The organism is Pseudanabaena sp. PCC 9330 (genome assembly GCF_055795045.1).
Genome location: NZ_JAYFES010000118.1, coordinates 1 through 57,042 on the forward strand (window position 1 = coordinate 1; position 57,042 = coordinate 57,042).

General features: G+C 59.5%; 49 protein-coding genes (1 of these 49 only partly in view). 20 read left to right on the plus strand and 29 right to left on the minus strand.

Annotation, left to right across the window (positions count from 1 at the left end; translation table 11 throughout):
* Positions 1–113 precede the first annotated feature (113 nt).
* From AC0QKW_RS24140 to sodN, 3 genes are all read right to left on the minus strand, one after another.
* Positions 114–644 (minus strand): hypothetical protein, encoded by a 531-nt coding sequence (locus AC0QKW_RS24140; protein WP_473153666.1) that lies wholly within the window; start codon positions 642–644, stop codon positions 114–116.
* Between the two features lie 384 nt (positions 645–1,028).
* Positions 1,029–1,412 carry a nickel-type superoxide dismutase maturation protease gene (gene sodX / locus AC0QKW_RS24145; protein WP_473153667.1) on the minus strand — a complete coding sequence of 128 codons (384 nt, stop codon included), beginning with the start codon at positions 1,410–1,412 and terminating at the stop codon, positions 1,029–1,031.
* Between the two features lie 49 nt (positions 1,413–1,461).
* Positions 1,462–1,935, minus strand: coding sequence for a superoxide dismutase, Ni (gene sodN, locus AC0QKW_RS24150; RefSeq protein WP_473153668.1), 474 nt, complete (start codon positions 1,933–1,935; stop codon positions 1,462–1,464).
* A 347-nt stretch (positions 1,936–2,282) separates the two neighbouring features.
* Here sodN and AC0QKW_RS24155 point away from each other — a divergent pair, with 347 nt between their 5' ends.
* Positions 2,283–3,305: a DNA/RNA non-specific endonuclease gene (locus AC0QKW_RS24155; protein ID WP_473153669.1), complete on the plus strand. Its 1,023-nt coding sequence runs from the start codon at positions 2,283–2,285 to the stop codon at positions 3,303–3,305.
* Between the two features lie 10 nt (positions 3,306–3,315).
* Here the strand turns inward: AC0QKW_RS24155 and AC0QKW_RS24160 are convergent, their stop codons facing one another.
* On the minus strand, positions 3,316–3,780 hold the full coding sequence (locus tag AC0QKW_RS24160; protein WP_473153670.1) for a hypothetical protein: 465 nt from the start codon (positions 3,778–3,780) through the stop codon (positions 3,316–3,318).
* Positions 3,781–4,052: 272 nt separating this feature from the next.
* Here AC0QKW_RS24160 and AC0QKW_RS24165 point away from each other — a divergent pair, with 272 nt between their 5' ends.
* Positions 4,053–4,385 carry a hypothetical protein gene (locus AC0QKW_RS24165; RefSeq protein WP_473153671.1) on the plus strand — a complete coding sequence of 111 codons (333 nt, stop codon included), beginning with the start codon at positions 4,053–4,055 and terminating at the stop codon, positions 4,383–4,385.
* Positions 4,386–4,569: 184 nt separating this feature from the next.
* On the opposite strand, the gene AC0QKW_RS24170 is transcribed toward AC0QKW_RS24165, so the two are convergent.
* The 10 genes from AC0QKW_RS24170 to trxA all read right to left on the minus strand — a co-directional run bounded on the left by AC0QKW_RS24170 (position 4,570) and on the right by trxA (position 16,955).
* Entirely contained in the window at positions 4,570–6,777 is a 2,208-nt protein-coding gene (locus AC0QKW_RS24170; protein WP_473153672.1) for a putative bifunctional diguanylate cyclase/phosphodiesterase, read from the minus strand.
* Positions 6,774–7,196, minus strand: coding sequence for a response regulator (locus AC0QKW_RS24175; protein WP_473153673.1), 423 nt, complete (start codon positions 7,194–7,196; stop codon positions 6,774–6,776). Before AC0QKW_RS24175 ends, AC0QKW_RS24170 begins: the two co-directional genes overlap by 4 nt.
* Positions 7,193–10,750 (minus strand): PAS domain-containing sensor histidine kinase, encoded by a 3,558-nt coding sequence (locus AC0QKW_RS24180; RefSeq protein ID WP_473153674.1) that lies wholly within the window; start codon positions 10,748–10,750, stop codon positions 7,193–7,195. Before AC0QKW_RS24180 ends, AC0QKW_RS24175 begins: the two co-directional genes overlap by 4 nt.
* A 63-nt stretch (positions 10,751–10,813) precedes the next feature.
* The gene (locus tag AC0QKW_RS24185) at positions 10,814–12,379 is read right to left on the minus strand and encodes a SagB/ThcOx family dehydrogenase (RefSeq protein ID WP_473153675.1); all 1,566 of its coding nucleotides are present in this window, start codon (positions 12,377–12,379) and stop codon (positions 10,814–10,816) included.
* Positions 12,380–12,593: 214 nt separating this feature from the next.
* Positions 12,594–13,943 carry a 16S rRNA (cytosine(967)-C(5))-methyltransferase gene (locus AC0QKW_RS24190; protein ID WP_473153749.1) on the minus strand — a complete coding sequence of 450 codons (1,350 nt, stop codon included), beginning with the start codon at positions 13,941–13,943 and terminating at the stop codon, positions 12,594–12,596.
* 38 nt (positions 13,944–13,981) lie between these two features.
* Positions 13,982–14,149 carry a hypothetical protein gene (locus AC0QKW_RS24195; RefSeq protein WP_473153676.1) on the minus strand — a complete coding sequence of 56 codons (168 nt, stop codon included), beginning with the start codon at positions 14,147–14,149 and terminating at the stop codon, positions 13,982–13,984.
* Positions 14,150–14,188: 39 nt separating this feature from the next.
* Positions 14,189–14,278: a cytochrome b6-f complex subunit PetN gene (petN, locus tag AC0QKW_RS24200; protein WP_473153677.1), complete on the minus strand. Its 90-nt coding sequence runs from the start codon at positions 14,276–14,278 to the stop codon at positions 14,189–14,191.
* A 227-nt stretch (positions 14,279–14,505) separates the two neighbouring features.
* Positions 14,506–14,793, minus strand: a complete 288-nt coding sequence (locus AC0QKW_RS24205) for a hypothetical protein (RefSeq protein WP_473153678.1) — start codon at positions 14,791–14,793, stop codon at positions 14,506–14,508.
* A gap of 163 nt (positions 14,794–14,956) precedes the next feature.
* A complete protein-coding gene (gene glgA, locus AC0QKW_RS24210; RefSeq protein WP_473153679.1) occupies positions 14,957–16,441 on the minus strand; it encodes a glycogen synthase GlgA in 1,485 nt (494 codons plus the stop codon).
* 190 nt (positions 16,442–16,631) lie between these two features.
* Positions 16,632–16,955 carry a thioredoxin gene (gene trxA / locus AC0QKW_RS24215; protein WP_473153680.1) on the minus strand — a complete coding sequence of 108 codons (324 nt, stop codon included), beginning with the start codon at positions 16,953–16,955 and terminating at the stop codon, positions 16,632–16,634.
* A gap of 311 nt (positions 16,956–17,266) precedes the next feature.
* Here trxA and AC0QKW_RS24220 point away from each other — a divergent pair, with 311 nt between their 5' ends.
* Entirely contained in the window at positions 17,267–17,593 is a 327-nt protein-coding gene (locus tag AC0QKW_RS24220) for an RNA recognition motif domain-containing protein (protein WP_473153681.1), read from the plus strand.
* A 458-nt stretch (positions 17,594–18,051) separates the two neighbouring features.
* Here the strand turns inward: AC0QKW_RS24220 and AC0QKW_RS24225 are convergent, their stop codons facing one another.
* On the minus strand, positions 18,052–19,122 hold the full coding sequence (locus tag AC0QKW_RS24225) for an adenosine deaminase (protein WP_473153682.1): 1,071 nt from the start codon (positions 19,120–19,122) through the stop codon (positions 18,052–18,054).
* Positions 19,123–19,427: 305 nt separating this feature from the next.
* Here AC0QKW_RS24225 and AC0QKW_RS24230 point away from each other — a divergent pair, with 305 nt between their 5' ends.
* The 5 genes from AC0QKW_RS24230 (at position 19,428) to dprA (ending at position 24,671) form a co-directional block, all read left to right on the plus strand.
* Positions 19,428–20,762: an adenylosuccinate synthase gene (locus AC0QKW_RS24230; protein WP_473153683.1), complete on the plus strand. Its 1,335-nt coding sequence runs from the start codon at positions 19,428–19,430 to the stop codon at positions 20,760–20,762.
* Between the two features lie 61 nt (positions 20,763–20,823).
* Positions 20,824–21,423: a 50S ribosomal protein L25/general stress protein Ctc gene (locus AC0QKW_RS24235; protein WP_473153684.1), complete on the plus strand. Its 600-nt coding sequence runs from the start codon at positions 20,824–20,826 to the stop codon at positions 21,421–21,423.
* 131 nt (positions 21,424–21,554) lie between these two features.
* Complete coding sequence (locus AC0QKW_RS24240) at positions 21,555–23,090, plus strand: bifunctional aminoglycoside phosphotransferase/ATP-binding protein (RefSeq protein WP_473153685.1); 1,536 nt, start codon at positions 21,555–21,557, stop codon at positions 23,088–23,090.
* 73 nt (positions 23,091–23,163) lie between these two features.
* On the plus strand, positions 23,164–23,418 hold the full coding sequence (locus tag AC0QKW_RS24245) for a hypothetical protein (protein WP_473153686.1): 255 nt from the start codon (positions 23,164–23,166) through the stop codon (positions 23,416–23,418).
* A gap of 86 nt (positions 23,419–23,504) precedes the next feature.
* On the plus strand, positions 23,505–24,671 hold the full coding sequence (gene dprA, locus AC0QKW_RS24250; protein ID WP_473153687.1) for a DNA-processing protein DprA: 1,167 nt from the start codon (positions 23,505–23,507) through the stop codon (positions 24,669–24,671).
* A gap of 4 nt (positions 24,672–24,675) precedes the next feature.
* Here dprA and AC0QKW_RS24255 read toward each other — a convergent pair whose 3' ends face one another.
* The gene (locus AC0QKW_RS24255) at positions 24,676–25,239 is read right to left on the minus strand and encodes an FHA domain-containing protein (RefSeq protein ID WP_473153688.1); all 564 of its coding nucleotides are present in this window, start codon (positions 25,237–25,239) and stop codon (positions 24,676–24,678) included.
* 421 nt (positions 25,240–25,660) lie between these two features.
* Between AC0QKW_RS24255 and AC0QKW_RS24260 the strand changes: the two genes are divergently transcribed.
* Together AC0QKW_RS24260 and AC0QKW_RS24265 are read left to right on the plus strand one after the other, a co-directional pair.
* Complete coding sequence (locus AC0QKW_RS24260) at positions 25,661–27,100, plus strand: 1-acyl-sn-glycerol-3-phosphate acyltransferase (RefSeq protein WP_473153689.1); 1,440 nt, start codon at positions 25,661–25,663, stop codon at positions 27,098–27,100.
* Positions 27,101–27,171: 71 nt separating this feature from the next.
* Positions 27,172–28,497, plus strand: coding sequence for an ATP-dependent DNA helicase (locus AC0QKW_RS24265; protein ID WP_473153690.1), 1,326 nt, complete (start codon positions 27,172–27,174; stop codon positions 28,495–28,497).
* Between the two features lie 43 nt (positions 28,498–28,540).
* On the opposite strand, the gene AC0QKW_RS24270 is transcribed toward AC0QKW_RS24265, so the two are convergent.
* From AC0QKW_RS24270 to AC0QKW_RS24280, 3 genes are all read right to left on the minus strand, one after another.
* On the minus strand, positions 28,541–28,927 hold the full coding sequence (locus AC0QKW_RS24270; protein WP_473153750.1) for a nitrate reductase associated protein: 387 nt from the start codon (positions 28,925–28,927) through the stop codon (positions 28,541–28,543).
* A gap of 142 nt (positions 28,928–29,069) precedes the next feature.
* Positions 29,070–30,332 carry an MlaD family protein gene (locus tag AC0QKW_RS24275; protein WP_473153691.1) on the minus strand — a complete coding sequence of 421 codons (1,263 nt, stop codon included), beginning with the start codon at positions 30,330–30,332 and terminating at the stop codon, positions 29,070–29,072.
* A gap of 162 nt (positions 30,333–30,494) precedes the next feature.
* Entirely contained in the window at positions 30,495–31,358 is an 864-nt protein-coding gene (locus AC0QKW_RS24280) for an ABC transporter ATP-binding protein (RefSeq protein WP_473153692.1), read from the minus strand.
* A gap of 254 nt (positions 31,359–31,612) precedes the next feature.
* Here AC0QKW_RS24280 and AC0QKW_RS24285 point away from each other — a divergent pair, with 254 nt between their 5' ends.
* Positions 31,613–32,995, plus strand: a complete 1,383-nt coding sequence (locus AC0QKW_RS24285; protein ID WP_473153693.1) for a gluconeogenesis factor YvcK family protein — start codon at positions 31,613–31,615, stop codon at positions 32,993–32,995.
* A gap of 22 nt (positions 32,996–33,017) precedes the next feature.
* Here the strand turns inward: AC0QKW_RS24285 and AC0QKW_RS24290 are convergent, their stop codons facing one another.
* Together AC0QKW_RS24290 and AC0QKW_RS24295 are read right to left on the minus strand one after the other, a co-directional pair.
* Positions 33,018–33,281: a hypothetical protein gene (locus AC0QKW_RS24290; protein ID WP_473153694.1), complete on the minus strand. Its 264-nt coding sequence runs from the start codon at positions 33,279–33,281 to the stop codon at positions 33,018–33,020.
* Between the two features lie 199 nt (positions 33,282–33,480).
* Positions 33,481–33,663, minus strand: a complete 183-nt coding sequence (locus AC0QKW_RS24295; RefSeq protein WP_473153695.1) for a hypothetical protein — start codon at positions 33,661–33,663, stop codon at positions 33,481–33,483.
* Positions 33,664–34,799: 1,136 nt separating this feature from the next.
* Between AC0QKW_RS24295 and AC0QKW_RS24300 the strand changes: the two genes are divergently transcribed.
* The gene (locus AC0QKW_RS24300) at positions 34,800–34,991 is read left to right on the plus strand and encodes a hypothetical protein (protein WP_473153696.1); all 192 of its coding nucleotides are present in this window, start codon (positions 34,800–34,802) and stop codon (positions 34,989–34,991) included.
* A gap of 102 nt (positions 34,992–35,093) precedes the next feature.
* Here AC0QKW_RS24300 and bioD read toward each other — a convergent pair whose 3' ends face one another.
* Together bioD and AC0QKW_RS24310 are read right to left on the minus strand one after the other, a co-directional pair.
* Positions 35,094–35,822 (minus strand): dethiobiotin synthase, encoded by a 729-nt coding sequence (gene bioD, locus AC0QKW_RS24305; RefSeq protein ID WP_473153697.1) that lies wholly within the window; start codon positions 35,820–35,822, stop codon positions 35,094–35,096.
* A gap of 34 nt (positions 35,823–35,856) precedes the next feature.
* Positions 35,857–37,776 (minus strand): protein kinase domain-containing protein, encoded by a 1,920-nt coding sequence (locus AC0QKW_RS24310; RefSeq protein WP_473153698.1) that lies wholly within the window; start codon positions 37,774–37,776, stop codon positions 35,857–35,859.
* Positions 37,777–38,136: 360 nt separating this feature from the next.
* Between AC0QKW_RS24310 and AC0QKW_RS24315 the strand changes: the two genes are divergently transcribed.
* From AC0QKW_RS24315 to AC0QKW_RS24325, 3 genes are all read left to right on the plus strand, one after another.
* Positions 38,137–39,723 (plus strand): DUF697 domain-containing protein, encoded by a 1,587-nt coding sequence (locus AC0QKW_RS24315; protein ID WP_473153699.1) that lies wholly within the window; start codon positions 38,137–38,139, stop codon positions 39,721–39,723.
* 169 nt (positions 39,724–39,892) lie between these two features.
* Positions 39,893–41,275: a DUF697 domain-containing protein gene (locus AC0QKW_RS24320; RefSeq protein WP_473153700.1), complete on the plus strand. Its 1,383-nt coding sequence runs from the start codon at positions 39,893–39,895 to the stop codon at positions 41,273–41,275.
* A gap of 371 nt (positions 41,276–41,646) precedes the next feature.
* A complete protein-coding gene (locus AC0QKW_RS24325) occupies positions 41,647–44,262 on the plus strand; it encodes a sensor domain-containing protein (protein WP_473153701.1) in 2,616 nt (871 codons plus the stop codon).
* Here the strand turns inward: AC0QKW_RS24325 and nblD are convergent.
* The 3 genes from nblD to AC0QKW_RS24340 form a co-directional block, all read right to left on the minus strand.
* Positions 44,222–44,440, minus strand: a complete 219-nt coding sequence (gene nblD / locus AC0QKW_RS24330) for an NblD family protein (protein ID WP_473153702.1) — start codon at positions 44,438–44,440, stop codon at positions 44,222–44,224. The two genes, AC0QKW_RS24325 and nblD, sit on opposite strands and share 41 nt — an antisense overlap.
* A gap of 151 nt (positions 44,441–44,591) precedes the next feature.
* Positions 44,592–45,776 carry a class I SAM-dependent methyltransferase gene (locus tag AC0QKW_RS24335; protein ID WP_473153703.1) on the minus strand — a complete coding sequence of 395 codons (1,185 nt, stop codon included), beginning with the start codon at positions 45,774–45,776 and terminating at the stop codon, positions 44,592–44,594.
* Positions 45,777–45,890: 114 nt separating this feature from the next.
* On the minus strand, positions 45,891–47,951 hold the full coding sequence (locus AC0QKW_RS24340) for a thioredoxin domain-containing protein (RefSeq protein WP_473153704.1): 2,061 nt from the start codon (positions 47,949–47,951) through the stop codon (positions 45,891–45,893).
* A gap of 81 nt (positions 47,952–48,032) precedes the next feature.
* On the opposite strand from AC0QKW_RS24340, the gene AC0QKW_RS24345 reads away from it, so the two are divergent.
* Positions 48,033–49,082: a threonine aldolase family protein gene (locus AC0QKW_RS24345; protein WP_473153705.1), complete on the plus strand. Its 1,050-nt coding sequence runs from the start codon at positions 48,033–48,035 to the stop codon at positions 49,080–49,082.
* A gap of 187 nt (positions 49,083–49,269) precedes the next feature.
* Entirely contained in the window at positions 49,270–50,274 is a 1,005-nt protein-coding gene (locus tag AC0QKW_RS24350; protein WP_473153706.1) for an NAD(P)-dependent alcohol dehydrogenase, read from the plus strand.
* 19 nt (positions 50,275–50,293) lie between these two features.
* Here AC0QKW_RS24350 and AC0QKW_RS24355 read toward each other — a convergent pair whose 3' ends face one another.
* A complete protein-coding gene (locus AC0QKW_RS24355) occupies positions 50,294–50,821 on the minus strand; it encodes a plasmid pRiA4b ORF-3 family protein (RefSeq protein ID WP_473153707.1) in 528 nt (175 codons plus the stop codon).
* Positions 50,822–51,015: 194 nt separating this feature from the next.
* A complete protein-coding gene (locus AC0QKW_RS24360; RefSeq protein WP_473153708.1) occupies positions 51,016–51,621 on the minus strand; it encodes an Npun_F5749 family FMN-dependent PPOX-type flavoprotein in 606 nt (201 codons plus the stop codon).
* 86 nt (positions 51,622–51,707) lie between these two features.
* Between AC0QKW_RS24360 and AC0QKW_RS24365 the strand changes: the two genes are divergently transcribed.
* Complete coding sequence (locus tag AC0QKW_RS24365) at positions 51,708–52,808, plus strand: calcium/sodium antiporter (protein WP_473153709.1); 1,101 nt, start codon at positions 51,708–51,710, stop codon at positions 52,806–52,808.
* A 60-nt stretch (positions 52,809–52,868) separates the two neighbouring features.
* A complete protein-coding gene (locus AC0QKW_RS24370) occupies positions 52,869–54,458 on the plus strand; it encodes an Hsp70 family protein (RefSeq protein ID WP_473153710.1) in 1,590 nt (529 codons plus the stop codon).
* 17 nt (positions 54,459–54,475) lie between these two features.
* Here the strand turns inward: AC0QKW_RS24370 and AC0QKW_RS24375 are convergent, their stop codons facing one another.
* Positions 54,476–55,528 (minus strand): hemolysin family protein, encoded by a 1,053-nt coding sequence (locus AC0QKW_RS24375; RefSeq protein WP_473153711.1) that lies wholly within the window; start codon positions 55,526–55,528, stop codon positions 54,476–54,478.
* 182 nt (positions 55,529–55,710) lie between these two features.
* On the opposite strand from AC0QKW_RS24375, the gene AC0QKW_RS24380 reads away from it, so the two are divergent.
* A protein-coding gene (locus tag AC0QKW_RS24380) for an ABC transporter ATP-binding protein (RefSeq protein WP_473153712.1) crosses the window boundary here: on the plus strand, positions 55,711–57,042 show its 5' portion. It continues 660 nt past the right edge of the window; the window shows 1,332 of its 1,992 coding nt (coding positions 1–1,332); its start codon is at positions 55,711–55,713; the stop codon falls past the right edge of the window.

The window sequence follows — 57,042 nt, forward strand, 5'->3', positions numbered from 1 at the left end:
CCCGATATTATGACCGCATCTGGTTCTCTAGAATCCAGTCCTTGCGCTGCCAACTACCGCCTTGGGAGGCCGCATAAAGATGTGTCAGGCAGTCAGGGCGGGGACAGGTCGGTCTAGCTGGCGTCAGCCTGGTTTAAGTCGCGATAAAACAGACCCAGCAGCCCAGCACAGCCCAGTAGCTTAAGGGCATCGAGGGCAAAGTAGAGCCCGTGCATCTGATCCATCTCGGTGGGCACCGCCAGGGTGGTAGCAAAGGGGTCTAGCGCTGCCCCTAGGGCCGCCATGGCGGGGGCCACGGCATAGGTCAGCACCAGGGTGATAGCTAGCAGGCCCAGGCCCAGCTCTAGAGCCCAACGGCTGCAAAAACCGCTGACGACGACGGCCTCTTCGCGGCGGTTTTGCCGAGCCACCAGTAAACCCGTTACAACTACGGCGGCGCAGAGCAGCTCAAGGCGATTAAAGACCCAAAACATGGCGTAGCCGGCCGAGCCAAAGTCGGGCTGGCTCATCATGCCGCTGACAAACAGCCCTGGCATGACGACAAAATCCATCAGCAGGCTGCTGCTGAACCAAAACATCAGCGCAAACAAAACGGCCCCGACCCAGGGGGTAGCTTTAGAGGTGGGGTTAGACAGCGTAGTCATGGATGTATGCCTGCCAGAGAATAATCAGGTGAAGAATGAAGGGGATGGTCAGAACCTAATCTGGGATCTGGAGGCTTGCGGTTTGGGGCCTTGCGATCGCGGCTAGGTTCCTTATTTATCAATGACTTCAGCCTAACGAAAATTGGCGATCGCCGATGTGAACTATTCTTTCATTGCCGTTGTTTGCACCGTGATTTAACGTTGCGACACACAAGCTCAACCTGTTATCCAGAGACAATTTAGGGCCTCTCAGCGCCGATTTTGCTCAGTTTGGTGACAAAAAACGTAACGTTTTGACATTGTTTAGAAGGTCGTTTAGAACGCCGTTTCTGCTGTTAGGGGGCGATGAGCAAACCAGGCTTTTAGCCATACTGCCCCGATGTTTTAGGGAAAACGGCAGATCACCTGCCCCAGGATGCGATCGCAGGACACCAGACCAAACTCACGGCTGTCACTGCTGACTGCTGCGTTTAAGCCCTTCAGAAAGCAGCCCTCTGGGTCGACATACATCACCCACTTGACGATCCGCAGCCTCGGCTGGCGGGGATGGTAGGCCACCACCACATCCCCCGGCTGGGGTGGGCGATGGCGGTAGGCACCGGGGTCGATCAGCACTTCTGTACCGGGCAGCAGCAGGGGCTCCATCGAGTTGCCCACAATGCGAAACCGCCGCCGCTGAAACCCCAACCACCCCACCAGATCGGCAGGGCGGCTATGGCGCAGTTGCGACGGCGGTTGTGGTGCGATCGAGTCGAGCTGTTGACCCATACAAACCCAGGTGGTCTACCTGTCTCCTGACCCGATCTGAGGACTTGGCCTAGCTGGCGGTGTACCAAGAAACATCGCGGTTTTTAGTCGCCCAGAAGATGCCGTGGATCTTTTGCACCGCCGCCATCAGCTCGGTGGCGTGCTGCACACTGACCTCGACCTTGCAGGCAGAGCAAAGCTTAGCCGCCTTCCAAAAGGTGTCGTGCAGGTCAGGAAACTGCTCTAGGTGCACAGGCTTGAAGTAGTCAGTCCAGAGAATCAGCAGCTCTTCTTTGGCCAGCTGGGCCTGCTCTTCTTTGATCGCCGAGTAGCGAGAGAAGGTGTTATTGTAGGCGATCGCCGCGGCCTTGTCGCCAGGGGCGGGCAGTTCTAGATCGACCAGTTTTTTGGTCATCGACAGCACGGCTTCAGCCGCCACCCGGGCCGAAGAGGGGTCGTATACACCGCAGGGGCCGTCGCAGTGGGCGTGTACCGCCTCAGCGGGGAACCATGCCTGTAGCGTTGCAATTGCTCGGTTGAACATAATCATCCTGGTAGTGAATTGGGCTTTAGGTGTAACGCGAGAATGTTGTTGGGCCAAGTCCTAGGGATCCATGCTTGGGGCAAGGTCATTACCCCTATCCCAGGCAGGGGGATAGGCCAACCCATGCCTCATATTGTTAACGCTATTGAGACCTTCTGCAACCTCCGCTCATCTCGTGGGGTGAGATTTAACCCAGCTCGTCGCCAGCATTGCCCCTGATGAACAGATTTAGTGCATTTGTATTGACCCGCTGTCGGGCATGTGCAAGGGTGAGGATCCCCAATATCTAGATGCGCCTGCTCTTTTCCACAAAAATCTAAGTATTGCTGTCGACCTCTACCCTTGCCATGGCTTTTACTGTTGTTTACCGCTGGCTACCGCTGGCCCTGCTCAGTCTCAGTCTGGTCGGCTGCGGCGATTTACTCCTGCTGATGGCCGACTGGTCGCCCACCGTCGACACCTCAGCCCTGCCGCCCTGCGTCGACGATGACTGCAACTGCGGCGACTTTGCCAGCCAAGCCCAGGCCCAGGCTGTCCTAGATGCTTTTAGAGGCGACCCCTATGGTCTCGATGGCGACGGCAATGGCCAGGCCTGCGAACTGTTGCCCCCGGTGGTGCCCGCTGCCGACCCACCGGCACCGCCCAGCGGTAACCCTCACCTGGTGCTGGGCAACCCCAGCCAGGCCGCCACCACTAACCCCAACAATCACCTGATTCAGCGCCAGCAGTACGCTCTCTCCTACAGCCGCGATCGCAACGGCTTGAACTGGGCCAGTTGGGAAGTTGACGCCGACTGGCTGGGCTCTGTCGGTCGCCAAGACAACTTTCGCCCCGATGGCGCTCTACCTCGAGGGTTTTACCAGGTCACCCCCAACGACTATCGGGGCAGCGGCTACGATCGCGGCCATGTGGTACCTTCCGGCGATCGCACTCGCACCGTAGACGACAACGCCGCCACCTTTTTGATGACCAACATCATTCCCCAGGCCCCAGACAACAACCGTGGCCCCTGGCGAGAGCTAGAAGAGTATGGCCGATCGCTGGTCTACCAGTACGACCACAGCCTGCACGTACTTGCCGGGGCCTACGGTCAGCAGAGCAGCGTGGGCGATCGGGCGATCGCCGTCCCCTCCCGCCTGTGGAAGATCATTGTGGTCTACGATCGCCTGCCCGATGGCGGCCTCGGGCTCAGCGAAAATAGCCAGATTATTGCGGTCGATATCCCCAACACCGACCAGGTAGACCCCGACTGGCGGCGCTACCAAACCACCATCCAGCGCCTGGAGGTCGCCACGGGCTACACCTTCCTAGACACCCTCCCCCCCGACCTCCAGGCAGCACTCAAAGCCAAACCTAGCCAGGGGCCATGATTTGCCCCATCTAGTCTGTTACCAAATTTCTCGAAGCCTCAAAATATCTTGCCCAGACGGTGATATCAGGCCGCAGCCGCCAGTCGCTGCGGCTGACCGGTACGGAGAGAATGGGCACAGAGATTCCCTGGTTATCGCCAATGACAGTGACAATCACATCGGTCATCAGCACATCGGCATCAAAGCTGCGCTGTACTGCCGCCCGAGCGATAATCTCAGACCGCATCACCAGGGTTTCAAAGCTCTCTCCCGGTTCGCGCACCACATACAGATTTACCCGAGAGGTGTAGGCCTGGGCCACCGGGGGCACCAGCAGCACAGGTGCCAACCCGCCGCCTAGCCCCACCACCAGAGCCAGCACCAGGCGCACCAGGCGAGCCGATGGCCTCAGCCCAGGGCGGTTGGCCTTGCCTGAGTTTTCACCTATCGAGCGCCGCCCTTCGCCCTCCCCAGACCCTAGAGTGCAAAAAACCATAGCCAGTTCCTCCATACATTCCCGCAGAATGCCCAAAAAGTGCCTTAACCATAGCGACAGAGACCCCTGCCGTCAATTAAGATTTTGCCGACGGAGAAATGCCCGTCATTCCCATGAAAACAGGAGTCCAGCTGAAACAGCAGCCCTTCGGCTGGATGCTAGCCTGATGAATAATCCAGAGTAGAAATCGCCGCTGCCGATCAATCGGGGCCATACTCCTCTAAGATTTTCTAAGCATTCGCGGTTGTTTAGGCCTAGTTGTGCGCGGCTCAATGTCTGATTCGGAGAAAATTCCAGAAATCCTCAAGCTGATTGACATTCTCGATGGGCTAGAGTCGTTGATTGACAGCGCCCCCAACGAAGATGTGGAAGACATTTTAGAAGAGGCCTGGCTACAGATTAGCGACACCTTCCCCGACGACTTTAAGGCGGCGACCCAGCACGATGCCGGGGCCGAGGGGCTGCGGCGCTATCTCAAGGTCAAGACCTTTTTTGAGAACCCTTCAGAGCGATCGATCGACGCGGCAGACTTAGAAGAGTACTACCGCAGCTACATCGCCGCCGAAGAAGACGAGGAGCCGACCGACTTCTTTTTTCCTGAATAGCCAGATTCAAGGAGCAAGAAAATCCTCCAGCGATGGCCAGAGCAGCCGCTTCCCCCAGCGATAAGGCATCGGAGGCACTGTAGCTGTAGAGTGGAACAGCTGTTTGCCCCTACGCAAGGACGGTTTGTTATATCGAGGATTGTCTGGGGTGGAAATGACCTCAAGGGTGCTCTGCCAGCCGTCTTCACCCCAGGGGCTGACGAGATCTTGCGGGCGACGGTGCGGTCACAGGTAGGCCGAGCAGATCGCTGGCGGCGGCGGCGGGCAAAGGTTTGGCAAACCAGTAGCCCTGACCTAGCTCACAGCCGAGCTGGCGCAGATGGTGGAGCTGGGCCTGGGTTTCGATGCCCTCGGCGATCGCCACCAGGCTGAGACGATTGCTGAGGGTGACAATCGTTTCAACAATGTCGGAATTGCGGCGGCTGGCCTCCATCGCCATGACAAAGGAGCGATCGATTTTGAGCCCGTCTACCGGCAGCTGGTGGAGGTAGCTGAGGGAGGAGTAGCCGGTGCCAAAGTCGTCAATGGTGATGGTAACGCCCTGGGTCTTGAGCCGATGCAGTACGCCCACCATCGCCTGAATATCTTCGATCAGGGTGCTCTCGGTGATCTCGAGGTTGAGATGGTGGCCCTGCAAGCCGGTGGTTGCTAAAAGATCGCTGAGTTCGGTAAACAGGTCGGGGCGCAGCAGGTCTTTGACTGAGCAGTTGACGCTGATGGTGAGGTCAGCATGGTGGGGGTAGCGCTGGTGCCAGAGGGCGAGCTGCCGAGTGGCCTGGGCTCGCACCCAGCGGTCGAGGGGCACGATCAGCCCGGTCTCTTCGGCAATGGGGATAAAGCGGTCGGGAGAGATGAAGCCGCGATCGGGGTGCTGCCACCGCACCAGGGCTTCAAACCCTGAGATTTGCTGGTTTTCGAGGTGAAAAATGGGCTGGTAGTAGATCACCAGTTCGTCGTTCTCAATGGCATGGCGCAGCTCTTGCTCTAGCTGTAGCCGCTGCATGGCCTGCTGGTGCATCGATTCGTTAAAGACGACGTAGCGACCGCGCCCCTGGGCTTTGGCCTGGTACATAGCGATGTCGGCATCGCGCAGTGGTTCGAGGGGGGTCTGGTAGTGGCAGGTACCGATGACGATGCCCACACTGGCGTTGAGAAAGACGTTGCGCCCGCCTACCGCCAGGGGGGCTTGCAGGGCTTGCAGCAGGCGTTCGGCAGTGTAAATCGGCTCTTCTGGGCTGTAGACTTCTTTGAGCAAGATGACAAATTCATCGCCCCCCAGGCGGGCGGCTAGATCGGTGGGCGAAATCAGCGATCGCAGCTTTTGGGCCACTAGCGTTAGCACTTCATCGCCCGCCAGGTGGCCCAGACTGTCGTTGATCACCTTAAAGTGATCGAGGTCGAGGAACAGCACCGCAAACTGACTCTGGGAATAGCTCTGGGGGCGGCTCTCGGTCAGCGCCTGGGGTGGTTGGTGGGTGCGCTTTAGGGCCAGATCTAGCCGCTGAATCAGCAGGGTGCGGTTGGGCAACTGGGTGAGGGTGTCGTAGAGACTGTTGTGCAGCATTTGGTCGGTCACCCGCTGGTGTTCGGCTGCCGCTAGACGACGATCCGTGATATCGGTGTAGGTACCGCTCATGCGCCGGGGGTGACCGACTTCATCCCACTCGACGACTTTGCCCCGATCGAGCACCCAGATCCAGTGGCCAGACCGGTGGCGGAGGCGAAACTCGCAGTCGTAGGTGGGGGTTTCGCCCTCCAGATGGCGCTGGAGGATAGTCTCTTTGCGATCGCGATCGTCTGGATGCACAAACCGCTGCCAAGTCTCGATGCGAGACGAGCCCATGGCCTCGGTGGTATAGCCCAGCAAAGTGGCGCAGCTGTCGCTCGCCCACACCTCTCCCGTTTGAATCTGCCAGTTCCACAGGCCGATGCCCGACCCCTCAATGGCCAGATGTAACAGCTCCTGGGTGCGCTCTAGGGTAGCGATGGCCAAGCTGCGATCGGCCCGACTCTGGGCCGATCGCACCTCCCGCCGCACCGCTTCTCCTAGGCGAGAGAGATTGTCTTTCATCACGTAGTCGTGGGCGCCGGCCCGCATCATCTCAACGGCGATGGCCTCGCCCACGGTGCCCGAAACCACAATAAACGGCAGGTCGTAGGAGCTCTGTTTGAGCAGGTCAAGGGCGGCAGGGGCGACAAACTGGGGCATCTGGTAGTCAGAAAGCACCACATCCCAGGGGCCATTGTCGAGGGCTGCGCAAAAGTCGGTGGCCGTCTGCACCTGCACCCAGGTCAGCTCAAACCCACAGCGGCGCAGCTCCCGCAGCAGCAGCAGCAGGTCATCTTCAGAATCTTCAACAATGATGGCTCTGAGCTTTTCAGCGGCAGTCATAGCAAGGTGGGTGGCAGCTCACTTATCAATGCCCAATACAGCCCCAGTTGGCGCACAGCTTCGGTAAACTCGTCAATAATGACTGGTTTGCGCACGTAGCTGTTGGCTCCAAGATTATAACTTTCAATAACATCTCGGTCTTCGCTAGACGAAGTGAGTATGACTACCGGCAGCAGGTGAGTGCGATCGCTAGCCCGAATCTGCCGCAGCACCTCCAGCCCGTCAACCTTGGGTAGCTTTAAGTCAAGCAGCACCACGCAGGGCAGAGGGGTGACGTTCATCACCTGCTGGAGGGCCTCCTCACCGTTGCGAGCTACCACCACCGGGTTGGCCAGGTTGCCCCGAGCCAAGGCCCGCAGGGTGAGGCGCTCATCGTCGGGGTTGTCTTCGACCAGCAAAATGGAGCGTAGAGTGGTCATGGGGTCAGCTCCGATAGGGGTAACTGCTGGGGCAGGGTGAAGTAGACGGTGGCCCCTTGCTCCACCGCTCCCTCGGCCCACACCCTGCCGCCGTGGCGATGGATGGCCCGCTGCACCGTGGCTAGACCAATGCCAGTGCCGGGAAATTCGTCAGTGTTGTGCAACCGTTGAAACACCCCAAACAGCTTATCGGCGTAGGCCATGTCAAAGCCTGCCCCGTCGTCTTTGAGATAGTAGACAACCTCGCCCTCTTGGATGAGAGCGCCAAACTCCAGGTGAGCGTTGGGGTGGTGGCTGGTAAATTTCCAGGCGTTTTGCACCAGGTTAGCGATCGCCACCTGCATCAGGGTGGGGTCGGCAGTGGCGGCCATGGTGGGGGCCACAGTGACCGTTACGGCACGATCAGGGTCGGCGGCGCGCAGGTCATCGATTTGAGCCTGCACTAGGGCGCTGAGGTCGACCGAGCCATAGCTCATGGCCGATCGCGACACCCGCGACAGCCGCAGCAGGTCATCGATCAGCTGGCCCATGCGGCGCACATTGTGGCGAATGCGATTGAAGTAGTCGCGCCCCTCCTCGCCAAGCTGGTCGCCGTAGTCTTCGACTAAGGCCCGGCTAAAACCATCGATAGCCCGCAGGGGGGCGCGCAGGTCATGGGATACAGAATAGGCGAAAGCCTCTAGCTCGCGGTTGGAAGCTGCGAGCTGCGCAGTGGTACGCAGGAGTTGATCCTCTGCCTGTTTGCGCGCCGTGATGTCATAGTTAATGCCCACCATGGCCAGGGGCCGACCGTGGCTATCGCGGTGCACCAGAGCGCTCGACTTAATCCACCGCAGCTCACCGTCGGGGCGGCAAATCCGAAACTCCAAAGCGTAGGGAGCATCGCAAGCCAGGGTGGCCTGCAGGGCGGTCTCGACTCTGGCTTTGTCGTCGCCATAGACGTGGCAGAGCCATTCGTCGTAACTGGTAATCGATCGCTGGAGCCCGTAGAGATCAATCAGGCGCTGATCCCAATTGATATTACCGGTAGGGATATCCCACTGCCAACTGCCAAAATGGCCTGAGTCTAAGGCCAGAGTTAGGCGCGATGAGAGGTTCTGAAGAGCCAGGGCGGCGGCCTTTTGCTCGGTGATGTCGTAGTTAATGCCAATGACGCTGAGGGGCTGCCCCTGGGCATCACGGCGCACCAGAGCGCTGGAGCGAATCCAGCCCAGGGTGCCGTCGCCGCGCCAGACCCGAAACTCGATGTCGTAGGGGGTATCGCTGTCTAAAAGCGCCTGGTGACCTGCCTCCACCCGTTCGATGTCGGCGGCGTAGACCTGGTCGCGCCAGTCTTGGTAGTTGGCGGTGCGACCCAGCCGGGCAAAGCCATAGAGATCGATCAGGCACTGATCCCAAATCACCTCACCAGTGCTGAGCACCCTTTCCCAGGTGCCGATGTGGGCTGACTGTAGAGCCAAAGAGAGCCGCAAGAATAGACTTTGCAGATCTGCCTCATGGTGCTTGCGATCGCTGATGTCGATGGCAGTGCCGGTTAAACGGGTCACGGTTTTAGCGGCATCTACCGTGGCCTCGCCATTGATCTGCAGGTAGCGCACAGTGCCGTCACTGTGCAAAAAGCGAAATTCTGTGTCGTAGGGCTGGTGGGTGACCATCAGCGCCTCGACGGTTTGGCGGTGGCGATCGCGATCGTCGGGGTGTGCCAGGGCCTGCAAGGCCTCAAAGTCGGTCGGGGGGTGACCGGGGGGGCGACCAAAAATGTGGCAGAGCTGGTCTGACCAGGTGACATGCCCGCTGGCGACGTCAAACTCCCAGCTGCCCAGATTGCCAATGCGCTGGGCCTCCCGCAGGTGAGCTTCGTTGCTTTGCAGCTTAGTTTCGACCTGCTTCAGCTGAGTGATATCCACATGGCAGCCCACCATGCGCCTCGGCTGCCCTGCCTCGTCCCAATCGATCACCTGGCCGGCACAGATGACCCACACCAGCGATCCATCTTTGTGACGATAGCGCACCTCATTGTGGTACGGCACCACCCCCCGGCTTTGAATGTGCCGATCTAGACAGACTAGATCGTGAGCCAAATCCTCAGGCACCATGAGGGTTTGCCAGGTTTCGGTCTGGTTGGGTAATTCGTGGTCGGCATAGCCAAACATGCGCTTGAAGCCGGGACTGAGATAAGTGGTGTCGTGGACAAAGTCAATCTCCCAGTAGCCCGCCAGCACTGAGTCAAGCACATGCTCTAGCACCGAGAGGTCTCTACTCAGACTCTCGCTGTGCTGGCGACTAGCAATGGCGGCCTTGCGATCGCTGATATCGGTAAAGTAGATGGTCATGCCATCTCGATCGGGGTAGAGGCGCACCTCAAACCAGCTCTCCAGGGGAGGAAAGTAGTATTCCAAAGACTCAGGCTGCTGCTGGTCAAAGGCTCGGTTGTAAGCCTCATAGATCGGGGTGGCAACCGCCTCAGGAAAAGCCGCCCACAGCAGTTGCCCCTCCAGGTCACCTAGGGAACGCCCCAATATCCTCTCGGCGCTGGGGTTGAGGTAGACACAGCAGGCATTGCTGTCAAAGGCGATAATGCCGTCGTTGATGCGATCAACGACGCTGGTGAGGCCGTTGCGGGCCACGGTGGCGGCCTGTTCGGCGGCCTTGGCTGCGGCCAATCGCTGCTGCTGGGCCTGCTGGGCCAAGACCCGATCGGTAATGTCGCGGGAAACGCACAGGATCGAGGTGATGGTGCCGCTGCGATCGCACTCAGGGGCGATCGCCATCTCAAAGTGGCGCACCCCCAGCCGGGTCGGCGTGCTGAACTCAATGGCCTGGTTTTCGCCTGTGGCCAAAACCTTCGCCGCCGCCGCTTCCCAGGCGTTGACCATGGATGCATCCATGCCCAGCTCACGGCAGGTCTGGCCCAAAAACACCTCGGTATCTAAACCCGTCAGCTCAGCCAGCACCGGGCTGACGTAGAGGTGGCGTAGGTCACAGTCAAACCGCTCCACAATGTCAGGCGAATGCTCGACCAGATCGCGGTAAGACTCGCGGCGTTGTTCGACCCTGGGGCGAGGCGGGGCCTGGCCCGGCGGAAAGCTGAGCTTCGCCCCCAGCATCTCGGCGCTGAGATCGCCAGTAAATAGATAGTCAGCAGCCCCTAGCCTCATGGCCTCTAGGGCATCCCGCTCCTGACCTGGGGCAACGAGCAGAATGACCGGCAGGGGGCGATGTTGGCAGACCTGGCTCAGAAGCACCAGCACCTCTAAAGCGCAATCCTCTCCGGTACGGCCCACTGTAGCTAGATCGAGCAGCACCCAGCCGGGCTCGGTTTGCCAGCGGTCGATCAGCTCTGTGGGGCGATCGATCGCGATTAGTTGATAGCCAGGCAGGGCGGTGTTGAAAAGCTGCTGAAGGCGATCGCTTGCTCTCAACATCAGCACCGGCAGAGGTTTGGCCGCAAACCAAGACTGCTCTGGGGCGGGCACAGCGTCGCTGGTAGACCCAGGGTTTCTGACAGCTAAAGGGTCACCATCGACCTGGCGTTGAGATTTGATCTGGGCCATGGCAAGACCTGGCAATGGTGGATTGGGCTTGACCCGCTGGATCTACCGCCCTCTTTCTCTAGACTACCCCGGCTGCCCCAGGGTGGTTATATAGATCACCGCTTCGTCGGAGGGAATGCCCAGCACCTCATTGACCTGATCGTCGTAAAACCCGCCGATGCCGCTGATGCCAATGCCCAGGCAGGTGGCCGCCAGATTGAGCCGCTGCCCCAGGTGACCGGCGTCGAGGTGTAGATAGCGGTAGACGCGATCGCCGTAGGCCGCCACTGCCCTAGCCAAATCGGCGGTATGCACCACCACCGCCGCCGCGTCGCGGCCTAGCTCCTGGCCCAAGCAGAGGTAGTGCAGCTCGCGGCGAAAGGCCTTAAACCGCACCTGGCGCAGCTCTTCGCTGCGAGGGGCATAGTAGTAGCAGCCGTCGTCGAGACCTTCTATGGCGCAGGCCACCACAAAGGTGTGGATCAAGGTGCGATCGCCGTAGTCGGGATCGGGGTCAAAGCCTTGATCGCGGTAATGATGAGATTGGTAGGTAAAGTCGAGCAGCTGTTTCAGGCCGCCGATCGAGATCGATTCACCGCTGTAGCGCCGGGTCGATCGCCGTTTAAAGCAGGCGGTTTCTAGCTGCTCTAGGTGCGGCCCCCAGGCGATCGGCTGGGTGGCGGTGGGCAGACGTAGGCCAAAGGGCAGGTTGTACTTATCTTCCAGCGTGTCACTCGGCTGGGGGGTGTCGCCGGTAGGGCGCATAGCCCATCGAGGGGCATTTGCCGTGGGGGCAATCTCGGTCATCTGGTGGAAGTAGTTGAGCAGTTCCCCATCGGGTACCGCTTGAAAGCTGGTCTGAGGCGCCGTGGCAAAGGCCACCTGGGCACAGGGCAAGTTTTGCTCTACGGTGAGCAGGTCGGCCAGGGGCAGCACCGCCAGCGCACCCTCTGCGGCTGGATCTAGATAGAGCAGATCCGCCAGGGCGCGATCGGCAAAGCTGGCAATTAGGTGGGGTCGATAGTCGACTAGGGCACTGGCCAACTCCAGATTGCCCAGCAGGTGTCCCGCATCTAGGCAGATGCGGCGATAGGCCCGGTCTTGGTAGCGCCAGGCCGATCGATAAAATACCCCGGTCACCACCAAGGCCAAGTGGGTGGCCTCTAGGGTAGGGTGCCAAAAACAGGCCCGCTGCAATCCCTGCCAGCTGTGGTCATCCCAGTAGCGCCAGAGGCTGTGGCTGCGGGCCTGGTAGTTGTAGAGCCCCGCAGGGAGCAGCCGCGTGCCCCGCGAGACCAGATAGATCTCCGCCGGGTAAAGCCCCCCCGCCGAGGGGACTGATCGCAGGTAAAAGGTCTGCCCCGTCGCCGTCGGAAACTTAGCCGTGAGGCCATAGACGTTAATCAGCAGCCGCGACAGCCGCATCCAGTCGGTGTATTCGGGGTTGGGGCGTTTACCCAGGGTTTCTCGAGCAGAATCGCTCTCATCCAGGTAGGGCTTGAGATCGACCTCAGCCCCGACCCGATAGGTTTTGTAGGGGGTGGGCTGGCGGCTGTAGTCGAGGGATTTGGCCCCGGCGGTCAGGGTGTCGGGGTCGTACTTGGTACGACCGTGATAGTGCTGGGCAATAGAAACAAGGGCGTCGGGCATGGCCGCAGAGTAGTTACGCGTCGGGGGCTGCACGTCGGAAATTGCGCGTTAGAAGCAAGCCTGGCATGGCGGTTGCTCTACCAGCGCCCAGGAGGGCAAGCCGCGACAGCTTTGCTGCCCAGTGTAGCCTACTCCAAAGCCTCAGCACATTGGTTCTGAGGCCAGGGCAACCGGTGGTATGAGGCAACCGGTAAGCTCTAGCATCCCAGGTGCATTATCTGGGTTGACCGACGAGAGCCAGTCGGGCCATAAAAAATCCGTCGGTGCCGTGGTGGTGGGGCCAGAGACGCACCCAGCCCTGGGGAGCAATCGCCAACCCACCACCCAATTCCCCTGTTGGGGGCTGCACCTGCCAATCGGGCTGAGCCTGCAAGAAGGCTGTCACCACCGCCTCATTCTCCGCTGGGTGGAGGGTGCAAGTGGCATAGACCAGAGTACCTCCGGGCTTGACGCAGCGGGCGGCTTCGGCCAGCAGGGTGCTCTGTAGATCGACCAGAGTGGCAATGCTCTCGGGGGTCTGCCGCCAGCGGGCGTCAGCGTGGCGGTGCAGGGTGCCCAGGCCAGAGCAGGGGGCATCGACCAGCACCCGGTCAAACTGCTGGTAAAAGGGGGCCAGGTCAGTGCTGTCGCCGCCGTGGGTTTGCAGGTTGGTGAGACCGAGACGGTCGGCGTTAGCCGTGATTTTTTTAAGGCGGGAGGCGGCGCGATCGCAGGCTACCACCCGGCCATGCTCTCCTACCATTTCGGCCATTTGGGTAGCCTTGCCCCCCGGTGCGGCACAGACATCTAGCACCGCTTCCCCAGGCTGCGGGTCGAGCAAGAGAGCGACCATCTGGGCACTGGCATCCTGCACAGTCCACCAGCCCTCACTGTAGCCGGGCAAGTCGGCGATCGCCCCAGAGGGGGTCACCAGCCGCAGTCCCCAGGGTAGGCCAGATATAGGCTTCACCGCCACTCCAGCGGCCTCAAAAGCCGCCCTGACCATCGCCACCGTTGCCCGCTGACGGTTGATCCGCAGGTCGATAGACGGCACCTGATTAAACCACTGACAGAGCTGATTGGTTTCTTCAGGGCCAAGCTGATCGAGCCACAGGGCTACCAGCCAATCAGGAAAGCTGTGGCCTATACCCAGGGCCGCGATAGTATCTTCGGGCAATTGCAGGGGGTCGGCACCGCCTTCGGCCTGGCGCAGGTACTGCCGCAGCAGCCCATTCACCACCCCAGACAGTTTTCCTAGCCCGCTAGCCTTAGCCAGGTCAACGCTGGTATTGACCGCCGCCGAGGGGGGCACGGCAGTGAGATAGCGCAATTGATAAAGCCCCAGGTGCAGCACTAGGCGCAGCATCGGGGGCTGTTTGTCAGCGGGGCGACTGCCTAGCTGATCGATCAGAGCATCAAGGGTGCGCTGGCGGCGGACGCAGCCGTAGACCAACTCAGTGGCCAAAGCGCGATCGGTGCCCCCAAGCTTGGCTTGGGTCAGGGTGCGATGCAGGGCCACGTCGGTGTAAGCCCCAGCCTGCACTTGAAGCAGCACATTGAGTGCTAGCTGCCGAGCCGTAGTCAGTGCCGTTGATCGAGGGACGTTTAGAATCTTCGTCAAGGCTAAGACTTAGCTCGACGCTTAGGGGCCGTCTGATCGTTTTTGCGGCGGCGGCGATCGCGCCACTCGGCAGCGGTCAGGTAGGCGACACCCCCTGTTACCACCACCATCAGCACCAGGGCAAGGGTGGCCAAAATGCTAAACGCTTGGGTCTGTAGGGTTGCTTCCATGGGCTATCTCAACAGGTCTCGGCAGGGGCAACGACCGATCTAAAAGCCGTTGCGGCCCCACACCACCATCGACAGCGAAAAGGTAAAGGTTACCAGCAGCGCTACCCAACCAAAAGTCAAAATATCCATGGGTTCTTTATGTAGTGCAAAACGACACAGCTTCATCATAATGCCACGGCACGGCAACAGATTAAAGATCCTACGGTGGCTACGGTCACTTTGACAGCGACGACTTGGGCAGACTTGTCGCTGCCGTAGCGTCTTTCTCAATAGCAGGCGGGGTCAGATCTAGCTGGGGTGAGGGCCAATGGGAATGGCGCTCCCAACCCTCACGGGGGATCTTCACATTCAGCCGCTTAGCTTGATTTCTCAATCAGAAACCGGGCCTTTGCTACTACCCACGGCTCAGTTTTCTCACTATTTGCTATTTTTTCCAGCGCATCTGCGGCACGCTGTTCTCGAATGACGCGGCGGGCCGACAAAACCCTAGTCCGTGCACCACTTTCTTCGTAGCCTTCAATTTTCATCAAAGCATCAATCAAGTCATCATCCTTCTTTTCGGCATCAGAGAAGGCTTCAAAGTATTTTGCAAAGCATCCCATACCAATGGATTGAATACTTCTCTTCAGCTGCTCGTCATCCATTTACATAACCCTGATACTGCATCTAAGTAGATAGCCAATCAATAAGTGTAGCTTTGTCACATTGGTCAGAGCGCAGTGAAGTCGAGGCATCTCGGTCGTGAGCTGAGTCCGAGAGTCTTCCCTTCGGCTTGAATGATATCGTTTAGTTGTGAGCCCCTACCGATTAAGACTTCGACAGCGATGACTTAGGCAAATTTGCCTCTTTCATTGTCTCTTCTGAGTTAGCCAACTTCCCCTCTAGCTCTGGGACCTTCTTGGTCAGCTGATTGCGATAGTCTATCCCTAGCATTTCGCTGTAGAGCTTGATATAGTCCACCGCCGATTTGTCCCAGCTAAAGTCTTGGGCCATAGCTCGCTGCTGTAGCTCCCGCCAGGCATCTTTAAACCGATAGCCCTCCCAAGCGCGAATCAGGCAGGTGTAGAGGTCGAGCGGCTCGTAACGGTCAAAGGTGTAGCCGGTGCCCGTGTGGTGCTCAGGGTCATGGTGCTGCACCGTATCGACCAGACCACCGGTTTTGCGCACGATGGGAATACAGCCGTAGCGCATGGCGATCATCTGGCTAATACCACAGGGTTCAAATCGCGAAGGCATCAAGAACCCGTCGGCCCCGGCATAGATGCGACGACCCAAGCCCTCGCTATAGAGCAGGTAGGTGGCCATGCGGCCTCGATAGCGGCTGGCCATCTGCCACAGCTGGGTCTCATAGTAGCGATCGCCCGTACCCAGCAAAATAAACTGAGCGTCGGTATACGACAAAAACCGGTCCAAAATTTGCAAAATCAGGTCGAGCCCCTTCTGCTCTACCAGACGGCCCACCAAGCCCACCAAAAACGCCTTCGAGTTGACCTCTAGCCCCAGCTCTTCTTGAATCGCTATCTTATTGGCGCGGCGGTTTTCGAGGCTGTCAGGGGCAAAGGTCTTGGCCAGGTAGCGATCGGTAGCCGGGTTGTAAGACTCGACATCAATGCCGTTGAGAATGCCGCCGAGCTTGCCGCTAATAAACGACAGTAGCCCCTCTAGCTCTTCGCCGTACTCAGGGGTTTTGATCTGCTGGGCATAGGTGGGTGACACGGTATTGACGCGATCGGCAGCCTGCACCGCCGCCGCCATGGTGTTGTGCCCCTGCATGTACCATGGGCACCAGGTGATTTTCTCTAGCTCCCAGCGCCACGGCCCCTGGTAGGCCAGATTGTGAATCGTAAATACCGTGGCAATATCCGGCGACTGCTGCATCCACACCGGAATCATGCCCGTGTGCCAGTCGTGGCAGTGAATGATCTGAGGCTTCCAATAATTCCAGGCAAACTCGGCGGCACCGTTGGCAAAGAAGGTAAACCGCCAGGCTTCGTCTTCGCCGCCGTAGACCTTGCGGAGGTCGAAGGCGGGGTGACCAAACAGATAGATTGGCACGTCAGACTCGGGCAGTGTGGTTTCGTACACCGCAAAGTCATTGAACATAGCGGTGCCCTGCCACACGGGCTCAGCAGGAATGTCAACTTTGTCGGGCAAAAAGCCGTAGTAAGGCATAAAAATGCGCACGTCGTGGCCCATTTTACGCAGCACCTTGGGGAGCGAGCCCACCACGTCACCCATGCCGCCAACCTTAGCTAGGGGTGCTGCTTCTGCCGCCACAAAGAGAATGTCCATACTGCCCGCTCTGCTGTTGGTTCAATCGGTTGTCCTCAGTCTACGGGGGTATGGGCGTTATGCCTAGATCTTCGCCCCTGAGCGAGGAACCCTGATGGGGCTGGGTGATTGGCCCTTTGAACATGACAATCTTTACCTACCCGCAGACTGCGATCGCAGTCCGGTGAGCTAGTTTGGCCATTCCCCTCGTCTAGCCCAGGTACTTGCCTAGGGTGTCGGTATATTCCTCATACTTTTTGACACCCACCAGGGTTTCGGCCACCTCGCCCTGCTGAAAAAACATCACCGCCGGAATGCTGCGAATGCCGTAGCGCTTGGCCACCGCCTGGTTGGCATCGAGATCGAGCTTGAAAACCTTGGCGCGATCGCCGTACTCATCGGCCAGCTGGTCCATCAGCGGCGCCACCAGCTTACAGGGGCCACACCAAGAGGCCGTGCAGTCCACCACCAGCAGGGCTTCAGCACTGAGCAAAGTATCAAATTCGGCTTCGGTTTCAATGTAGGCAGCGGGCATAAATTTAGCCTTAGTACAAAGCCTCATTCTCCCACGGAGACGGCACCTAGGCTCAGACACAAAACTTTACGAAAGGTCTTTGGGCGGCCTCAAAGGCAGGCAACAGAAGGGCTTTAGCCAGGCTTTCTACGTAATTATGCCCCCCCTCTCGCCACCTCAATTGTTAGTCGTGCTAAAGTAACGCCAGAGATATAGAGATCGGTTAGCAGCACTTTGTTTCTAGTACTAACGAGTTTTTCCGTTTTTCCATTGACAGTCTTCTCTCCGAAATTTTGCTCTACACACCCTTTAATTTTTGGAGACAAGACAATATGTCAATCTATGTAGGCAACCTGTCCTATGACGTTACCACTGAGGATCTGACCTCTGTGTTTGCAGAGTATGGCTCTGTAAAGCGGGTTCAGCTACCCACCGATCGTGAAACCGGTCGCATGCGCGGCTTTGGTTTTGTCGAAATGTCGGCTGATGCTGAAGAAAACGCAGCGATCGAAGCTCTCGATGGCGCTGAGTGGATGGGTCGTGACCTCAAAGTCAACAAAGCTAAGCCCCGCGAAGATCGTGGCGGCGGCGGCAACTTTGGTGGCGGCGGTGGCGGTCGTCGTGGCGGTGGCGACAGCTTCTCTCGCGGCGGCTACTAAGCTCCCCTTAACTGGCTTGGGTTGGTTATTTCCACCTGAGTTAGCTAAATGAGTTAGGCCAAAAAGGACTTCAGAGCAATCTGGAGTCCTTTTGTTTTTGTTGGCAGGAGAATGAGCGCAGAAATAATGGCCCTACTACCTTAGGAATAGCCAGAGCTGTTCTCATAGTAAATCCTCCTTGGTTACCCCCGATTCAGCAGGGCAAACAACCGTTTGCCCCTAGGGTTTGGCCTTTTGGAAATCGGGGTTATGGGACTCGGATTTCGTACTAATACTCAATTCAACTTACGAAACCCCCATTTTTAATTGACAATTGCTAGAGGCCTAGGACGTGTGATCAAATTACCGCCAAAACTCTTGTGGGATCAGCCCTACCACGCCCGCCCCAAACAGCAGGCTAGGGGCTGTAACCTTTAATTCTTGGGCCATACGCGACTCATTGATGACCGCCCCTAGCGTTAAGGGAGAGCCAGTACTTCTTGCCGGGGGCTATTGTTGACCGGGTGCTCTCGATATGGAATCTGGAGCATGTCGGTCAATAGAGTTACAGGGGGCTGGCTATGGGGCCAGGCAAAGGCGTGACGAAAGGCCGCTTCCTGGCAGGCTTGCAGTTCGGCAAAACCAATGACGTCGTGGGTGAGTAAGTTTTCGTACTCAAAGGGTAGGCGCACATTGTGCAGTCCGGCGTTGTCGGTGCAGATGGCGATGTCGACCCCGGCCTCAAAGCAGCGATCGAACACGGTCTTGAGCTGGTGAATCTCGTCTAGGGTACCGGTCTTGAGATAGGTAGTCGGGCAGACCTCCAAACACTGACCCTGGGCAGCCACTGCGGGCAACAGTTCGGGATGCCGCAGTGGAATTTGAATGCCGTGGCCAATGCGCATCAGGTAGGGCAGCAGCGCTGGATGGTCGCCATCTGTCGTTTCGTAGAGGTGACCGGTGGTCTTGAGCCCTAGCTGCTGGGCACGTTGATAGAGGTGCACAAATTCATCAATGCGATCGCCGTACTTGGCATCCCCCCCGGCCACATCCACGGCGCAAACGTACTGAGGATACTGCCCCGCCAGCTCGACAATCGCCCGGTTGACCTCGGCGGGCAGCCGCGAGTGCATACAGAGAATTTGCTTAGTGACGATGGGATACTCAGGCAGGTCGCTGGCCCGGCCCACAATCTCGACAATTTCAGCCATGGCGTCAATGCGCTGGCTTTGGGACAGGTGCTCGGGGGTGCGCAGGTAGGGGGTGTAGCGCAGCTCCAGATAGGCCAGGTTCTCAAATATATAGGCACCGCGAATGAGGCGGTAAATGAAGTAGGGCAGCGCCTCATGGGTCTGCACACTTTCTACCAGAGTGTGTAGTTCTAGGTATTCGGCCAGGGTATTGCGAGGTCGCGTATAAAACTGCTCAAAAGCGGCGTAGTCGGCAAACTGGCCCGATAGGTCGGGGCGGCTGCGCTCAAAGTAGCGCCACAGCACCCTGGGCACCACCGAACCGCCCAAATGGCGGTGTAGTTCTGCGTATAGACTCATGGCATCCTCCGCCTGTATAACGTTTTAGTAGGTCGAAAACTCAGCAATGGGCTCACGGCTACAAACCGTCAACCCCAAGAAAGCCTAAGAAATGTAAATAGATATTCAGTCTGTTCTATCGCATATTTCACTGGATGGGTATAAGGTTAAATACTTTTAACTTGGCGGCGATCGGGGCTTTATCTGGGAGGAGTCGGCGATCACCCCGCATTTGTCCCGACCTGTCTTCAGGCAAATCTTGTTGACACAATGACATTTGCCTAGTGATAATGGAAATTTGTGTGAACTTTAGAGCCTGAATTCCCTTGGCAAACGTTGTAGTAATTGGGGCCCAGTGGGGCGACGAAGGTAAGGGCAAAATTACCGACCTGCTGAGTCGATCGGCAGATGTGGTTGTGCGTTACCAGGGCGGCGTTAATGCTGGCCATACGGTCGTTGTCAACGATCAGACCTTCAAGCTGCACCTGATTCCCTCCGGCATTCTCTACCCCGACACCGAGTGCGTCATCGGCAGCGGCACCGTCATCGACCCCAAGGCTCTGATTGGCGAGCTAGACATGCTCGATCAGTTGGGAATCTCTACCCAAAAACTCTTTATTTCCAATGCGGCCCATGTCACCATGCCCTATCACCGCCTGATCGATCAGGCGGCGGAAGAAAAGCGGGGCAACCACAAGATCGGCACCACCAAGCGGGGCATTGGCCCCACCTACGCCGATAAGTCTGAGCGCATTGGCATTCGCGTGGTCGACCTGATGGATCACGCCCGACTGCGAAAGCAGCTAGAGTGGACGATTCAGTACAAGAACGGCATTCTCGAAAAGCTCTACGACCTGCCTCCCCTCGACCCGGCAGCGGTAGTAGACGAATATATTGAATACGCCGAGCGGCTGCGGCCCCACATTGTCGATAGCTCGCTCCATGTTTATCAGGCCATTCACCAGCGCAAGAACGTGCTGTTTGAGGGCGCCCAGGGCACCCTGCTCGACCTCGACCACGGCACCTATCCCTACGTCACCTCCTCTAACCCGGTGGCCGGGGGTGCCTGTATTGGCACCGGCATTGGCCCCACGGTGATCGATCGCGTTATTGGGGTGGCCAAGGCCTATACCACCCGCGTCGGCGAAGGCCCCTTTCCCACAGAGCTGATCGGCGGGGTAGGGGAGCTGCTCTGTGAGCGGGGTGCTGAATTTGGCACTACCACGGGCCGCCGCCGTCGCTGCGGCTGGTTTGACGCCGTGATTGGCCGCTATGCGGTGCGCATCAACGGTCTCGACTGCCTGGCCATCACCAAGCTCGATGTGCTTGACGATGTGGACGAGATTCAGGTGTGCGTGGCCTACGAGCTAGATGGCGATCGCTGCGAAGAGCTACCGGCTAACGCCGATGACTTTAGCCGCTGTCGCCCCATCTACAAGACCATGCCCGGCTGGAAGCAGCCCACCGATCACTGTCGATCGCTCAGCGACCTGCCCAAGGCGGCCCTAGACTACCTCAAGTTTTTGGCCGAGCTGATGGAGGTGCCGATCGCGATCGTGTCGCTGGGGGCCAGTCGCGACCAGACCATCATCGTCGAAGACCCCATTCATGGGCCAAAGCGGGCACTTCTGTACGAGAATGGTGAGTCGCAGGTGGCCTAGGGTCTGGCCCAGAGATCTGGCCAAGTTTGTTTTTACGTAATTTTTCCCGGGGGATTTTTTCATGGAACTGATGATTGAGTGCAAAGCACGCGACCCAAAAGCTAAGCCCAACGCCCTGCGCCGTCAGGGTCTGTTGCCCGCCGTGCTCTATGGCCACCAGGGCACCGAGTCGGTGTCGCTGACCGTGGCCCAAAAAGATGCTGACCTGCTGCTGCGCAAAGCTGCGGTCAACAACACCATGATCGACCTGCAAATTCCCGATATGCCCTGGCAGGGCAAAGCCCTACTGCGAGAAGTGCAGTCTCACCCCTGGAAGAGCGCTGTTTACCACCTCAGCTTTTTTGCCGTTAAGGCTCAAGACGCCGTAGAAGTGGGCGTTATCCTCAATTTTGTGGGCGAGCCCACCGGCGTTAAGAATGACGGCGGCGTGCTCAACACCGAGGTCAACGAAGTCACTGTGAAGTGCAAAGCTGTCGATATTCCCGAGAGCATCGATGTAGATGTGTCTGGCCTGGGTATTGGCGATTCTCTCACTGTGGCCGACCTCGTGCTGCCCGAGGGGGCTGTGGTAGCAGGCGATCAGACCCAGACCATTGCCACAGTTCTACAGGGCCGCAATGCCGAGGGCGAGTCTACCGTCACGACAACAGCCGCTGGGTAAGTCGTGGTTGAGCTGCCCAGAGCAGCTGAGTCTCACCCACCGTAGCGTTTAGGGGCCAGGGAGGTTATCCCTGGCCCCTTTGTACAATGAGGCAGGCTATTGTCATTCAACAGGCGTGTTACCGGCAGATTATGGCTGATTCCACTCTTCCCGCTTTGATTCAACAGATGTGTCAGCCGGGGTTTTATCCCCACCCGGTAACCAAGCCGGTTCAGCTGTTGCAGACCCACGTTTCCTACGTGTTGCTCACTGGCGACTATGCCTACAAGGTGAAAAAACCGGTGAACTTTGGGTTTCTCGACTATTCCACCCTGGAGCGACGGCACCATTTTTGCCAAGAAGAACTGCGACTCAACCAGCGGGGGGCCGGGCCGCTGTACCTAGAGGTGGTGGGCATTGGCCAAACCGGAGACGCCTACCACTTGGCGGACACCGACCCGGTGGAGTACGCCGTCAAGATGGTGCAGTTTCCCCAAGATACGCTGCTCAGCGCCCTGCACGATCGCGGCGAGCTGAGCGAAACTCTGGTGTGCGATTTGGCGGCGGCTGTCGCGGCCTTTCACCTCGAAGCCGAAACTAACGACGAGATCTGCACCTACGGCACAGTGGAGCAGATTCGCCTGGCCTTTGATGAGAACTATGAGCAGACCCTGGGCTATATCGGCGGCCCCCAGACCCAGACCCAGTTTGACGAAACCAGGGCCTATAGCGATCGCATTTTTGCTACCCAGGGCGACCTGTTTCAGCAGCGCATGGACCAGGGTTGGATTCGCGCCTGCCACGGTGACCTGCACCTCAACAATATTTGCTACTGGCAAGACCAGCTCTACCTGTTTGACTGCATCGAGTTCAACAAGCCCTTTCGGTTTGTGGATGTAATGTATGACGTGGGCTTTGTGGTGATGGATCTGCTGTCTAAGGGCCGTAGCGATCTGGCCAATGCCTTTCTCAACACCTACGCTGAACGCACCGGCGACTGGGAAGGACTGCCGCTGCTGCCCCTGTACATCAGCCGTCAGGCCTACGTGCGGGCCAAGGTGACGTCGTTTTTGCTGGGCGACCCGTCGGTGGATGAAGCGGCAAAAGCCAAGGCCAGTGAGACTGCCGCTGGCTACTACCGCCTCGCCTGGTCGGCGTGTCAGCCCCAGGGGGGGCGAGTTTACCTGATGGCAGGGCTCTCGGGCTCGGGCAAATCTACCACCGCGCGGCAGCTGGCGGGGCACATCAACGCCGTTCATCTGCGCAGCGATGCCGTGCGCAAGCACCTGGCCGGGGTGCCGCTGGATGAGCGAGGCGATGACAGCCTCTACACCCCAGAGATGACCGAGAAAACCTACGATCGCCTCCTCACCCTCGGTCTTACCTTGGCAAAGGCTGGCTATCCGGTGGTTCTTGACGCCAAATACGATCGCCAAGCCCTGCGCAAAACGGCTATTGATCGCATTCAGCAGGCCTATCTGCCATTGACCATTCTGCACTGCACGGCGCCGCCCGAGGTGCTGGAGCAGCGGGTGCGCGATCGCTCAGGCGACATCGCCGACGCCACCGTGGCTGTACTTCAGAACCAGGCCATGGAGCCTTTTACCGAGGCGGAGCAGGGGCTGGTGCAGGCGATCGACACCACTCAAGTTGTGCCACCCCAATTAGTCGCTATAGTGGGGGCATAGGCGGCAGCATGTTGCCTCAGGCTTGCTATCTCAGAGGGGGCGATCGGTGATCGATAAAATAGTCCCGCCAGCCTTGAAGCTCTGGCTGCTCTTTTTGGGGTTATTTTTGCTGTTGGGCTACGCAGTTGTGCCCAGCATTTTGTTTGGTGCCCTGGCGGGTTTCGCTGGGGGTACCATCGCCGCCTGGTGGTCTACCCCCGGTGGCGAACCGAGCAGCACCCTAGAGCTGCCTGCCTCGCTGCGTCGACTCAACCCCAACCAGTTGCCCCTACGCAAGTTCTTTCGCCAGGAGGGGCGTCCTGAGCGCACCCCTCGGGTCAGACGCTAGCGGACGGGGGCTAAAAATCTTCACCCTGGTCAGCTGATACCAACCTGGGGGTGGGCATACTGGGCAGAGTGTTGGTTAGAGAACCGATGACAGAACGAGCCTATTGGCTAGCCTGGGCCCAGGCTAAGGGGCTAGGCCCAATTTTGCTCAAGCGTTTGCACAGTCATTTTGGTGATTTGGCTACCGCCTGGCATGCCGACGGATCTGACCTATTGGCCATAGAGGGCATTGGTCTAGGGGTGGGATCTAGCCTGGTGAGCTACCGGCAAACGGTGTCGCCCCTCGAACTGCTAACCAGTTTTGAGCAACGGCACCCCAACTTTTGGACCCCGGCGGATGCCGACTACCCGGCCCTGCTCTACGAAATTACTGACCCGCCGCCGCTGCTTTTTTATCGGGGCCGCAAAGAGCTAGCCAGCGCCCTGGCTGGCATGCCCTCGGTAGGTATTGTGGGCACCCGCAGCCCTTCAGACTATGGCCAGCGGTGGACCCGCCGTCTGACCCAGCAGCTAGCCGCCCACGATGTGATTGTAGTCTCTGGTCTGGCCAAGGGGGTCGATCGCTACGCCCACCAGCAGGCCCTCGATAGCGGTGGCCTCACCATTGCCGTGCTGGGTACAGGAGTTGACCAGGTTTACCCCTGGGTCAACCGCGCCCTGCACGATCGCATTGCCCAAGAGGGGCTACTGCTGAGCGAACACCCCAACGGTACCCCGCCCGATCGCGCCCACTTTCCCCGCCGCAACCGCATTATTGCCGGGCTGAGCCGAGCGGTGGCGGTGACCGAGGCCCCGGCCCGATCGGGGGCGCTGATCACCGCCCAACTGGCCAACGACTATGGTCGTGACGTGTTTGCCCTGCCGGGTGCGATCGACAACCCCAACAGCGAGGGCTGTCTCGATCTGATCAACCAGGGAGCCCAAATGATTTTGAACGATCTCACCCTCGTTACTGCCCTAGGACAACTGCCCGCCCTCAGTCCTGCGTCTCCAGGCCTGAGTCGCTTGGGGCTCGAAGCAGGGCGCAGCAACTCGGGGCCAGATCACGACTCGACGCCCACCCCGGCAGCGCCGCCGTTGCCCCCCGGATTGACCGAGGTATTTACCGCCATTGGCCCAGAGCCGATCAACCTTGATCATCTGGTGCAGCAGCTTGGTAAACCCACTGGGGAAGTGCTAGCCGCCCTGGTGCAGCTAGAGATGCTGAATCTGGTGACACAGTTGCCCGGTAGCATGCGCTACCAGCGCTGCTGAGGAGCTAGCAGTCATCCCACACGGGCTGATTGCAGTGCTGATACAAAAATTCAAACCGCAGGCTACCCAGCTGTACTAAGTCGCCATCTTGCAGGTACTGGCGCGCAGCGGGCACTAGGCGACGACCGTTCACCCAGGTGCCCTCTGGGCTGCCCAGATCGCTGATGAAAAAACCCCGTAACGGATCAAAGTTAAGGGCCGCATGGCAGGGGGCAATGCCCGGCTGGGGCAGGGCCACGCTGCAACGTTGCCCCTGCCCCAGCAGCCAGCGGGTGCCGCATAGGGTGACCTGAATCGTGCGATCGGGGTTGATGTTGGTGCTGATAAAGGCGCTGTCACCCGCGACGATTCCCTGGACGTACCAGCTGGTACGGCAGCAGTGGTTTTGGGCCGTCAAAATCGGATCGATCACGTCGGCCACCTGCTCGAGGTCGTAGCTCAAGTTGCTGAAGAGCGTGTCGAGCAGCCAGGGCGCCGTGGGCGCTGCCCCCTGATGATGGGCACTGTGTCGTGGGGCGTTGCTGTCAAGCTGCCCCGCACCGGCAGGAAAAAAAGAGGAGGAAACCATAACGAACCGTCAAAGAACCGCTAACTGTGTCTCTAGAGGGGGCCACTCACCAAGCCCACCAGCCAAACCGTAGCGGCTTGACTGCGGAGGCGTGAGGTTGGGGTGTATCTGCCCTATGTACGGCGCTCAGGCCCAAAGCCTTAAGCGTTGTAGAAACTCCTGAGGGAACGATGCAAACTGTCTGTGACGATTTTCCTCGAAGGCTTGACCGGTCTTGGTGCAAGTTGTGGTCATTAAACTGGGTTTTGGTTGACGGCACAATAGCCCAATAGGGAGTGCTTATCAAAGCTTTATGAACTCTCCGAGAATTTACCTAGAGCCTTCAAACCGAGGTTGAGGTTCTGACTGCTACCCATTGGTGCCTAGAGGGCAAGCCTGCTATATCATCAGGGCGTATACACCACCGTTTCGGGGGAATCTCGTGGTTAACCTTGCTACCCGTGCCCAGCCTCCCCTTGAGTTTATTCCGCCCAATTTAGATGCCCGTGTGCTGGCGCTGATGCGGTGGGGTATACCCCACTGGATGCGGTGGCGGGAGCAAATTCTCCAGGTAGACGTGGTCAATACCGATCGCCTGGTGCAGTTGTATCAGGCTTTTAATGATGGGGAGAGCCGGTTTTTGCTGGCCTTTCGCCACCCTAGCCCCCAAGATTCGTTTTGTCTGGCCCACCTGATGTGGCAGGCGGTGCCCCAGCGGGCGCGGAAAATGGGTATTGACCTCAAGGGGCCGGTGCACATGCACTTTATCTACGATCGCGGTATTCCCCTGTGGGCCGGTGACTGGGTGGGGTGGCTCTACGGCAGGCTAGGGGGCACGCCAATTCAGCGGGGCAAGGTCGATCGCCAGGGGCTCAGATCGGCTCGCCAGCTGCTGGCCAACGGTCGATTTCCTCTGGCGGCGGCCCCTGAGGGGGGCAACAACGGCCACACCGAAATCGTCAGCCCTCTGGAGCCAGGGGTGGCCCAGATGGGCTTTTGGTGTGTCGAAGACATGCTCAACCAGGGTCGCCATGAACGGGTGGCGATCGCCCCCCTGGGCATTACCTACCGCTACCTCACCCCGCCCTGGCGAGAGCTCGATCGCTGGCTCGATCGCCTGGAGCAGGCCAACGGCCTCACCCCCCCGGATCCCGCCTACCCCCTGGGCGACACTGCCCCAGCCACCCTAGATCAACGCTATCGCCGTCTCTATATTCTGGGTGAACACCTGCTGACCCTGGTAGAAAACTACTACCAAGAGGTCTATGGGCTGCTGTTAACCACCGTCCCCGACGCCAGTGGCGAGGCTGACAGCGATCGCTTTACCCATCGCCTCGCCGCTCTGATGAATGCCGCTCTGCAGGTGGCCGAAACCTACTTTCGCCTGCCCGCCAAGGGTAGCCCCATCGATCGCTGCCGTCGCATTGAGCAGGCCGGGTGGGATCGCATCTTTCGCCAAGACATCGTCGGTGATCCGCCGCTGTCGGCGGTGCAGCGGGGCTTAGCTGACCGAGAAGCCGAAGAGGCGGGCCTGCGCATGTGGCATATGCGGCTGGTCGAAAACTTTGTCGCCGTCACCGGCCAGTACGTGCGCCAGCGCCCCTCCGCCGAGCGCTTTGCCGAAACCGTGATGATCTTGCGCGACACCCTGTGCCTGATCCAGGGCGAAAACCTCTTTCCTCGGCCCAAGCTTGGCCCCCAGCGGGCGCAGCTGACGGTGGGAGAGCCGATCTGGGTGAGCGATCGCTGGCCCGACTACAAAGCCAGCCGCAAACAGGCCGTCGCCCAGCTCACTGCCGATCTGCAAACCGCCCTAGAGGCCATGGTCATTCCTGCCAATGCCGACCTTGGCTCCACGGTGGCTGAGGTTACCCATGGGTAGGCTTCAATGCGGCCTATCCGCCAGAGATAAAAATCGGGCTACTCTAGGTGTAGAACACCTGTTCAGCGCCAATGGCATCACCCCAGGCAAAATCAAAGCCCAGTGACTCAAAGCCCAGTGACCCTGGCGTTGCCCTGACCACCGAGCAGAAGGCCGCGCTGGAGTCGCTGAACGCCTTTGTGCAGGGTACAGAAAAGCTCTACCTGCTGACCGGCTACGCGGGTACGGGCAAGACCACGCTGCTCCAGGTGTTTGTCAACGGGCTGCGCGATCGCGGCGATGATCGCCCCATTGTGCTCAGCGCCTTTAGCAACAAGGCCACCAAGGTACTGGCGGCGATGGCGGCCCAGTGGCGGCTCGATATTGACGCCATGACCTGCTGCAAGCTGCTGGGTCTGCGCCCAGTAATCGATGAAGAGAACGGCAAGCAGGTGTTTGCCATCGATCGCCAGCAGGCCAGTCAGATCGATCGCTACCGCCTGGTAATCGTCGATGAGTGCTCGATGATCAACCAAGAGCTGTGGGAGCTGCTGGTCAACGCCGTTTCCAACCTGTACCGGGGCACTCAGATTTTGTTTGTGGGCGACCCGGCCCAGCTGCCCCCGGTGAATGAGCCCGAGTCAGCCTGCTTTAGCCAGATTGTGCACAAATCTCAGCTAACCGAGGTGGTGCGTTACGGGGGGGCGATCGCCGTCATCGCCGAAGACCTGCGGCGCAATCTGGAGCGCGACACTCTGCCCCGCTTTACCCCCGACACCAACGCCACCAACACCGAGGGCTGCTTTGTGCTGCCCCGCCATGCCTGGGAAACGCTGCTGATTCGCGCCTTTACCAGCCCCGCCTACCAGCAAAACCCCGACCAGGTGCGCGCCCTGGCCTACACCAACCGCCGGGTGGCCCAGCTCAACCACATCATTCGCACCGCCATCTACGGCCCCAACGCCCTACGGTTTGTGCCCGGCGAACGGCTGATTGCCATCACCCCCTGCCTGGAAGAAGAGACTATTGTGCTGCCCACCTCCGCCGAGTGCGAGGTGCTCCACATCGCCCGGGGCCGCGAGGGCGAATGGCCCCTATGGATTCTCGAAGTCGAAACCGAGGCCGGTGACTTCAAGACCCTGCGAGTGCTCCATGAGTCGGGTCAGGGCGAATTTAAAGCCAAGCTCGACGGTCTAGCCAAAGACAAACGCTGGATGGAGTTTTGGGACTTGCAGCAGCGCTTCCACGCCGTTGACTACGCCTACAGCCTCACCATTCACAAGAGCCAGGGCTCCACCTTTCAAGACGTGTTTGTGGACGTGCCCTCTATGCGGGCCAACCGCAATGTGACCGAGCGCAACCAGCTCTGCTACGTGGCCTTTACCCGCGCCGCCAAGCGCCTGTTTTTACACCAGTAGCTGGCCCTTGTCTATCCTGGCATCTCCTGATTATCTTTCTGGGTTACGGTACCAGGCCAAACTCCACCAGAGCGGGGTAGAAATTGCGGTTTTCGTGGCTGGGACGGCTGAGCTTGATCAGGGCAAAACGCTGGAGTGGAGTGAGCGATCGCCATTGCTCTAGAGACACCGCCGCCCCCACCTGGGCGGCCTGGGCGATCACCTCAGGGGGCACCAACTCGCTCTCCCAACCGGGATTGGGCTCGATGGGCAGGGTGCCAGCGGGAGACCCCTGCACCTGGCACACCAGGGCTTGCACCGCGCTGGCATAGGCGGCGATGTCGTCGACCGGCAGCTGGGTCAACCGCAGGCGATCGCCCTCACTAAAGCGATGCCAGTGCTCTAGCTTGAGCTTCACGCCGCAGCAGTCAAGCTTGAAGCGCACCTGCATGGGAATACAGCGCAACGACTCCACAAAGTCGGACTCAAAACCAAAGAACTCTGTCCCTGGTTGAGGCTGAACGTCATCGTTCTGCGATCCACCGACAGGGGCAGGGGGCGAGGGGGTTGGAGGCATGGCAAAGACACAAACGCTAGCGGGGCTGCATCGAGTGAACATTGAGCTGATAGGTCTGCCCCTGGTGGGTAATCACCAACGGCCCTGGGCCAGAGTTCTCCGGGGGCGGCGGGGCTCCCACGAGAGGAGTAAAGGTGACTCGGTCGACCTGGTTGCCAGCAGAGGGGGTCAGGGCTTGGGCCACCTGGCTCGCCTGATCTAATTGCTCGCTCAGCGATACCAGCGTGCTCAGACCATTGATCAAATCGCGAATGTTGCGCCGCAGGGCCGGGTCGCCCGTGAGCTCATCCACATCGGCTAGCACCTTGTGGGCGCTTTGAAACACCGTGCGGGCCGAATCTAGGGTCTGCTGTAGTGTGACCAGATTTTCGGGACTGTTAAAGGTGCCGGTAATCGATCGAATGTCGGCGGCCGCCAGAACCGCATCGGCGGAGAGACGGTCTAGATTGACCAAAAACTCGCTGTTTTGAATGGCAGGGCTGAGAGTAGTGGTAATGGTTGCGATATTGGCGGTGCTGCGGTTGATGCTATCTAACGTGGTGGCAATGGTGTTGCGGTTGGCGACCACCAGCTGGTTGACCGCCGCTCCGGTGACCTCAAACTCAGCAGCGGCGCTGCCGATGTTGTCGGTGGCGCGGTTGGCCGAATCCATCAGCGGGCCTAGATCTGTTCTGACCTGCTGGGATAGCGTCATCAACTCAGTGGAGAGCAGATTGGCATTATTGGTCAGGTCTACGGCTTTGTTGAGGGTTGCTTTGAGATCGGCGATAATCTCGGGGTCGGCAAAAGCGTCGGCAAGCCCCTCTGCCGATCGAATCAGTGACTCATAGCTGACTCCAACCTGGCCTGGGATGCGATCGCCGTTGCAGATAATCGCCTGCCCCTCACAGTCGGCTTCATGGGGGCTGACGAGCCCTTCCTCGGGGGTCAGCAACCGCACGGGGGTGATATCGATGGTGGTATCGCCAATCAACCCCGACTGATTGACAAAAATCGACGCGTCGCGGGGAATGCGCAGATCGCTGCTGCCAATTTCGATGGCCACATCCACCTCGTTGGTGGTTGGCACAATGCGCAGCACTCGGCCCACCCGTACCCCCCGGTAGCGCACATTAGCCCCTTCTTGAATGCCCAGGGTATCTGTAAACACCAGGGTGGCCCGATAGGTCTGGCTGCGGGGGTTGAGCCCCCGCAGCCAGAGCACTAGCCCGCCAAACAGCCCCACCGCCATCAGGATCAACAGCCCGACCGACCCCTCTCGAATTGCCCTTGCCCGCATGGTGCCCTCTTACCCCAACCGCTCAAGTCTGGTACCTGAAAATCTATCGCTAAAATCTATCCCTGCCCTAGCTTGCATTCGATATCCTATCCCAGGTTGACGAGCGGCCCAAGCCGTCTTTCAGGAATGCACCGATCGCCCTGCCGCTGACATCACTGACCGCTACTGCACCATTTGAATAGGCCCATCGACGCGACCGCTGAAAAACTGCCGCATGTAGGGGTTATCGGTATCGTCTACCGCTGTCACCGGCCCCTGCCACTGAATGCGCCCCCGGTGCAAAAAGATGACGCGGTCGGCGGTGCGACGAATGGTGCTGTCTTGGTGGGTGACAATCAGATAGGAGCTGCACCCATTGCTGTGCTGAATCGTGCGAATCAGGTCTTCAATCACCGTTGAGGCGATCGGATCAAGACCTGCGGTGGGCTCATCGTACAGCAGCAGCGCTGGGCGGTCCTGAGGGTTGTCAGGGTTAGACACGATCGCCCGGGCAAAGCTCACCCGCTTGCGCATGCCCCCCGACAGCTCCGCCGGGTAGCGGCGGCCAATGCCGGGCAGCCCCACCATTTCAAGCACTTCCTCCACCAGGTACTGAATCTGACGGGCAGGCAGGGTTGAGTGCTGGTAGAGCAAAAAACCCACATTTTCTTCAACGGTGAGCGAGTCAAACAGCGCCGCCTGCTGAAATACCATGCCAATACCCACCGGGTCGGGGGCATCTTCGATCAGCCCGTGCCGCAGCTGCCCAGCCACATAGATTTCTCCGACATCGGGGGAGAGCAAACCAGCAATGATGCGCAAAATGGTCGACTTGCCAGTGCCTGACGGCCCAATGATGGCGACGGCCTCTCCGCGATGCACGGTCAGATCGACGTTGTCGAGCACCTGGTTGCTGCCAAAGCGCTTAGAAATACCCCTAAGCTCCAGAAGCACCTGGTCATCACAGCCGCTAACAGCGGCACCCCGCCTCTGCTCTGGCAAAGAAGAACTGGCTGGGGAGAAGCGGTCATTCTGGGCGTTAGCCATACACACAGTCCCATCGGCCTGATTGACGTTGACTCATTATTAACAGACTCAAGGGTGTATCCATGTCTTGACTCTATCAAATAGCCGCTAAAATCGAAGGCGCTAGTCATTTACCCCTAAGAGTAGCCCAACTAAAAGCAACATCCCTTTCAAAAACGCGACCCCAGGGCTGGTCGTGGTGAGGTTGCGGATAAGTTTTGGTTAGAACACTCTCAGGTTGGTCAAATCGCCCAGCACCCTGTCAGTCTTTTCCCATGTCATCAAAACCCTTTCGCACGGCTCTGACTAAGCTTTTAAGTCGGGTTCGGCAAGAGACCCTAACCCTTGCTCCGCCGCGCCGCATCAACCGACTGGTGTGGTGGTTAGCACCAGGGCTATTGGTCAAGCGATGGCTATTTCTCAGCATGGTCGGGGTGCTGCTGGTGGGCATAGGAGTCATGATCTGGCTCAAGCTGACGCCGGTATTTTATACCGGCCGAATATTGGGGGCGGCTATTCGAGCCTTTACCACCCATGTGCCGAGCTATATTAGCGGCCCTCTAGGCGTGTTGCTGGGCCTAGGGCTAATTCTTTGGGGCCAGAGCCGCACGGTGGGAGCAATCACCGATGTTCTGATACCGGGTAACGAAGAAGACTTGCTCGATGCCCTACTGGCTCAGCGGCGGCTGTCTCGGGGGCCAAAAATTGTGGTGATTGGCGGCGGTACTGGCTTGTCGAATCTGCTGCGGGGGCTTAAGCAGTACAGCTCAAATATTACGGCGATTGTCACCGTGGCCGACGATGGCGGGTCTTCGGGGCGGCTGCGGCGGGAGATGGGGGTGCTGCCGCCGGGGGATATTCGCAACTGCCTGGCCGCCCTAGCCGATGAAGAAAAGCTGCTGACAGAACTGTTTCAATATCGGTTTGAGGCAGGGAGCGGACTGGCGGGGCACAGCTTTGGCAACCTGTTTTTGACCGTCATGAATGAGATCACTGGCGATATGGAGCAGGCGATCGAGGCGAGTTCTAAGGTACTGGCAATCCAGGGGCAAGTTCTGCCTGCCACTCCCAAAGATGTGCAGCTGTGGGCTGAGCTGAGCGACGGGCGGCGGATTGTAGGCGAGTCAAAAATCACCGAAGCGCGCGGTCGCATTGTGCAAATCGGCTGCTTGCCCCCCAACCCACCCGCTCTGCCCAAAGCCATTAAGGCGATTGAGGAGGCCGACTACATTGTGATTGGCCCAGGCAGCCTCTATACCAGCATTATTCCTAACCTGCTGGTGCCGGATCTGGTCAAGGCGATCGCCGCCCAGCGGGTGCCGCGCATCTACGTGTGCAACATCATGACTGAGCCCGGCGAGACCGATAGCTTTTCAGTGTCTGACCATATTCGAGCGATTGACACGGCCTGTGGTGCCAACCTATTTGATGCGGTGCTGGTGCAAAAGTCTATGCCCTCTGACGCAGTGATCAGTCACTATGCCCAGGCTGGCGTGGGGCCAGTGCTCCTCGATCGCACCGCCATCATTGAGTCGGGTCGCCGCATTATTGCCGCCAACGTCATGGAAGAGGGAGATGACCTCACCGTCAGGCATCAGTCTCAGCGCCTAGCGCGGGTGCTGCTGCGCTGGTACTCACGCACCCAGGGGCTCTGGTAGCGGGCTTTGGATGCAGACCTATCTAGGAGGGGTCAGACTTGAATCGTTGGCTGACCCAGCCGACGACTCCACTGGCGATCGCCCCGGCCATCAAAACACTCAAGGCTGGCAATATCAGCGGGCTCCAGAGGGAGTACCAGAGGTCGAGCCCCAGGTCTAGGTTCATCGATCGCCCTAGCACAGCCACCAAAAACCAGCCCAAGCTGAGCAACACTAGACCCAGATCAGCCACCAGTACCCAGCTAATCAGGCTCGAAAGGCGTTGGGTTATGGGTGTTTTATTCATTGACTTCTCTATGTGAGGCAACGGAAAATAGGGGAATGAAACCAAATTCAAGTCCAGCAGTGGAGTTCTGCCTGCGGGAAAACTATAGAACAAAATAGGCTGCTCTAGGGTCAGAGCAGCCTATTCAAAAGCCTACAGTTATGAACTGAATGATACACAATTACCCCTAGTTCAGACAGGTGGCTGGCCCCACGGCAATCTAAGCATCTAGGTTCTGAACGAGCAGATTGTCGGGGTCTACGTAGTGGCAAACGGCATCGTCAACACAGATCAAGGCCCAGCCAGAGGCCTCAATGCTGACTAGCTCATAATCAGTATCTTGCACAAAAAAGCCTTTGTGATTACGAGTTTCGGGCTTGACTCCAACGGGGTTAGCAGACATGACTTTGCTCTCCAGAAAACAGCGACCAGCAGTGTAAGCCCACTCCAAGCCCGAAGTAAAGGTCTGCCTGGGGGCGAACGATCAGCTCCGAACTGGGATAGGGATAAAAAAGCTTATGACTTAGATGAGGAAATCCTATCATTGACTTCATGAGAAGTTTATTAAGTAATTTATGGCTTTATTGCGAACCAAAGGGATGTCAACGAGCGGGGGCGCGATCGCCCTCCTATTCCTTCGCGGCAACTCGTTGATTTTCGGCTTGCTGATGTCCAAAACACATATTTTCTACCGTCAATAGATTGTTTACCTAAGTTTTGTAAATATTCTGGGAACCCGAAATTTTGATCAAAAAACAGTAAATATACTCAGCTTACATTCTGGGTTTTTCCTCAATTGATGACGTTAGCCCTTGATCCCCGACTAGTTTTTGTGGTCTAGGTTTTGCCAGGGCGATCGCAAACTGGTTCTTCAATGCCTGACCTAACGCTTGATTACGCCTGCTTGCGACCAAAGAGATGTCCCTAGCACTCATTTCCTCGTCGTGGGTATAGGCGATCAAGTCAGGCTGCCTTTCACCGAGTTGGGTGCGGCCTCTAACCGCTATACGGTTTTTAACTACCAGCACGTCCTGATTTAGGGCGGGGTCATCGTCGGCAAAGTAGAGGCGTTTTAGGTCAGTTCCTGGCCAGAGTGCCCCTAGGGGCCACCGCCACCAGGGCCAGGTAGGGTGAGATCTGGACAGTGAGAACCGCGGTCAAGCTTGCCATAACCAGCCAGCGCCGTCGCTGAGTCACATTGAAGCTGAAGATAGATCCCACAAGTTGCCTGTGCTCCTGCCCGCCCTGCCCCGAAATCTTGGCCAATACCATCATTGGCACGGCACCTGTTCATAATTTTCGAAGGTAGAGTCGCGGTTGCCCATAAAAAAACCAGCTTTTCTCGACCACTCCAGAGGTAAGCGCGTTAGAGTTGGATGATTGCTTTTTTTCGATATCTTTGGGGCATGCCATGGAGACCTGTTTGGCCTGCCCAGGTTTAGCTGAAAGACCTGCAACAAAAGAATCTGTAGCGCTTTCCAGGCAGGCCAAATTGGAGTTAGAAGTGTCAACGTTTCAGGGTGGTTTAAGGAGTTAGGTATGTGGTTTCAGATTCCCCCCCCGGCCCCGGCAGTTGAGGCGATCGCAGCGGTAGTCGTGGTGTCCGACAGTTTGGCCGCTGACTGCGAGAAGGGTAGCCGCGACTGTTTTCCAGAAGACCGAGTGGGGCTAGGCCCTGAAACAATCACCTACCAAGTCTTAGATCTCAGGAGAGAAAACGTGCTGATCTAGCCCTAAGGAGCTTAGTAGGCAACCAGGCTGATTGTTGCAGCAGCCCCCTGGGGTTAAATATATAAGGTCTTGGCTAGTTTGCCGACAGTTTGCTGGAAGGACCTAGGCGCGCCCTCCAGCTAGCTCTGCCTGCTCACGCCCCAGAACTGGCTGGAGAGTTTCTAAATCTAAGGTGGCCGCCGCCGCCACGAGTTGGGGCAGTGATTCTGGGTCAGCTAGATAGGGCAAGGTGCCCAGCACTGGGGTTTGGGCCAGCTGAGCAATCAACGCCGCCGGAGCCCAGCGATCGACCTGCTCTGGGTCTAAGGGCTGGGGACAGTTGAGAATGATGCCCCGGAGGTCAATGCGCTGCTGCCGAGCCAGGGCCACATTGGCGATCGCCTGGGCGATCGCCCCCAGCTTCACCGGCACCACTAGCACCGTCGGCAGATGCCAGGCGGCGGCCAAATCGGCCACGGTCAGCTCGTAGGTGACGGGGGAGCCCAGCCCCCCCAGCGCCTCGACCAGCACCCAGGGGTGCTTTTGGGTGGCGGCTTCGAGCGAGCGCCAGGCCAGGGTGAGATCGACCGATCGCCCCTCTAGCTCGGCGGCCAAAGGGGGGGCCAGGGGAGCGTCAAAGTACTGAGACGTAATCGCCCCGAGGTCAGTGGTAGGGAAAAACAGCCGCTGGTACAGCTCGCGATCGCCCACCCCCGACTGAAAGGGCTTGAGCACCGCTGGAGCCTCCGTGGGTCGGTGCCGCTGCCAGTAGGCCAGCAGAGCGCTGGTCACCACGGTTTTGCCCACCTCGGTGTCGCTACCCGCCACCAGCAAAGCATTGAGAGAAGCCATAGACCTTAATTCCTAATCGCCCTAATCAATCGCCCTAATCAACCGATACTCGCAGCACATAGTTAGACGGACGGGGCGAACTCACATCGATCAGGTAGTCGCCGCCCTGGGGTAGCTGCCCCTGCCACGACAGCACCCGCGATGCATCAGGAATCAGCTCGCCCCCTGGGAAGCGCACATCCAGGGTGACTGGGCCACTGACTGTGGGCAGATCGAGTGTCAATATCTGACCGGCCTGGGCATTGACCAGGTAGCGCCGCGATCGATCTTGGTTGACCTGCCCCGACACCTGCACGCTGGTCTGCCCCGGCGGAATCTGCACCCGCTGCTCAATCACCGTCCCTGTAGAAGGCTGCTCTGGCGTCGGCTCTGGCGTCGGCGTCGGCACCATCGGGGGCTCGGGGTCGACGGTGGGCTCGGGCTGAGGCTCGACGGTGGGGCCGGGCTCGGGCACAGCGCTCAGGCTGGCCTCCAGCTCATAGTCGCTCTGCTCTAGGCCTTGCACTGGCCGCAGCTGAATAGTGTAGTCGCCGTCGGCGGGCAGGGTGCCCTGCCAGTTGAGCACCCGCTGGGCCGATCGCTCCACCGGTTGGCCTTGGGCGGTGAGCACCGTCAGCAATACGCCTTCGCCAGTCATGCGAGCCATCAGCACCTGTCCCTCCCTAGCGCTGACGCGGTAGTTGATGGTTTCATTGCTGCGCAGACTGCCGGTGACTGTGCGATCGGAGCCGGGCTCAAGGGTGAGGTTTTGGTTGTACTCCACCGGGCTGGTATCAGGGGTGGGGGTCGGCTCAGGGGCCAGAGTAGGCGTTGGCACTGGGTCGAGGGTGATCTCGGGGCTGGGCACTGGCGTCGGGGCAGGGGTGCGATTGAGCAAGCTCACCACCGTCCAGCCGCCCAGGCCAGCCACCAGAGCCAGGGCACCCCCGATCACCGCTACTGCCCAGGGGTTTTCCCATACAGAGCCATCGTCGGCGACGGGTACTGGGGTGGTGTAAGTGGGGGTTGGCCGCAGGCTTGGCCCAGCCTGCGGCCCAGGAGAAGCTATCTGGGTTGGTTGGTACTGCCGCCCCACCGCTACCGTTCTCACCTGGGAAGGTGGGGCCACGGGCGAGGCCGCCATGCCTGCGCTACCCAAAGCCTGAGCCATTTCGCTCACCGACTGGTAGCGATCGCCCGGTCGGTAGCTGGTCGCCCGCTGCAACACCTGGAGCAGGCCAGGGCTGATAGTATTGGGCAAATTCCAGCTAAGGTTGACGTCGTCAAACAAGTCTTGGGGCTCTCTGCCGGTCAGCAGCACGATCGCCGTCACGGCCAGGGCATAGAGGTCGCTGCTGGGATAGGCCCGGCCCGACTGCATCTGCTCGCTAGGGGCGTAGCCCAGCTTGCCCACCGAGGTTGCCTGACTAAGGCTGCCCCCCGGCGGCTGAATGCGAGTGACCACTTCTTTGACCACGCCAAAGTCGATCAGCACCGGCAGCCCATCGACCCGGCGCTGCATGACATTGTCGGGGCTAATGTCGCGGTGAATAATGCCCTTGCTGTGGATGTGGGCCAGCACCGGCAGCATCTGCTGCAAAAACTGCCGTACCTCCGCCTCTGAGAAGGCCATGCCCTGGCGCAAGCGATCGTTGATCAGATCGCGGTAGGTAATGCCGTCGATATAGGCCTGCACTAAAAAAAGTCGCTGATTTTCCTCAAAAATGGCCTGAAACTTGGGAATCTGAGGATGATCAATGCTGTGGAGAATGTTGGCCTCCCGCTGAAACAGCTGGAGCGCCTTGTCAGAAAACTCACTCCCCTGCTGGGGCTCTAGCTCCTTGACGGCTACCTTTTCATCAAAGCGATTGGTGTCTTCGGCCAGGTAGGTGCGCCCAAAGCCACCGTGCCCCAGCTCTTGCACAATGCGGTAGCGATTCTGAAGGATAAATCCATGGGGCAGGGTGGGGTGCATGGCTTGAGTAGCGGGGCAGTAACGGAGTTAGAGACATCGGGGGCGATATTTGCAGGCGAAGGCAGCACCAAAAGGCGGCTAACCTCAGCGAAACATCGCTACACCAGTTTACAGTAGGATTACCGGCGACTTCACGCCTTCACCTCACCCTAGACCTCGGCTGACCCGATACGGCTCTACGCTGCCCCGAGGTGGGAAGTCCCTACTGGAGCCAGAGCTGCCCCTTTGCCACAATGAAATCACTGTCAGTATCGGCCCAGTTGGCACCTAGGACGTTTTAGATCAGGTGGTTTTAGTTCAGGTGATTTAGGCCCGCTGGCAGTAGCCCCCATCCATGCTGAAGGAAGCGAATCACAGGCCATGGGCAACACCGATGGTATGCAAAAGCAAGCTGCTGAGCCCAAGCTGGGTTTGCCCAGCGTCAATCTACCGCTTCCCACCGCTGTGCCTGACCTGCTCAAGCGCCCCTTGCTGGTGGGCGGTTTGGGGGTTTCGGCCACCCTGGCGCTGGTGGGTACAGTGCACGGCAGTCTCTTTGACAGTTCTACACTGTTGAGTGCCCTGGCCCTGGGGTCGGGCATTTGGTGGTGGCGGCGAGGCGATCGCACCCTACGTCATGCTGGATCGGCCCCCAAACCCGTTGCGCCGCCGGTTGTCGATCGCAGTCGGGTCGAGCGAGAGCTAGCCAGCCTCAATCAATTAATCGATGCCCTGGCCCAGGAGCTAAACCTGGCCAGCAAACTAGAGAATGGGTCAGACGCTGTCAGCGCCTATCGCCAGGCGCACCAGGCGCTAGTGGCCGACCTCGATCGAGAGCGTCTTCAGGTGGCGATCGCGGGCGACCCCCGCACCGGCAAAAGTACTTTGCTCAATCTGCTCACCGCTGACGGTCTCGCTGGGGACGGCCTTGCCTTTACCGAGGTGCCCCTGGTGGCTGGGGCCAGCCCCGACTGGCTCAACTACGACGGAGTGCTGCTAGTCACCGATGGCGACATTACTGCCAGTGCCCTGGCGCTGTTGAAAGAACGGGTGATTGCCGGTCAGGCCGCAGTGCTGGTGTTCAATCGACAAGACCACTACGACCCAGCAGACCAGCAGATTATTTTGAGTCGGCTTCAGCAGCAGGTGGCCACCCTGCCTGCCTCGGTGCCGGTGGTCGTGACTGCCGCCGCCCCCCGACCGATCAAGGTGCGCCGCCACCAGAGCGATGGCACCATCACCGAGACCATGGAGACTCCGGCTCCGGCGATCGCCGCCCTGACCACCACCCTCGCCACCGCCGTGGTGGCCCAGCACTCGATCCTGGTGGCCGCCACCGCCCTGCGGCGCACCCAGGCTCTAACGCAGCAAGTGCAGACCCATATCAACCAGCTGCGCCGCGATCGCGCCCTGCCCCTGATCGAACAGCTTCAGTGGGTGGCCGGGGCCGCTGCCTTTGCCAACCCCGTGCCCACCCTCGACCTGCTGGCCACCGTCGCCATCAACGCCCAGCTCATTCTCGACCTGAGCAAAGTCTACGGTTTTAGCCTCAACTTAGACGAGGCTAAAACCGCCGCTGGCACCCTGGCCAGCCTGACAGTCAAGCTGGGCCTCGTAGAACTCTCAACCCAGGGGCTCACCGCCGTACTCAAAAGCCACTTTGCCACCTACCTGGCGGGCGGCCTAGTCCAGGGTTTGAGCGCCGCCTATCTCACCCGCATGGCGGGCCTCAGCCTGGTCGACTATTTTGAACAGGCCGCCCTGGTGGGCACCGCCGCCACCGACCTATCCTGGGCAGCCCTTGGTCAGCGCTTGCAGGCGGCCGTGCTCCCCAACCGCCAGGGCAGCCTGCTAAAAACCCTGGCCAAGCAGGGTATCGAGATCCTCAAGCCCGCCCAACTGCCCGCTGGCACAGCGCCTGCGGTGGAGTTGACGGCTGAGTCGGTTGTCGTCGCCGAGGAAAGGTGAGGGGGTAGTGGGTAAAGCAAATTCTAAGGTTTGAGTTTGGATGATGCACAAAAGCTCAAAGCGAAGCAATAGCCTCCAGCTCGCGATCTCTGCCTCTCGCTAAATCAATGGTGGGCACTGCCCACCCTACAGGTTCTCCCCTCTATCTACTCAAAACTCTCCCCCACCTATGCCCTCCCCCCTGCTCCAACGTGCCCGCCAAACCCTCTCTCAGGCGGTCTCTCGCTACTCTGAAGCGGGCCTGACCGGTGCTGCCTCTGAGGCTCCCCCCCACCAAGCGGCGCTGAAAACGGGACTGGGGCAGTTGCAAAGCCTGAGCGACAAGCTAGAGTCGCGCTGCCTGCGGGTGGCGGTATTTGGCTTGGTCAGCCGGGGCAAGTCGGCGGTAATCAACGCTCTGGTAGGCGAAAACCTGCTCGAAACCGGCCCCCTGCATGGGGTCACCCGCTGGCCCCGATCGGTGTCCTGGCAGCCCCAGATCGACGATGCCCAGCCCTGGCAGATTGAGCTGATCGACACCCCCGGCCTCGACGAGGTGGGCGGTGCGGTGCGGGCCGACATGGCCCAGACAGTGGCCAGTCAAGCTGACCTGATTTTGTTTGTAGTGGCGGGTGACATCACCCAGCTCGAGTACGACGCTCTGCTAGAGCTGCAGCGGGGGCAAAAACCTTTGCTGCTGGTGTTTAACAAGGTTGATCTCTACCCCGAAGTTGATCGTCAGCGGGTGTACGACACTCTCCAGCAATTGCGAGCAGGCTTGAACCAGGCCAGCCCCGCCCCCCCGATCGCCGCTGATCAGTTGGTTATGGTAGCCGCTAACCCGGCCCCGCTGCGGGTGCGCATCGAGTGGCCCGACGGCCGCATCGGCGAAGAGTGGGAACCCCAATCTCCCCAGATCGAGCCCCTCCGATCGGCGCTGCTGACGCTGATTGGCCAGGATGGATCGGCCCTGGTGGCGCTCAACGCCCTGCGCCATGCCCGCGCCATTGAAGCAGACCTAGTGGGCCATGTCAGCCAGATACACAGCGATCGCGCCGACGATCTGATCTGGCAGTTTGCCAAATATAAAGCGGCGGCGGTGGCCCTCAACCCGATCGCCGGGCTTGACCTGCTGGGCGGGGTGCTCACCGATCTGGTAATGATTCGAACCCTGGCGCGGCTCTACGACTTTCCCATTACCAACCACAAGGCGGGGCGGCTGTGGCGGGCGATTCTCAAAAGCTCGGGCACCCTGCTGTTGAGTGAGCTGGGCAGCGGGCTGCTGGGGGCAGGCAAAACCACCGCCGCCCTGGTGACCCTGGTAGACAGCGCCTCGGGGGTGGCGGCCTTGGCCGGAGCCATGACGGCCCAGGCCAGCGCCGCTGGCTACGGCACCTATACCGTAGGGCAGGCCGCCAAAACCTATCTGGAGCAGGGCTGCACCTGGGGGCCGGAGGGGGTGAGCGCCACCCTGGTCACTCTGCTCAACGAGACCGATCGATCGACCACCCTGGCCCAGCTACGCCAAGAGGTGCAGGCTGAGCTGGTAGAAGCTGCGATCGCTGAGCGCTAGGGGCTGTCTCCAAGAATCAAATGTGGCAGCCCCTAGCCTGTGATTTGGGACGGGCGTGGCAGGGCTGATCTCACCGGGGTTTTGGTTGCAATTGAGGATACGCCCTAGGGTGCAGGGGCGGAGCTGTTGCCCCGAAGGCCGAGCCGGGTATGCTTGAGGTACTTGCGTTAGCGGGGCACCAGGGTTTTGTACTGGTGATGCGATGCTGGAGGGCTAGCCTCTGGTGCCCTGTATGTTTTAGGCCCTAGGGCACCCTTTGAGCCCCAATCAACCGACGCCGTACCGAGCAAACGCTATGCCTAGGGAATGCTGTATCCACAGGCCTAGAGCCTGAAAGGCCATGATTACTTTCTCCACGTCCAGAGTTTTCTATGGTCAGTGAGCCCCTGGGGGCGATCGCGTCCTCGTCTCCCCTTTGTCAGGACGACTCAGCCGCTGCGGGTAACGGCTTTGACCCGCCTGCTAATCGGACAGTAGTTGCCGAACGCTATGCCGCGCAGCTCTGTCTCAAACAAACCCAGAGCGCCTTTGCCAGCCTATTTCACCACAGCCCAGACCCGATGGCGGTGACGACATTTCCTGAGGGGCGGCACCTGTTGGTCAACGCCAGCTACGCCCGCTGGCTGGGCCGCTCCACTAGCGAAATTCTTGGGCGGCGGCCCGCTGACCTGGGCGTTGTGCACAATCGGCGGCAGTTTGCCCGGCTGCGGCAGCAAATTTGCGATCGCGGCAGCATTCAAAACATTGAGATCGACTCGTGCTTTGCCGACGGCCAGATTCGCACGCTGTTGGTCTCTGCCGAAATCACCCAGCTAGATGGACAGACCTGCCTACTCTCTGTCGGCAAAGACATCACCGATCGCAAGGCCATTCAGGCGACCCTCACCGCCGCCGAAGCTCGGTTTCGGGCCATTTTTGAGCAGATGGGGGTCGGGGTTTGCCAGGCCAGCCTAGACGGGCAGTTGACCGACGCCAACCCCGGCATGTGCCGCTTGCTGGGCTACAGCCGCGCTGACCTGGTGGGCAAAACGTTTGTCGAGATCACTCACCCCGACGATGTGGGGCTCGATTTGCAGCACTACAACCGTCTACTGGCCGGCGATCTAAACTCATTTACCATTGAAAAGCGCTACTGCCATCGAGACGGCAGCTACGTTTGGGTGGCGTTGACGGTGTGCCTCGTGCGCGACGACCAAGGCACACCGCTGTTTAGCATTGGGGTGTCTCAAGATGTCAGCGATCGCAAGCAGGAAGAGGCCGAACGCCAGGCCGCCGAGCTGGCGCTACAGGCTTCCCACCGCCGCATTCACAACATTTTAGAGAGCATTACCGACGCCTTTTTTGCCCTCGATCAGCAGTGGCGATTTACCTACCTCAACCGGAGGGCCGAGCAGGTTTTGCGGCGATCGCGCCAGCGGCTGCTGGGTCAAAACCTCTGGCACGAAATTCCTGAGGCGCTGGGCACCAGCTTCGCTAAAGAGCTGCGCCGGGCTATGGCCGAGCGGGCCAGCCTCACCGTCGAAGACTACTTGGCCCATGCCGACAGCTGGTGTGAGTTTCACGTCTACCCCACACCGGAGGGGCTGGCGGTGTACTTTCAAGATGTCAGCGATCGCAGGCTGATCGAAGAGCGCCTGGCCTATGAAGCCTTCCACGACTCCCTCACCGGTTCGCCCAACCGGGCCTATTTTATGGATCAGCTCACGGCGGCGGCGCTGGCGGCTAAAGCCTCTCGGGAGGTGGTCTTTGCGGTTTTGTTCATCGATCTCGACCGGTTTAAGGTAATCAACGACAGCCTCGGGCACCTGGTGGGCGACCAGCTGCTGATCGAATGTGCCCAGCGGCTGGGGTCAGTGGTGCGCGAGGGCGACCTGGTGGCGCGTCTCGGCGGCGACGAATTTGCCATTTTGCTGCGCACCATTGCCACCATTGACGATGCTCTGGCGATCGCCGATCGCATTCACCAGGTGTTGCAGACGCCTTTGGTGCTAGCCGGGCGGGAAATTTTCATCAGCGCCAGCGTCGGCATTGCCTCTACCCTCACCGGAGCCGTGGAGGCCGTAGACTTTTTGCGTGACGCCGACACCGCCATGTACCAGGCTAAAGACCAAGGGCGGGGACAGTCAATTTTGTTTGACCCGGCCATGTATGAGCGGGTGAGCACCCGCCTTACCCTTGAGAATGACCTACAGCGGGCGATCGATCGCCATGAACTAACCCTGCACTATCAGCCCATTGTCGATCTGGCGACCGATCAGCTGATCGGCTTTGAGGCCCTGGTGCGCTGGCACCATCCCCGCTGGGGGCTGATCTCCCCGGCCCAGTTTATTCCTCTGGCAGAAGAGACCGGGCTGATTTTGGTCATTGGTGCCTGGACTCAGCTAGCCGCTTGTCAGCAGCTACAGTGCTGGCGGCAGCTACACCCCCAGGCAGCGGATTTGGTGATTAGTGTCAATCTGTCGGTCAAGCAGTTTGCTAACCCCCACCTGATTGACACCATTGATGAAACGCTAGCGGTCACGGGTCTCAGCAGCGATCGCCTGCGGCTCGAAATCACCGAAAGCGCCCTGATCGACAATCCTCAAACGGCTGAGGCCATGCTCAAAGCGCTGCGCGAACGGGGCATTCAGCTGGGGATTGACGACTTTGGCACCGGCTATTCGTCCCTGAGCATGGTGCACCAGTTTCCTATGCAGATGCTCAAAATCGACCGGTCGTTCATTCACTCCATGGGGGCTGACCCTCGAGGGGTGGCGATGGTGCAGGCGATTTTGGCCCTGGCCCAAACCCTGGGCATGACTGCGATCGCCGAAGGGGTCGAAACCGAAGGCCAGCTCAATCAGCTGCGTCAGCTGGGTTGCCCCTATGCCCAGGGCTACCACTTCGCCAGCCCCCTACCCGCTGACCAGGCCGAGCACCTGCTGCTGCACTGGCCCCAGAGGCCCGCTAGCGGGGCAGGTCAGGCCGGTAGTAATCGCTGGGGTTAGGTGCCTGGCTACCGCCGTTTTTGTTGATGCAGCCGGGCTTGTCGACGTAGCGGCAGACTCGGGCGTAGAGCCGGGCGCGATCGCCCGGTGGCCCAGCCGAAAACAGCACGCGATCGCCCCCCACAATCCCGACCAAAATCTTGACGCCGCACACCGAGCAGGTTTGAGGTTCTGGCATAGATCAGCAACCCATAGAGCAACCAAAGACAGCTTACCGCGTTGGTCGGCCTCGATGGAGGCCAGAAATGGGTCTGGTCGCCATGGGGTGTGATCCCAAATCTGAATCGCCTACCCCCAAGTCAATCAGGTCAAAACCCCTAGAGAAATGACTACAAGAGCGGCGGCACCGTCAACCCCTTAAGAATTTTGGCACTGTCGTCTAACGCCTTACCCTGCACCAGCACCATAAAATTTCCCAGCCCCATCGGGTTAATTAGCTGGTGCAGCCTGTCGCGCCGCTGAATGGCGAGGTTGATCGTGTCGGTGTCAGTAGCTTGAATTTGACCTAGAGCAGCAATGCGATCGCCCAAACCCAGCGCCATCAAAAACATGGCCTGCTGGGTAGCCCCCAGAGTCTCCAGACCGCAGACTTCTCCCTGTCGTTCTAAGGCGGTGAAGTTGACGTGGGCGGTAATGTCTTGGTGGCCCAGGTGGCTGTAGGGGTGGTCGTGGTGGGCGTGCTGGTAATAGCACTGGACTGTGCCCTGGGCGCGGGCGCGGCTGTAGTAGCGGCTAGCGGGGTAGCCGTAGTCAACGGTGAGCACGTAGCCCCGGTGCAGCTTGGTGGCGACGGTTTTCACCCAGTCCAGTGCCGCCAGGTGCACCTCGGTACGGTAGCCGGGGGCGTATTGGGGGGCGGCCAGGTCGATGCCCACAAAGGCAAAGTAGTCGGCCAGGCGCGGTGTTGAAGGTGGAGCTAGCACCTCCTGTAGCGAGAATTCTGCACCGTCGGCCAGGGTGACGTAGACCTCTTGCAGCCCCGAGTCTGTGATCACGACCTGGTGAACGGGTAGGGCATCGACCAGTTCGTTGGTAAAAAAACAGCCGGTAAGGCTGTTATCAACGATGTCATCTAGCGCGACCCAGTCTACCCGTCCGGCCCAGGGGGAGAGACGATCTTGCTGGGCCATCCGCAGTCGGTCAGATTTTTCGACAATTTGGTAGCTGAGGGCGGCAAAGCAGTCAGGAAAATGATTTTGCAGCGCCCCCAGGGCATCGGCGGCAATCAGCCCCTGGCCTGCCCCCATTTCTACCAGCGAAAAAGGCTGGGGGCGGCCCAGGTGCTCCCACATTTCGGCAAACTGGACCGCCAACAGTTCGCCAAAGTCATGGCCCAGATGGGCGGAGGTGACAAAGTCGCCCTGGTGCCCCAGGATGGCGTCTTTGGTGGTGTAGTAGCCGCCTTCAGGATGGTAAAGCGCCAGATCCATGAACTCGGCAAAGGAGATGCGGCCCTGGGGAGAGGCTTGGATGCGATCGCGCAGAACTTGGTACAAAGCAGGATTGTGGGGCATAGATGCGAGGTGGGGAGTGGAGGGACGCACCGCTGTGCGCTTAGGGTGCCATTAGTCAGCAGGGGCGCGATCGCCCGTTGTTTCTGCATCGCCGTAGTGCGCCTCTCAGGCTCTTCAACCTTGAAGTTGCTGCCTTAGTTGATCGACAGACTTGGCCACGGCCAGGCACTTGGTGCCCCGACAGACCATGCCCACGGCTCCGGCGGGGAGGTCGGGGCTGGGGGTGAAGACGGTGGTGGGCCAGTAGTCGGTGGCCAGGGTGGCGATCGCCGCTGCCGTAGCCTTGACCACCGTACCGTGGAGAAACCAGTTGAGGCCCGCCAGCAGGCTGGGGCAGGCGCGGGGCAGCTGCTCGATCACAGTACCAAAGGCTTGCAGGGTGCGATCGGCGCGATCGAGGTAGTCCAGATTGTCGGTGAGCAGCGAAAGACGGACGAGGTTGGCCACCGCCACCCCATTTGCCGCCGGGGTGGCATTGTCTTGGTAGGGCCGCTCTTGCACCAGCAAATCTGCCCCAGCCGCCGCGCTCAAGTAGCCGCCCTGATCAGCGCTCCAGAGCAAATGGTCGAATTCTTGCTGGGTTGAAATGGCTAGGGTTAACCAGTCGGTTTCGGTAGGGGAGACGGCCAGACCGGCCTGGTGCAGGTCAATGAAGGCCTTGATCAGCAGGGCGTAGTCTTCGGCCTGGGCTGGCACATGAGGTGTGCCGTCGTAGCCGAGGCGGTACAGCTGGCTGCCGATCCACTGGTGCTGGCGAATGTGCTCGGCGGCAGTGATGGCGGTGGCCAGGTAGCTGGGGTTTTGGAATGCGATCGCCGCTCTGGCCAGCCCCGAGATCATCAGCGCATTCCAGGCCACAATCAGCTTGGTGTCGGTAACAGGGGGAATGCGCCCCGGCCAGGAGTGGGTTTTAGCGACCTGGTTATCGACGGCGGGCGGAAAGGTGGCCAGCTCTGCCGCCGGGGTACCGTAGCGCAGGGTAAAGAGGTGATCGAGCGAGGCTTCTACCTCAGTGGAGAGGGGGCCAGGGTGCCGCCGCTGCAACACAATCTGCCCCTCAAAGTTGCCCTGGGCCGTCACCGTGAAGGCCTCGGCTAAACCCTGAAGCTGGTCAGCCGTCAGCGCCGCTTCCAGCGTTTTGTAGGGCCAGGCGTAAAATGCGCCTTCCTCTGGTTCAGCATCGTTGGAAGTGACAAAGCTGTCGGCATCCTGGGCAGCGTAGAAGTAGCCCCCAGAGGCGTGACCAGAGGCATGGCCAGGGGCGGTCATTTCTCGCTTAAGCCAGGTATGGGTAAGGGCGATCGCCCGTTCAAAAGCCGGTTCTTGCTGCCCGCTGGCCCACAGATCGGCCAGATACTCCACAATCAGCCCGTTGTCGTAGAGCATCTTTTCAAAGTGGGGCACCGTCCAGGTGGGGTCTACGGTGTAGCGATGAAAGCCGCCGCCCACGTGGTCGTAGATGCCGCCCAGGGCCAGATCTAGCCCCCTCTGGCCGCACAGATGGGTCACATCTAGCTCCAGGTCAAACCTGTGCCCGCCCAGCACCGCCGCTGCGTAGGGCATCATCGGAAAGCAGGTGCCCTGGGCCTTGGGTATGAGCAGCTTGGCATTCGCCGTCAGCCCTGCACAGAGTACCGCCGCCGAGGGCACCGCCGGAGACTCCGGCAACTCCGCTCCCTGGTGCAGGTTGCCCATCACCGCCTCGGTGATTTCTGCCAGGCGGGCTTTTTCGGTGTCGTAAAACTGGCGTAGAGAGGTCAGCACCTGCAAGAAACCGGGTCGCCCGTACTTGGGTTCTAGCGGAAAGTAGGTGCCGCCATAGAAGGGCACTCGCGTCTCAGGATGCAGCACCACGTTCAGCGGCCAGCCCCCCTGGCCTGTCAGCATTTGCAGCGCCTGCATATAGATGCTGTCGATGTCGGGTCGCTCTTCGCGATCGACCTTGATGGGGATGAAGTTGGCGTTGAGGTAGGCGGCGATCGCATCATCCGAAAACGCCTCCCCCTCCATCACCGTGCACCAGTGGCAGCTCGAATAGCCAATCGACAGAAAAATCGGCTGGTCATTCTGCCTGGCCCGCTCCAGCGCCTCATCACACCAGGGCCACCAGTCGATGGGGTTTTCGGCGTGCTTCCGCAGATAGAGACTGGGCGAATCGGCCAGACGGTTGGTCATTGGGACAACGGTAGTAAAGCCATAAATACCCTATCACCATCGCTCCAGGCTATCCTCAAGACACCCTCGCTCAGCCCTGCCATGGTCACCGCCCCTCCGGCCCTCCGCCCGATTCAGTTTGCCAGCGACAACTACTCGGGCATGTGCCCCGAGGCCCTCGACTACCTGCTCAAGGCCAACCAGGGTGACGCGCCCGCCTACGGCGACGACCAGTGGACGCAAAAAGCCGCCGACAAATTTCGAGAAATTTTCGAGATTGACTGCGAGGTATTTTTTGTCTTTAACGGCACGGCGGCGAACTCGCTGACCCTGGCTTCGCTGTGCCAGTCATACCACAGCGTCATCTGTCACGAGCTGGCCCACGTCGAAACCGACGAGTGCGGTGCCCCCGAGTTTGCCAGCAATGGCTCTAAGCTGCTGCTAGCCCAGGGGGCCAACGGCAAGCTCGACCCGGTGAATGTAGAGCGGCTGATCACCAAACGCACCGACATCCACTACCCCAAGCCCAAGGTAATCAGCCTCACCCAGGTTACCGAGGTGGGCACCCTTTACACCACCGATGAGCTAGCTGCCCTCAGCGCCCTGGCCCGCCGCTACGGGCTCAAGGTGCATATGGATGGTGCCCGCTTTGCCAACGCCCTGGTGGCCTCGGGCAAAACCCCGGCAGAGCTGACCTGGAAGGCGGGCATCGACGTACTCTGCTGCTGCGGCACCAAAAATGGCATGGGCATTGGCGAGGCGATTCTATTTTTTGACAAAGCGCTAGCCGAAGACTTTGCCTACCGCTGCAAACAGGCGGGGCAGCTGTGCTCCAAAATGCGGTTTATCTCAGCTCCATGGCTGGGGCTGCTCGAAACTGGGGCCTGGCTGCGCAACGCGGCCCATGCCAACCGCATGGCGGCCTACCTAGAACAGCAGTTGGGCACTATCCCTGAGCTAAAAATTCTCTTTCCGCGCCAGGCCAACGGGGTGTTTGTGCAGATGCCCCCAGCCTTGATTGAGGAGTTGTATCGTCGCGGCTGGAAGTTTTACACCTTTATTGGTGCCGACGGGGCGCGGCTGATGTGCGCGTGGAATACGACCACGGCGGCGATCGACGAACTGGTCGCCGATATCAGAGATGCGATTTAGGGTCTTTGGAAAAGAAGGTGCCCGAGGGCGCAGAGCCTGCGCCCTCGGGAGGAAACAAGACCCTGGGGTATGCTCTTGGTCAAAATTGGCCTTTCAGAATTGTCATTAGTTTTGCGATCGCCACCTAGGCTACACAAGCGGGATGAACGATAGTGGCACTATCTTTTCATGCTTCTAAAGAAAAATTATGCAAATTAATGCCTTGGCCGCGTTGGAAAAAGGTGCCGCCCTTCAGCCCTTTAGTTTTCAAGCGGCACCGCTGCAGGCTTTTGACTGCGCGATTAAAGTGCTGGCCTGCGGCATTTGCCATTCTGATATCCACATGATCCACGACGATTGGGGCCTATCGCGATACCCGCTGGTGCCCGGCCATGAGGTGATCGGCGAAGTAGTTGAAACTGGTTCCCTAGTCACCCATTTGCAGCCGGGCGATCGCGTCGGGGTCGGTTGGCAGCAGGCCGCCTGCATGCAATGCCTCGACTGTTTAAGGGGCAACCACAACCTCTGCGATCAGGCCGAAGGGCTAATTGTCAGCGGCTACGGCGGCTTTGCCGACTACATGGTGGTCGATTCGCGCTTTGCCTTTAGCCTCCCCGCCGGAGTGTCAACGGAAGCTGCTGGGCCAATTTTGTGCGGTGGGGCCACGGTCTACGCGGGGTTGCGCAATGCGGGCATGACCTCTGGCCAAGAGATCGGCGTGATTGGCATTGGCGGGCTCGGGCATTTGGCCATTCAGTTTGCCAGCCGCCTGGGCAATCGGGTGACAGTCTTTACCACCTCGGCTGACAAGGCAGAGTTTGCCACCCAGTTGGGCGCTCACGAGGCCATTTTGGTGCCTGCCGGTGGCTCTCCACCCCTGCCGATCAACAAGCTAAATATCATCATCAACACCGCTAACCAGGCTCTCGACTGGCTGGGCTATGTGAACTATCTCGACTCCAACGGCACCTTTGTCTTTGTGGGCATTCCCAGTGAGCCGCTGACGATTCCGGTGACGCCGCTGACCTCTAAGCAGCGCCGCATCATGGGATCTGAGATTGGCAGCCCTGCCGTGATTACAGAAATGCTCCAGATTGTGGAGAAATTCGGCATTCAACCCCTGGTCGAAACCTTTCCCTTAGACCAGGCCAATGAAGCTCTGCAACGGGTGATGGATAACAAGGTGCGCTACCGGGCGGTGCTGATGATGTGAACTCAGGGGGCTGGTGAACTCAAGACCATAGACTCTGCAATCGCTGGTTGGCCGCCGATAAGTCAAACCGTTCAGGGTCAAAGTCGTAGCCGACTTTTTGCCAGAGGGCGTCGACTTCGTCGGGGTCGTCGCTATCGCTGAGGCGATCGAGCAGATCGACGTAGTCCCACACGCCGTTGCAAAACTCGGGCGGGCACTGGCGCTCTCCGGCGGTGCACTGGGGCAGGGGTGCCTCGACCGGGGCGATCGCCTCCAGAGTCACTTTGTGCAGCCAGCCCTGGGCGGGGGCATAGGTATAGATCAAGGTATCGTTGAGCTGAGTGAGCAGGGTAGCCAGCGATCGCTCTTCACCATCCTTAAGCGTTCGTCCTTGCCCCTTAAACACGTAGTCGGCCTCCCCCGACCAGCCCATCACCGCCGCCAGCAGCCGATGCAGCTGGTCTAGAGACGCGTCGCTCTGCACCTGTAGCTGTCGCCAGATGGGGGGGTCGCTATCGAGCAACTCAATCTGCAAATGATAGGTTTCAACGATCGGTTCAATGGCCATGCCGGGGTGTACTCCAGGGGGATAGGGCTACATTCTGCCCCGTCTCCCAAAGAAAAACCCCAGAGAAAAATGGGCAGAGACATCAACCATAGAGAACATCTGGTTACTTAGTCTAGGGGCAGCCCGTTTAGCTATCGTTTTCCATTGGGCCAGACCTTCAGCTCCCCCCGCCGGGCAATTCACCGATTAAAGCCCTAGGGGTTAACGGAGGCGATCGCCCAACTGCCGTCGGCCTGCTGCCGGTAGAGGTGCCGGGCTTGGGGCTCGCCGCGCAGTTCTAGGTGGTCGACCCGGTGGGGGGTGAGCAACCCCAGGCAAAACGTTTCTGGGGCGGTCTCGCCCACGTCGCGCGCCGAAAAGCTAGCCTCGGCGTCGCGGGGGGCGGCTGGGTCGGGCCAGTAAAACTGCTGGCGGGCATTGGTCGAGAGCGATTCCCAGGCGGTCTGGCGAGCTGGGGCCAGGGCGGTTTCAGCGCTATCCACCAGCGCCAGGGGGCCAGCCAGGCGAAACTGCTCGCGGGTATGGGTGAAATACCAACAGGCTTCGGCCCAGGGGCGGGCGGCAATATCGGTGACTTTGCTGCTGCGGCGATCGGTGACCAAGGTGAGGGTGTTGCGGTCGGGCAGCCAGCCGCGAAACACCACGGTGCGATTGGCGGGATAGCCCTCAGGGGTCACCGTCGCCAGCTGAAAATAGCGACTGTAGGGGCGGCTGCGATTGCGGTGCAGGGCGCGAGCCAGGGGGCTGCGCCAGGGGGCTAGGGCAACGGTCTGCAACAGAGATGGATCAGAATCAGACATACTGTAGATTGGCCTTTGGGGGCGCGATCGCGCCCTGCCTAGGTGGGGCCTTTTTAGTAGAACGTTTGCTGAGTGAGCTTGCAAGTATGACTGTCGCCATCCTGTTGTTGATTGCGGGTGCGGGCCTGTTATTGGTAGGGGCAGAGTCTTTGGTGCGAGGGGCATCTAAGCTGGCCGCCCTGCTGGGCATTTCTCCGCTAATTATTGGCCTCACGATTGTGGCCTATGGCACTAGCGCCCCAGAGATGGCGGTGAGTGTGCAGTCTAGCCTGACGGGCCAGGGGGATATTGCTTTGGGCAACGTCATTGGCAGCAATATTTTTAACGTGCTGGTGATTTTGGGCTTGTCGGCGCTGATCTCGCCGCTGCCGGTGGCGCAGCAGCTGGTCAAGCTAGATGTGCCGATTATGGTGGGTGTTTCGGGGCTGCTGATGCTGTTTTCGATCGATCGCCTGCTCCAGCCCAGCGACGGCATAATTTTGCTGATTGGCAGCGTGGTCTATACGCTGTTTTTGGTCTACCAGAGCCGCAAAGAAAAGAATGCCGAGGTGCAGTCAGAGTATGAGCGAGAATACGGCCCTGCCCCCATCGGTCGCTGGACTTGGGTTGTGAACCTGGCCTACATCGCGGTGGGGCTGGTGACGCTGGTGACGGGGTCGCGGATGTTTGTGTCGGGGGCGGTGAGCATTGCCGAATCGCTGGGGGTGAGCCAGCTGGTGATTGGCCTGACGATTGTGGCGGCGGGGACGTCGCTGCCTGAGCTGGCGACCTCGATGGTGGCGACGTTTCGGGGCGAGGGCGACATTGCCGTGGGCAACGTGGTCGGCAGCAATATTTTCAACATTCTGACGGTGCTGGGGGTAACGTCGCTGACCTCAGGGGCGGGGGTCATCATTCCCGAATCGGTGCTGCACTTTGACCTGCCGGTGATGCTGGCGGTGGCGGTGGCCTGCCTGCCCATTTTTCTCTCTGGCAGCGTGATTACCCGCTGGGAGGGGTGGGTGTTTGTGGGCTACTACGTGGCCTACGCGGTCTACCTCATTTTGCGGGCGGCTAACCACGACAGCCTGGGGCTGTTTAGCCAGGTGATGCTGATGTTTGTGATTCCGATCACGGTGATTACGCTGGTGGTGGTAATGGTGCGATCGTGGCCGAAGAAGGAGCGATCGCCGGTTGAGCATGAGTGACTGCTTCCTAGCGATCGCCGCTGCCGGTAGGATGGGTAGCACCGTTTTCTCTCTGAAACTATGGCCATAGCGGTTGATTTTGGCACCAGTAATACCGTCGTTGCCCGCTGGAACCCCGTTTCTGAAAGCCCGGAAACGGTGGCGCTGCCGGGGCTGAGTCTGAGCCTGGGCACAGTGCCAACCCTGGTGCCCAGCCTGATCTATGTGGAAAAGCCCCAGGCCGATGGGGTGGTGGTGGGGCAGGCGGTGCGCGATCGCGGCTTCGACATCCCCACCGATCCCCGTTTTTTTGCCAACGTCAAGCGCGGCATTGGCGCTCCCTTACAAGGGTTTTTGCCCGAGATTGATGGAGAATCGCTCTCCTTTGAGCAGCTGGGGGAGTGGTTTTTGCGATCGCTTCTGACCCAGGTGCGCGCTGTAGCTGGGGACGACGACAGCCTGGTGCTGACGGTACCGGTCGATAGCTTTGAGGCCTACCGCCTGTGGCTGGGGGATGTGGCTACCGCGCTCGATTTCAAAGAAGTGCGGCTGATCGATGAACCTACCGCTGCTGCCCTGGGCTACGGGCTGACTGGAGAGCAGACGATTTTAGTCTTAGATTTTGGTGGCGGCACCCTCGATTGGTCGCTGGTGCGGCTAATGGCCCCAGCCCAACAGCAACCCACAGGCTTTTTGCTGAAGTGGCGCGGACAAAGTGCTGAGCAAAAAAGTGCCCAAAAGCCTGAGGTAGCGCGCGTGCTAGCCAAAGCGGGCGAAAACCTGGGTGGAGCCGATATCGATCACTGGTTGGTAGAGCATTTTGCCCGTCAGGGTATTGCGGGGGGGGCCGTGGTGCAGCGGCTGGCGGAGCGGATTAAGATTGCCCTGTCAGACCAAACCGAGGCAGCGGAAGCCTACTTTGACGACGAGACCTTTGACACCTACGATCTGGCCCTCACCCGCGACCAGTTCGAGGAAATTCTTACCCAAAACCAGTTTTTTGAGCGGCTGGAAAAGGGGTTGACCCAAGTGCTTCAGCAGGGTCAGCGCCAGGGCCTCAATCAGGAGGCGATCGACGCGGTGCTGCTGGTGGGGGGCACGGCGCAGATTCCAGCGGTGCAGCGGTGGGTAAGGTCGCGGTTTGGGGCCGAGAAGGTGAGGGGCGATCGCCCCTTCGAAGCCGTGGCCCAGGGCGCTCTGCAAATTGCCCAAGGGCTTGCTGTCGAAGACTTTCTCTACCACAGCTACGGCATTCGCTACTGGGATCGGCGCAACAATCGCCACAGCTGGCACCCCATTCTCAACCAGGGCCAGCCCTACCCCATGGCCACCCCGGTGGAAATTACCCTGGGGGCTTCGGTCGATGAGCAGCCCAGCATTGAGCTGATCATTGGTGAACTGGGGGCCGCCAGCACTCAGACCGAGGTGTACTTTGAGCAGGGTCGCCTGGTGACTCGCCAACTCAGCGGCGACACTCCCTCCGTGCAGCCGCTGAATGACCGAGAGGGGGCACGCACCATTGCCCAGCTCAACCCGCTGGGGTTTCCGGGCAGCGATCGCATCCGGGTACTGTTTCGGGTCGACGGCGATCGCCTGCTACGCATCACCGTCGAAGACATTCTCACCGGCAATACCCTGCTGGCAGACAAGCCCGTAGTGCGGCTGAGCTAGAGACTATGGCGTCTGGTCTAGGGCTCTGAGGGCCAGTTAAAACCCCGGCTGCGCAAAATCTGACGCCCCCGCTGGCGAGCCTGAATCTGGAGGTCAATGCTGCGATCGGTCTCATCGACGATCTCGCCTGTGAGCACCTCTAGCACATCTTCAAGGGTGACCACCCCCGACACGCCGCCGTACTCGTCGACCACCACCGCCAGGTGCTCGCGGGCGGTCTGAAAGTCTTGCAGCAGCTTGTCGGCCCGCTCGGTCTCGGCCACAAAGCGTACCGGGCGGGCCACCTGGCTGAGCCGCTGCTGCCCCTGGCCGCGAATCAGGGCGGTAAGCACCTCGTTTTTGAGCACTAGCCCGACAATGCGATCGATGTCGCTGTCGCTGACCAAAATGCGGCTGTGCTGCGATTGCAAAATTTGCTCCTGGGCCTCAGCGATAGTCAGATCACCGGACAGGTGAGTAACCGCCACTCGCGGAGTCATAATATCCGCCGACTTCATATCATTGAGGCGAAAGACGCGGCGAATCATTTCCGCTTCATCGGCTTCGATGATGCCCTCCTGATGTCCAATGGTGGCCATCAGCTTGATTTCAGCTTCGTTGGTGCTGGGGCGGTTGTCATCGCCCACAACCGGGGCTGTGACTTTTTCTAGCAGCAGCACCACCGGGGTAAACAGCCAGGTGATCCACCGCACTGGCGCGGCTACGGCCAGGGCGATCGCAATGGCATAGCGCTCCCCAAAAATTTTGGGGAAAATTTCCCCAAAGAGAATCACCAGCAGGGTTAATATCCCGGTGAATATACCCAGCAGGGTATCGTTGAAAATCGTCGCGGCGATGCCCCCAATCAACACGCTGCCGACAATATTAAATAGGTTGTTGAGAATGACGATGGTGGCAATGGGCCGATTGATCTTTTGGCGAATGGCGAGCAGGGCAATAGCAGCAGGCTTTTTAGACTCGGCGAGCTGTTGAGCCTTGAGCACGGGCACTGACAGCAGAGCGGCCTCGCTGCCTGAGCAGAGGGCTGAGCCCAGCAGCATAACTAGAATAGCGATCGCGAGATTCAGCATGGGTAGAGGGGGGCAAATGAAGCCAGTAGGAAAGACGCTGTTATGATTCATCTACTATGATCCATTAACGGCGCTGTATTGGTATTTCTCTTAGCCGGACGAACCTGGAGTTATGCTCCCGGCGATCGCCGAGTTAGACTTTGCAGCGCAAGTTTTCCTGCTTGTACGTCTCCCAGCACCCCATGAGCGACATTATTCTCGACGTCAAAGATCTCACTGTGCAGTTTGAGGTCGACAATCAGCTCATTCAAGCAGTAGACAACATTTCCTTTCAGGTCAAGCGGGGGCAAACGCTGGGCATTGTGGGCGAGTCGGGTTCGGGCAAGTCGGTCACCTCCCTGGCGGTGATGGGGCTGGTGCCCTCGCCGCCGGGCCGGGTGGTCAACGGTGAAATCTGGTTTGCCAGCGAGACCCAGAGGGCCAAGACCAAGAGGGCCAAGACCCAGGAGGCCGAGACCCAGGGGGCCGAGACCCAGGGGGCGATCGACCTGCGCACCCTCAGCGAGACCCAAATGCAGCAGTACCGGGGTGGCCAGGTCTCGATGATCTTTCAAGAGCCGATGAGCTCTCTCAATCCGGTGTATACCGTGGGCTTTCAAATGGTGGAGGCGATTCGCCAGCACCAGAAGATTTCTAAAGAAGCGGCCCAGCACCAGGCGATCGATCGCCTCAAGGAAGTCAAGCTGCTGCCCTCCGACACCAACTTGCGGGCCACCATCCAGGCCGAAAAGCCCTCCCTCGATGAGGCCTCCCTCCAGCAAGAGATGCATCGGCGGCAGCAGGCCATTCTCAACCGCTACCCCCACGAGCTGTCGGGGGGGCAGATTCAGCGGGTGATGATCGCCATGGCAATCTCCTGCAACCCGGCTCTGCTGATCGCTGACGAGCCCACCACCGCCCTCGATGTCACTGTGCAGGCCACCATTCTCGACCTGCTGCGCGAGCTGCGCGATCGCCGGGGTATGTCCCTCATCTTTATCACCCACGATCTGGGCATCATCGCCGAGATCGCCGACCAGGTGGCGGTCATGTACCAGGGCAAAATCGTTGAATCTGGCCCCGTGTGGGATATCTTTGCCCAGCCCCAGCACCCCTACACCAAGGGACTGCTGGCCTGCCGTCCCCAGCCCCACCAGCGGCTGCGCCTGCTGCCCACGGTGGCCGATTTTATGGCGGTCGAGCCGAACACCCAGGGCAACGGGGCGATCGCCCTGGGGTCGCAGACAGATCTGAGCAAAGCTTTGACCATGAGCGAACGCGTGCTCGATGCCCAAGCCCAGGCCCGCTTTGCCCCCCTGACCGAGGCTGAACTGGCCGCCCGCGCCACCACCCTGGCCGCCAACGGCCCCCTGCTAGCGGTCGAAAATTTGCAGGTGGGCTACCCGGTGCGGGGGGTGTTTGGCAAAACCCACCGCCACGTCATGGCAGTGCAAAATGTCTCGTTTCAGATTCAAAAAGGTGAGACCTTTGGCCTAGTGGGCGAGTCGGGCTGCGGCAAAACCACCCTGGGCCGG

Excerpts from the sequence above, each read along its gene's own strand:
- AC0QKW_RS24140 (WP_473153666.1), bottom strand. The coding sequence starts at position 644 with ATGACTACGCTGTCTAACCCCACCTCTAAAGCTACCCCCTGGGTCGGG.
- sodX (WP_473153667.1), bottom strand. The coding sequence starts at position 1,412 with ATGGGTCAACAGCTCGACTCGATCGCACCACAACCGCCGTCGCAACTG.
- sodN (WP_473153668.1), bottom strand. The coding sequence starts at position 1,935 with ATGTTCAACCGAGCAATTGCAACGCTACAGGCATGGTTCCCCGCTGAG.
- AC0QKW_RS24155 (WP_473153669.1), top strand. The coding sequence starts at position 2,283 with ATGGCTTTTACTGTTGTTTACCGCTGGCTACCGCTGGCCCTGCTCAGT.
- AC0QKW_RS24160 (WP_473153670.1), bottom strand. The coding sequence starts at position 3,780 with ATGGTTTTTTGCACTCTAGGGTCTGGGGAGGGCGAAGGGCGGCGCTCG.
- AC0QKW_RS24165 (WP_473153671.1), top strand. The coding sequence starts at position 4,053 with ATGTCTGATTCGGAGAAAATTCCAGAAATCCTCAAGCTGATTGACATT.
- AC0QKW_RS24170 (WP_473153672.1), bottom strand. The coding sequence starts at position 6,777 with ATGACTGCCGCTGAAAAGCTCAGAGCCATCATTGTTGAAGATTCTGAA.
- AC0QKW_RS24175 (WP_473153673.1), bottom strand. The coding sequence starts at position 7,196 with ATGACCACTCTACGCTCCATTTTGCTGGTCGAAGACAACCCCGACGAT.
- AC0QKW_RS24180 (WP_473153674.1), bottom strand. The coding sequence starts at position 10,750 with ATGGCCCAGATCAAATCTCAACGCCAGGTCGATGGTGACCCTTTAGCT.
- AC0QKW_RS24185 (WP_473153675.1), bottom strand. The coding sequence starts at position 12,379 with ATGCCCGACGCCCTTGTTTCTATTGCCCAGCACTATCACGGTCGTACC.
- AC0QKW_RS24195 (WP_473153676.1), bottom strand. The coding sequence starts at position 14,149 with ATGGAAGCAACCCTACAGACCCAAGCGTTTAGCATTTTGGCCACCCTT.
- petN (WP_473153677.1), bottom strand. The coding sequence starts at position 14,278 with ATGGATATTTTGACTTTTGGTTGGGTAGCGCTGCTGGTAACCTTTACC.
- AC0QKW_RS24205 (WP_473153678.1), bottom strand. The coding sequence starts at position 14,793 with ATGGATGACGAGCAGCTGAAGAGAAGTATTCAATCCATTGGTATGGGA.
- glgA (WP_473153679.1), bottom strand. The coding sequence starts at position 16,441 with ATGGACATTCTCTTTGTGGCGGCAGAAGCAGCACCCCTAGCTAAGGTT.
- trxA (WP_473153680.1), bottom strand. The coding sequence starts at position 16,955 with ATGCCCGCTGCCTACATTGAAACCGAAGCCGAATTTGATACTTTGCTC.
- AC0QKW_RS24220 (WP_473153681.1), top strand. The coding sequence starts at position 17,267 with ATGTCAATCTATGTAGGCAACCTGTCCTATGACGTTACCACTGAGGAT.
- AC0QKW_RS24225 (WP_473153682.1), bottom strand. The coding sequence starts at position 19,122 with ATGAGTCTATACGCAGAACTACACCGCCATTTGGGCGGTTCGGTGGTG.
- AC0QKW_RS24235 (WP_473153684.1), top strand. The coding sequence starts at position 20,824 with ATGGAACTGATGATTGAGTGCAAAGCACGCGACCCAAAAGCTAAGCCC.
- AC0QKW_RS24240 (WP_473153685.1), top strand. The coding sequence starts at position 21,555 with ATGGCTGATTCCACTCTTCCCGCTTTGATTCAACAGATGTGTCAGCCG.
- dprA (WP_473153687.1), top strand. The coding sequence starts at position 23,505 with ATGACAGAACGAGCCTATTGGCTAGCCTGGGCCCAGGCTAAGGGGCTA.
- AC0QKW_RS24255 (WP_473153688.1), bottom strand. The coding sequence starts at position 25,239 with ATGGTTTCCTCCTCTTTTTTTCCTGCCGGTGCGGGGCAGCTTGACAGC.
- AC0QKW_RS24265 (WP_473153690.1), top strand. The coding sequence starts at position 27,172 with ATGGCATCACCCCAGGCAAAATCAAAGCCCAGTGACTCAAAGCCCAGT.
- AC0QKW_RS24270 (WP_473153750.1), bottom strand. The coding sequence starts at position 28,927 with ATGCAGGTGCGCTTCAAGCTTGACTGCTGCGGCGTGAAGCTCAAGCTA.
- AC0QKW_RS24275 (WP_473153691.1), bottom strand. The coding sequence starts at position 30,332 with ATGCGGGCAAGGGCAATTCGAGAGGGGTCGGTCGGGCTGTTGATCCTG.
- AC0QKW_RS24280 (WP_473153692.1), bottom strand. The coding sequence starts at position 31,358 with ATGGCTAACGCCCAGAATGACCGCTTCTCCCCAGCCAGTTCTTCTTTG.
- AC0QKW_RS24285 (WP_473153693.1), top strand. The coding sequence starts at position 31,613 with ATGTCATCAAAACCCTTTCGCACGGCTCTGACTAAGCTTTTAAGTCGG.
- AC0QKW_RS24290 (WP_473153694.1), bottom strand. The coding sequence starts at position 33,281 with ATGAATAAAACACCCATAACCCAACGCCTTTCGAGCCTGATTAGCTGG.
- AC0QKW_RS24295 (WP_473153695.1), bottom strand. The coding sequence starts at position 33,663 with ATGTCTGCTAACCCCGTTGGAGTCAAGCCCGAAACTCGTAATCACAAA.
- AC0QKW_RS24300 (WP_473153696.1), top strand. The coding sequence starts at position 34,800 with ATGTGGTTTCAGATTCCCCCCCCGGCCCCGGCAGTTGAGGCGATCGCA.
- bioD (WP_473153697.1), bottom strand. The coding sequence starts at position 35,822 with ATGGCTTCTCTCAATGCTTTGCTGGTGGCGGGTAGCGACACCGAGGTG.
- AC0QKW_RS24310 (WP_473153698.1), bottom strand. The coding sequence starts at position 37,776 with ATGCACCCCACCCTGCCCCATGGATTTATCCTTCAGAATCGCTACCGC.
- AC0QKW_RS24315 (WP_473153699.1), top strand. The coding sequence starts at position 38,137 with ATGGGCAACACCGATGGTATGCAAAAGCAAGCTGCTGAGCCCAAGCTG.
- AC0QKW_RS24320 (WP_473153700.1), top strand. The coding sequence starts at position 39,893 with ATGCCCTCCCCCCTGCTCCAACGTGCCCGCCAAACCCTCTCTCAGGCG.
- AC0QKW_RS24325 (WP_473153701.1), top strand. The coding sequence starts at position 41,647 with ATGGTCAGTGAGCCCCTGGGGGCGATCGCGTCCTCGTCTCCCCTTTGT.
- nblD (WP_473153702.1), bottom strand. The coding sequence starts at position 44,440 with ATGCCAGAACCTCAAACCTGCTCGGTGTGCGGCGTCAAGATTTTGGTC.
- AC0QKW_RS24335 (WP_473153703.1), bottom strand. The coding sequence starts at position 45,776 with ATGCCCCACAATCCTGCTTTGTACCAAGTTCTGCGCGATCGCATCCAA.
- AC0QKW_RS24340 (WP_473153704.1), bottom strand. The coding sequence starts at position 47,951 with ATGACCAACCGTCTGGCCGATTCGCCCAGTCTCTATCTGCGGAAGCAC.
- AC0QKW_RS24345 (WP_473153705.1), top strand. The coding sequence starts at position 48,033 with ATGGTCACCGCCCCTCCGGCCCTCCGCCCGATTCAGTTTGCCAGCGAC.
- AC0QKW_RS24350 (WP_473153706.1), top strand. The coding sequence starts at position 49,270 with ATGCAAATTAATGCCTTGGCCGCGTTGGAAAAAGGTGCCGCCCTTCAG.
- AC0QKW_RS24355 (WP_473153707.1), bottom strand. The coding sequence starts at position 50,821 with ATGGCCATTGAACCGATCGTTGAAACCTATCATTTGCAGATTGAGTTG.
- AC0QKW_RS24360 (WP_473153708.1), bottom strand. The coding sequence starts at position 51,621 with ATGTCTGATTCTGATCCATCTCTGTTGCAGACCGTTGCCCTAGCCCCC.
- AC0QKW_RS24365 (WP_473153709.1), top strand. The coding sequence starts at position 51,708 with ATGACTGTCGCCATCCTGTTGTTGATTGCGGGTGCGGGCCTGTTATTG.
- AC0QKW_RS24370 (WP_473153710.1), top strand. The coding sequence starts at position 52,869 with ATGGCCATAGCGGTTGATTTTGGCACCAGTAATACCGTCGTTGCCCGC.
- AC0QKW_RS24375 (WP_473153711.1), bottom strand. The coding sequence starts at position 55,528 with ATGCTGAATCTCGCGATCGCTATTCTAGTTATGCTGCTGGGCTCAGCC.